This window comes from Bacillus sp. SJ-10, from assembly GCF_002843505.1.
Classification (GTDB): domain Bacteria; phylum Bacillota; class Bacilli; order Bacillales; family Bacillaceae; genus Bacillus; species Bacillus velezensis.
The window spans coordinates 1,217,466-1,275,136 of record NZ_CP025258.1 but is presented as its reverse complement, the minus strand read 5'-3'; the positions used below and the strand labels follow the sequence as shown (position 1 = coordinate 1,275,136).

General features: G+C 41.3%; 33 protein-coding genes (2 of these 33 cut by a window edge). 1 reads left to right on the top strand and 32 read right to left on the bottom strand.

The window, feature by feature from the left end; translation table 11 throughout:
- From CXL14_RS06400 to ctpB, 8 genes are all read right to left on the bottom strand, one after another.
- Nucleotides 1-1,234 carry the 5' portion of an ABC transporter ATP-binding protein gene (locus tag CXL14_RS06400; protein WP_014418994.1) on the bottom strand. It extends 509 nt beyond the left edge of the window, so the window shows 1,234 of its 1,743 coding nt (coding positions 1-1,234); the start codon lies at nucleotides 1,232-1,234; its stop codon lies off the left edge, out of view.
- A gap of 197 nt (nucleotides 1,235-1,431) precedes the next feature.
- The gene (locus tag CXL14_RS20515) at nucleotides 1,432-12,738 is read right to left on the bottom strand and encodes a non-ribosomal peptide synthetase (protein WP_014418995.1); all 11,307 of its coding nucleotides are present in this window, start codon (nucleotides 12,736-12,738) and stop codon (nucleotides 1,432-1,434) included.
- Nucleotides 12,739-12,749: 11 nt separating this feature from the next.
- Nucleotides 12,750-29,852, bottom strand: coding sequence for a non-ribosomal peptide synthetase (locus tag CXL14_RS06390; RefSeq protein WP_089072465.1), 17,103 nt, complete (start codon nucleotides 29,850-29,852; stop codon nucleotides 12,750-12,752).
- Nucleotides 29,853-30,358: 506 nt separating this feature from the next.
- A complete protein-coding gene (locus CXL14_RS06385) occupies nucleotides 30,359-31,054 on the bottom strand; it encodes an SDR family oxidoreductase (RefSeq protein ID WP_014418997.1) in 696 nt (231 codons plus the stop codon).
- A 289-nt stretch (nucleotides 31,055-31,343) separates the two neighbouring features.
- Nucleotides 31,344-31,706, bottom strand: coding sequence for a hypothetical protein (locus CXL14_RS06375; RefSeq protein WP_029972814.1), 363 nt, complete (start codon nucleotides 31,704-31,706; stop codon nucleotides 31,344-31,346).
- 812 nt (nucleotides 31,707-32,518) lie between these two features.
- Nucleotides 32,519-33,709: a cell division topological determinant MinJ gene (locus tag CXL14_RS06370; RefSeq protein WP_014418998.1), complete on the bottom strand. Its 1,191-nt coding sequence runs from the start codon at nucleotides 33,707-33,709 to the stop codon at nucleotides 32,519-32,521.
- Between the two features lie 74 nt (nucleotides 33,710-33,783).
- On the bottom strand, nucleotides 33,784-34,137 hold the full coding sequence (gene swrA / locus CXL14_RS06365; protein ID WP_014305920.1) for a swarming motility protein SwrAA: 354 nt from the start codon (nucleotides 34,135-34,137) through the stop codon (nucleotides 33,784-33,786).
- A 372-nt stretch (nucleotides 34,138-34,509) separates the two neighbouring features.
- On the bottom strand, nucleotides 34,510-35,868 hold the full coding sequence (gene ctpB, locus CXL14_RS06360; RefSeq protein WP_373925933.1) for a carboxy-terminal processing protease CtpB: 1,359 nt from the start codon (nucleotides 35,866-35,868) through the stop codon (nucleotides 34,510-34,512).
- A 209-nt stretch (nucleotides 35,869-36,077) separates the two neighbouring features.
- On the opposite strand from ctpB, the gene CXL14_RS06355 reads away from it, so the two are divergent.
- Nucleotides 36,078-37,484: a right-handed parallel beta-helix repeat-containing protein gene (locus CXL14_RS06355; RefSeq protein ID WP_089072466.1), complete on the top strand. Its 1,407-nt coding sequence runs from the start codon at nucleotides 36,078-36,080 to the stop codon at nucleotides 37,482-37,484.
- A gap of 45 nt (nucleotides 37,485-37,529) precedes the next feature.
- Here CXL14_RS06355 and ftsX read toward each other — a convergent pair whose 3' ends face one another.
- The 24 genes from ftsX to CXL14_RS06235 all read right to left on the bottom strand — a co-directional run.
- Complete coding sequence (ftsX, locus tag CXL14_RS06350; protein ID WP_007407464.1) at nucleotides 37,530-38,420, bottom strand: permease-like cell division protein FtsX; 891 nt, start codon at nucleotides 38,418-38,420, stop codon at nucleotides 37,530-37,532.
- Nucleotides 38,413-39,099: a cell division ATP-binding protein FtsE gene (gene ftsE / locus CXL14_RS06345; protein ID WP_007407465.1), complete on the bottom strand. Its 687-nt coding sequence runs from the start codon at nucleotides 39,097-39,099 to the stop codon at nucleotides 38,413-38,415. Before ftsE ends, ftsX begins: the two co-directional genes overlap by 8 nt.
- Before the next feature lie 218 nt (nucleotides 39,100-39,317).
- Nucleotides 39,318-39,659: a cytochrome c551 gene (gene cccB / locus CXL14_RS06340; RefSeq protein ID WP_003151417.1), complete on the bottom strand. Its 342-nt coding sequence runs from the start codon at nucleotides 39,657-39,659 to the stop codon at nucleotides 39,318-39,320.
- 35 nt (nucleotides 39,660-39,694) lie between these two features.
- Nucleotides 39,695-40,543 carry a YitT family protein gene (locus CXL14_RS06335; protein WP_089072467.1) on the bottom strand — a complete coding sequence of 283 codons (849 nt, stop codon included), beginning with the start codon at nucleotides 40,541-40,543 and terminating at the stop codon, nucleotides 39,695-39,697.
- Nucleotides 40,544-40,712: 169 nt separating this feature from the next.
- Nucleotides 40,713-41,814 (bottom strand): peptide chain release factor 2 gene (prfB, locus tag CXL14_RS06330; RefSeq protein ID WP_096034905.1). Its coding sequence is split into 2 segments (ribosomal slippage): nucleotides 40,713-41,741 and nucleotides 41,743-41,814, totalling 1,101 coding nucleotides; the frame shifts between segments, so codons are not numbered across the junction.
- Nucleotides 41,815-41,888: 74 nt separating this feature from the next.
- A complete protein-coding gene (secA, locus tag CXL14_RS06325) occupies nucleotides 41,889-44,414 on the bottom strand; it encodes a preprotein translocase subunit SecA (protein ID WP_007407469.1) in 2,526 nt (841 codons plus the stop codon).
- Nucleotides 44,415-44,580: 166 nt separating this feature from the next.
- Nucleotides 44,581-45,147, bottom strand: coding sequence for a ribosome hibernation-promoting factor, HPF/YfiA family (hpf, locus tag CXL14_RS06320; RefSeq protein WP_003151413.1), 567 nt, complete (start codon nucleotides 45,145-45,147; stop codon nucleotides 44,581-44,583).
- Nucleotides 45,148-45,341: 194 nt separating this feature from the next.
- A complete protein-coding gene (locus tag CXL14_RS06315; RefSeq protein ID WP_003151412.1) occupies nucleotides 45,342-45,719 on the bottom strand; it encodes a DUF8042 domain-containing protein in 378 nt (125 codons plus the stop codon).
- A 9-nt stretch (nucleotides 45,720-45,728) separates the two neighbouring features.
- On the bottom strand, nucleotides 45,729-46,073 hold the full coding sequence (gene fliT / locus CXL14_RS06310; RefSeq protein WP_014419003.1) for a flagella biosynthesis regulatory protein FliT: 345 nt from the start codon (nucleotides 46,071-46,073) through the stop codon (nucleotides 45,729-45,731).
- Complete coding sequence (gene fliS, locus CXL14_RS06305; RefSeq protein ID WP_003151407.1) at nucleotides 46,073-46,474, bottom strand: flagellar export chaperone FliS; 402 nt, start codon at nucleotides 46,472-46,474, stop codon at nucleotides 46,073-46,075. The genes fliT and fliS overlap by 1 nt, the downstream gene beginning before the upstream one ends.
- 19 nt (nucleotides 46,475-46,493) lie before the next feature.
- Nucleotides 46,494-48,014, bottom strand: a complete 1,521-nt coding sequence (locus CXL14_RS06300) for a flagellar hook-associated protein 2 (RefSeq protein ID WP_014419004.1) — start codon at nucleotides 48,012-48,014, stop codon at nucleotides 46,494-46,496.
- Nucleotides 48,015-48,264: 250 nt separating this feature from the next.
- A complete protein-coding gene (locus CXL14_RS06295) occupies nucleotides 48,265-49,266 on the bottom strand; it encodes a flagellin N-terminal helical domain-containing protein (protein ID WP_014419005.1) in 1,002 nt (333 codons plus the stop codon).
- Nucleotides 49,267-49,409: 143 nt separating this feature from the next.
- Complete coding sequence (gene csrA, locus CXL14_RS06290) at nucleotides 49,410-49,634, bottom strand: carbon storage regulator CsrA (protein ID WP_003151402.1); 225 nt, start codon at nucleotides 49,632-49,634, stop codon at nucleotides 49,410-49,412.
- The gene (gene fliW, locus CXL14_RS06285; RefSeq protein WP_003151399.1) at nucleotides 49,628-50,059 is read right to left on the bottom strand and encodes a flagellar assembly protein FliW; all 432 of its coding nucleotides are present in this window, start codon (nucleotides 50,057-50,059) and stop codon (nucleotides 49,628-49,630) included. Before fliW ends, csrA begins: the two co-directional genes overlap by 7 nt.
- 29 nt (nucleotides 50,060-50,088) lie before the next feature.
- Nucleotides 50,089-50,658, bottom strand: a complete 570-nt coding sequence (locus CXL14_RS06280) for a DUF6470 family protein (RefSeq protein ID WP_003151397.1) — start codon at nucleotides 50,656-50,658, stop codon at nucleotides 50,089-50,091.
- Nucleotides 50,659-50,748: 90 nt separating this feature from the next.
- A complete protein-coding gene (gene flgL / locus CXL14_RS06275) occupies nucleotides 50,749-51,666 on the bottom strand; it encodes a flagellar hook-associated protein FlgL (protein WP_014419007.1) in 918 nt (305 codons plus the stop codon).
- An 11-nt stretch (nucleotides 51,667-51,677) separates the two neighbouring features.
- A complete protein-coding gene (gene flgK / locus CXL14_RS06270; protein WP_014419008.1) occupies nucleotides 51,678-53,195 on the bottom strand; it encodes a flagellar hook-associated protein FlgK in 1,518 nt (505 codons plus the stop codon).
- A 15-nt stretch (nucleotides 53,196-53,210) separates the two neighbouring features.
- Complete coding sequence (locus CXL14_RS06265; protein ID WP_003151394.1) at nucleotides 53,211-53,693, bottom strand: flagellar protein FlgN; 483 nt, start codon at nucleotides 53,691-53,693, stop codon at nucleotides 53,211-53,213.
- A gap of 14 nt (nucleotides 53,694-53,707) precedes the next feature.
- A complete protein-coding gene (gene flgM, locus CXL14_RS06260) occupies nucleotides 53,708-53,974 on the bottom strand; it encodes a flagellar biosynthesis anti-sigma factor FlgM (RefSeq protein ID WP_003151393.1) in 267 nt (88 codons plus the stop codon).
- Nucleotides 53,975-54,043: 69 nt separating this feature from the next.
- Entirely contained in the window at nucleotides 54,044-54,463 is a 420-nt protein-coding gene (locus tag CXL14_RS06255; RefSeq protein ID WP_014419009.1) for a TIGR03826 family flagellar region protein, read from the bottom strand.
- Between the two features lie 73 nt (nucleotides 54,464-54,536).
- Nucleotides 54,537-55,226: a ComF family protein gene (locus CXL14_RS06250; RefSeq protein WP_197535984.1), complete on the bottom strand. Its 690-nt coding sequence runs from the start codon at nucleotides 55,224-55,226 to the stop codon at nucleotides 54,537-54,539.
- 5 nt (nucleotides 55,227-55,231) lie between these two features.
- A complete protein-coding gene (locus CXL14_RS06245) occupies nucleotides 55,232-55,516 on the bottom strand; it encodes a late competence protein ComFB (protein ID WP_014419011.1) in 285 nt (94 codons plus the stop codon).
- Nucleotides 55,517-55,573: 57 nt separating this feature from the next.
- Nucleotides 55,574-56,959 (bottom strand): ATP-dependent helicase ComFA, encoded by a 1,386-nt coding sequence (locus CXL14_RS06240; protein ID WP_014419012.1) that lies wholly within the window; start codon nucleotides 56,957-56,959, stop codon nucleotides 55,574-55,576.
- Between the two features lie 107 nt (nucleotides 56,960-57,066).
- Nucleotides 57,067-57,671: the 3' portion of a DegV family protein gene (locus CXL14_RS06235; protein ID WP_003151387.1), read on the bottom strand. 244 nt of this gene lie beyond the right edge of the window; 605 of the gene's 849 nt are visible here — the last part of the coding sequence; the start codon falls outside the window, past its right edge — the gene reads right to left on this strand; its stop codon occupies nucleotides 57,067-57,069.

Here is a 57,671-nt window from a genome sequence, read left to right as displayed (position 1 = left end):
AGTCCTGATGAATAAAACTAACATTTTGGAAAATGGACTGATCACTTATTTTCTCAAGATCAACCCCGTCATACCTGATATTTCCTTCATACCCATCATAAAACCCAGTCAACATCTTTAATAAGGTTGTCTTTCCACTCCCACTTGTTCCTACAATGGCATAAGACTTTCCATATTCAAATTCAAAATTAATATCATCTAAAATTTTTTTCCCATCTACGCTTAACGAAAGCCCATTTAGAGAAATTTTATTACTGAATTTAGGGATATCAATTCTTTGAGTTTGATCCGTTTTTGCCTCTCCAATTTTATTGAAATTCATTAATAAAGCCCGACTGGCCTGCCTTTTGGTAAAACCGGTTATGAGTCTATTAATGGGAACTGTTACGCAATTTAACAATTGAATAAAAGCCATAATCTCTCCTACTGTAATTTCTCCTTTCATTAGCTGCTGAGTACCCACAATAAATATGACTACAGCAACAAGAAAAGTTGAAATATCAGTAAGTGACATAATGAGTGACAACAGATTTTCGTATACCATTTTTGCTTTTTCCTGCTTGTTCGCCTTTGCCTTTGCCCTTTCAAAAATCTCCTTTTCGATGTTAAAGCTCTTAACAACCTGATTTCCAGACAATATATCTTTAATGAAAGATACATAATTTTTATTTTGCTCAGCCACTTCACCTTGTGCTTTTTGCATACGATTATTAAATATACTCGAAACTGCAAGTGGAATGATACAAGTGAGTAATATACTCAATGCAAGGAATGAATTAATGATAAACATCGCAAGCACTCCGCCTACAAGCATAGCTAGCTGAACAAATATTTCCACGGTCCCTTTTATATAATCGTTTTGAATTATCGTTATATCATTTGACAATCGTGATATGTAGGTTCCATTACTCTCCTTGTTGAAACTTCTCATATCTAACCGCAAAATATTTTCAACAAGGGTATTTTTCAGGTTTAACGTTGCCCTTTTTGTATATAAATTTTTAACAGCATACCCCACATACATTCCCACTGCACCTAAAGGCAATAAAATAACGGAAACAGTAGTCACCTTAAAGATATTGTCAATATCTTTATTAATAGAATAATCAATAAACTTTTGTAGTATAATTGCCAATGCAATAAACAGAATAGATGTCATGATACCAAGTAAGCAGGACAAAATAAATAAGCCTATATTCTTTTTGTATATGCTTTTTGAAATTTTTTCATTCATACTATAAGCCCCCCTTCTTGTTTCTAATTTCATTTAGAGCATGTCTAATTTACACTCCAATTGTTTATTGCTAGATCATGTGCATATTTCAGATATGTTGGGTGGGACCGCGAGCATATGCACATGATCTGGCATCATATGTCTTTTTATGACCCCTCCACCCGCATAGCGGGTGGTTTTACGGGTAAGATCCAACATTAAATATTCTTCATGACATCATTAAGGAGCTCTTCTTCAATTGTAATGCCTGTAATGCGAGCAATTAGAGTACTATTTTGAATGTAAAAGTGCATGCTAACTCCAAAATCTTCAGACTCTATAATCTGTGTTTGTAAAAACATCTTCTCAAGTGATATGTCATCTCTACTTGCAAACTTATCAAGGACTCCCTGATAATTAATGATTGGAATGCGATGGGACATTTCATTAAAACCGTACTTTTGTGCTATAAGAAACAACTTTTCTGTAATTGCAGATTGATTAATACTCGATTTTTCTGATGTTGATAAAAGCTGTTTTTGCGTTTTACTTTTCCTATCATAAATTGAATAATCTAAATTTAAAGTTAGCCCCAACATTTCCTTATTGAATTCATCTCTGTTATGTGTCAAAACAGAAACAGGGATGTTATTTAATTCTTCAGGTAAGTCACTATACATAAGCCTTGATATAAATTCTACTGCTGTATTAATGGGTTGTTCGCTAAATTTCTGATATTGTAACTCATTTAGTTTTACATGAATTTCTGTAGACCTCTTAGTGTCTCGTCGAGAGACCAAATCAGCTGATTGTTTAGCAGCTTCAATATACTCTTCCATGTTAGACTCTTGAGCATCAGGAATTTCCAGTTCGTCAACTTTCTTTTTAATCATTTTGCAATATTCTATGAAAGAATAGTTATAGGGAGTGGTAAGTCTGTTGTTCAAAGTTTCATGAAGCATAACCTTAAACAAATCTTGTGAGACTCCATCCCATATTAAATGATGAATTGCACTAAGTACTAAGCAATGGTCTGCATCTATTTCTACGATTAAAAATCTAGATAACAGCTTATCATCAGTTAGAAAACTCATTTCATTCACAATTTCTTTAAATTGTTCTGCAGATAATTCTAAGGTTCCTTTCACTACTGGAATTTCCCACTCATCTGAATAATCGTATTCTTCTAAATAGGTCATTTTTTGATTTAATTTCGTTCTTAATGCCCCATGCCTGGAAATTATTCCTCTGAGTGATAAAGAAGCGTTCTCTGCCGTTCCTTCTATTGTTATGATTTCAGTAATAATTTCTGTATCCGGTCGCAAGAAGTCCTCATGTCCTGTCAATACAGGACATTCTAAAGTAGAACGTGTTTTAATATGGTTATCTCCATAATAATTCAACTGTTTTTGTATCATGCACTTTAGATCGCCATCACGGTTATCACCAATTAATGTTTCATCTAATGGCATTTTTACTGTTCCTTTTCTGGTTAAACACGTTTCGACAACATCCTTAATTGCTCTTTCATATGCCAATACCAATGTTTGAGCATCCTCGTCAGTATACAATCCAGTATCATATATGATGTCAAATTCAAGTTGCCCATTTAAAACAGCCCCATTTAGAGACAATCCCATTCCTGATGAATTTTTTTCTGACATACTTCTTCCTAATGGCATTCCCGACATGGATATTCCTTCAATTCTGTCTATCTCGTTATCCAATTCTCCAAGATAATTGAATGTTATTGCTGCGCTCATCTCAAGTCCGCTATGCTCACCAAGATATCTCAAAACTCCATATCCAATTCCATGATTAGGGACCTGTTTCAATGTTTGTTTTGTCTCCAAAATGCTTTCTTCAACAGTATCTTTTGTCTCCAAAATAATAGGATATACACTTGTAAACCAACCAACTGTACGATCGATGGCGATCTCTCTATCTATTGTCTCTCTCCCGTGACCTTCCATTTCTATGGTTAGGTACTTAGAGTTTCTCCATTCTTTTACTGCAATGGTCAGCGATGCCAGTAACAAGTCGTTTATTTCTGTTTTATATGTCTTTCCAGCTTCGAGCAACAGCTTTTTCGTCGTTTCAGAGTCCACTTTCACTACTTTATTTTTATATTGACCACTTGCTGTTTGTGTACTCTTGAATGTCTCAGTACTATTTGATTTATCCGATATATTTTTCCAGTATGCTATTTCATCTGAAAGCACTTCACTCTTAGCATATTGTGTTAAAGCATTCGCCCATTCCTTGTACGAAGCCGTTTTCATTGGCAGCGTGATTTTACCTGTCTCTTGTATTTGTCGATATCCACTAAATAAATCCTCCAGCAGAATTCTCCATGATACACCGTCTATGACCAGATGATGTACACAAATTAGTAAATGATCTCCACTGTCTGAATGGAACAGCCCTACTTTTACTAAAGGCCCGGTGGCTAGGTCTATGCTTGCCTGTAATTTATCGCTGGCATACTCTATCTCTTTCGATACATCTTGCACTTTTGTATAATCTTTTTCATACCAATCATATAGCTTGCTTTCCTCTGTAGACAGCGTGATTTGACGTTGTCCGTCATATACATTTCTTAAAGCGTCATGATGTTTAATGATTTCAGTAATTGCTGTCTTTAAACTAGGTATGTCAAATGGCTCATCACTTCTTAACATTAAGGCCTGATTATAATGATTAGGTACGACGTGATTCTTATTGAAAAATTCTAGTTGTATAGGGGTTAATGGACTTTCCCCATTGATTTCTCCCTGTTCGTATACTTGATTTACTTCTCCCATTTGAATATTTTCCCCAATCTTTCTTGGGGTCTGCTGATACATTAATGCGGCGAAAGAAAGCTTATAACCTTTTTCCCGTAACTTCGAAACGGCCTTAATTGCTTTAATAGAATCTCCGCCAAGTTCAAAGAAACTGTCTTCTATGCCGACTGGAGATATTCCTAAGATTTCTTCAAATATGTCCGTAATGACTTTCTCTGTTTTAGTTCTTGGTGGCATATATTCCTGTCCTGCTAATGCATTTGGTTCTGGCAGTGCTTTTGCATCCAGCTTCCCATTTGAAGTCAGTGGCAAGGCATCAATCTGCATCATAAAGCCAGGTAACATATACTCAGGCAGTTTGTCTCTCAAATCATTTTTGATTTCAGACATATCCAGTTGCTGCTCTTGATTTGTCGGGATCAGGTAGGCACATATACTCTTGTCACCGCCTACTTCCAATGCAACAACGGCTACATCAGATATACCCGGCTGATTCCTTAGAACGCTCTCGATCTCGGACAACTCGATCCGATATCCTCGGATTTTAACCTGTTCATCTATTCTTCCCAGGTATTCGATCTCCCCGTTAGGCAGCCATCTCGCCAAATCTCCAGAGCGGTATAACTTCCCTTCGCCATATGGATTGTCGATAAACTTCTGCGCTGTTAATTCAGGCTGGTTTAGATATCCCTTGGCTACTCCGTCTCCGGCGATGCATAGCTCACCAGGAATGCCAATACCACATAACTCCATCTCATTCAGTATATAGAGCTGCATATTGGCAATGGGACGCCCGATTCCTACACTTAAACCCTTATCTTTTTCGCTGGAATAGATATAGTCACAGCATCCTACGGTAGTCTCCGTAGGGCCATATTCGTTATGAATCTTGACGCTGTCTCCTAATAGCTTCTGCGTTTTCCGTGCCGTATCTGTGGTGAACTCTTCTCCACCGACAATCAGCGTTTCTAAATTCGGTACATCTACGCCGTCTGCATAGGTTTCTAGCATTTTTAAATGTGACGGAGTAAGCTTAAGGAAGGTTACCCTGTTATCTTTGAATGCTGCACGTAACCTTTCCTCCGCGTCTCCTCCCTTTAATAGAAGAGATCCACCACTAATCAGCGGTAAGAACAAGGACGTTACGGAGAGGTCGAAACTTAAGCTTGTAATCAGTACCGTCGTACAAGCTTCCTTCTGGTATTCTTGATCTGCATACGACAAGTAATGATCCAGATTGCCTCGTGTCACCGCCACACCTTTGGGCTTTCCTGTCGTTCCTGATGTGTAAATCACATAGGCGATGTCGTCTTTTTCAACGGCACACGCTGGGTTTTCCGCATTCTCGCCCAGATCTTCAAGATTCATCGAGATGAGTGGGACTTCCGTTTCCATAGTCTTCTCTCTTGTTAAAATGACCTTGGGTGCTGCATCGTTCAGAATATGCTCTATTCGTTCCTTCGGAGTTGCTGGATCAATCGGGACATAGGCGGCTCCACTCTTTAGCACGCCTAAAATGCCAATGATCGTTTCCGCTTCAAGGGAAGCCATGATGGCCACTCGATCATTGGGCTTAACACCTAACGAAATCAGTTCCCATGCCAATGCATTGGCCTTTCGGTTGACTTCTCCATAACGAAGTACGCCCGTTTCGTATTCGATTACCGTCTTCTCAGGTGTCTGTTCCGTATGTTTCTCGAAACGTTCCACTGCCATATGATGCTGTGCATACTCCGTATGGGTATTATTGAAAACCGTTAGTATTCTTTGTTGCTCTACCTCACTGACCATGTGGAGTTCAGACAATTTCATTTCAGGGTTAGCAATCACCCTGTCCAGCAACACCTTAAAATGCTCCAGGATGACCTGTGCCGAAGTCTCGGTAAATAAATCACTGCAATATACCAGATCTAAAGCGTACCCCTCTTCATACGCTGTAGCTTGTAAATCCAAATCAAATTTGGCATCAATGAAAGGAATGCCCAGCATCTCTACCTGTGCTTCGCCCATCGCAAGATGGATTTCCTCGTTATTCTGCATGGTAAACATCACGTCAAACAGCGGATTGCGTGACAGATCACGGCGTACTTCTACTTCCTCTACCAATTCTTCAAACGGGTATTCTTGATTCTCATATGCATTCAATGCCAGCTCTTTGATCTCGCTTAAAAATTCTAAGAACGTTTTTTCAGCCCTTGGATACCCTCTCATTGCCAGCGTATTGACAAACATGCCGGCTATTGTCTCGGTGTCCTGATGCACTCGGCCTGAGATGGGTGTTCCTACCACGATATCTTGTTGCCTGCTGTATTTATGCAGTTCTATCATAAATACAGCCAGTAAGGTCATGTAATCTGTCGTTCCATGTTGTTTATTTATATTTTGAATGCCAGCTTTCTGCTCTTGGCTAAGCTGAACAGACACTTGGGCTCCTTTGTAGCTTTGGATTTTGGGACGTGGATAGTCCGTCACCAAATCCAAAACCGGTGCCTCTTCTTTGAATACTTCTTTCCAATAGTTTCTCTGACTCTCCAGGTTTCTGCCACGCATCCATTCACTATAATCCTTGTATTGGATTTCAAGTGGTTGTAATTCTTCACCGTTATACAATCGTGAGAAATCTTCGATTAATATATTTAGCGTCTGATGATCGGAAATAATATGGTGCATATCAAATAGTAAAATATAGTTGTTCTGATTTCTTTCTTTGACTGCTTTAAAACGCATGAGCGGTGCTGTTCCGATGTCAAACGGGCGTACAAATTGTTCCATGTCAGCGTCACTGTAGCTGTCGGTCTCTTCATATTCCACTTGGTAGAATACCTCGTCTGCAATGACTTGAAAGGTTTCTCCTTCTGTCATGACAAAACTTGTTCGCAACGACTCATGACGCTTAATCAGACGATCTATGGCTTGTTGTATTTTTTCTAAATCAAGGTTACCTGTTACTTCTAGCGCTGACGCCATGTTATATGCTGTACTGTTGCCTTCCATCTGATCCAGAATAAACAATCGTTTCTGTGTAGAGGATGCTGGATAAGCTTCTCTCTGTTCTGCTTGTGGTATTGGACTATATTCGCCTTCTCCCGCGGCCTCAATCTTTCTCGACAACATGACAGGAGTTGGTGAACTAAATATATCTTTGACTGGCAAACGAATCCCTGTCTTCTTCTCGATGGCATTAATGGCTGCCGTCGCTTTTAACGAATGTCCTCCCAGTTCAAAGAAACTATCCTCTATGCCGACTGGAGATATTCCTAAGATTTCTTCAAATATGTCCGTAATGACTTTCTCTGTTTTAGTTCTTGGTGGCATATATTCCTGTCCTGCTAATGCATTTAGTTCTGGCAGTGCTTTTGCATCCAGCTTCCCATTTGGAGTCAGTGGCAAGGCATCAATCTGCATCATAAAGCCAGGTAACATATACTCAGGCAGTTTGTCTCTCAAATCATTTTTGATTTCAGACATATCCAGTTGCTGCTCTTGATTTGTCGGGATCAGGTAGGCACATATACTCTTGTCACCGCCTACTTCCAATGCAACAACGGCTACATCAGATATACCCGGCTGATTCCTTAGAACGCTCTCGATCTCGGACAACTCGATCCGATATCCTCGGATTTTAACCTGTTCATCTATTCTTCCCAGGTATTCCATCTCTCCGTTAGGCAGCCATCTCGCCAAATCTCCAGAGCGGTATAACTTCCCTTCGCCATATGGATTGTCGATAAACTTCTCCGCTGTTAATTCAGGCTGGTTTAGATAGCCTTTGGCTACTCCGTCTCCTGCGATGCATAGCTCACCAGGAACGCCTACACTACATAACTCCATCTCATTCAGTATATAGAGCTGCATATTGGCAATGGGATGTCCGATTCCTACACTTAAACCCTTATCTTTTTCGCTGGAATAGACATAGTCACAGCATCCTACGGTAGTCTCTGTAGGGCCATATTCGTTATGAATCTTGACCCTGTCTCCTAATAGCTTCTGCGTTTTCCATGCCGTATCTGTGGTTAACTCTTCTCCACCGACAATCAGCGTTTCTAAATTCGGTACATCTACGCCGTCTGCATAAGTTTCCAGCATTTTTAAATGGGACGGAGTAAGTTTAAGGAAAGTTACCCTGTTATCTTTGAATGCTGCACGTAACCTTTCCTCCGTGTCTCCTCCCTTTAATAGAAGAGATCCACCACTAATCAGCGGTAAGAACAAGGACGTTACGGAGAGGTCGAAACTTAAGCTTGTAATCAGTACCGTCGTACAAGCTTCTTTCTGGTACTCCTGATCTGCATACGACAAGTAATGATCCAAATTGCCTCGTGTAACCGCCACGCCTTTGGGCTTTCCTGTCGTTCCTGATGTGTAAATCACATAGGCGATGTCGCCCTTTTCAACAGCACACGCTGGATTTGTCTCCTTCTCGCCCAGATCTTCAAGATTCATAGAGATGAATGGGACTTCCGTTTCCAAAGTCTTCTCTCTTGTTAAGATGACCTTGGGTGCTGCATCGTTCAGAATATGCTCTATTCGTTCCTTCGGTGTTGCTGGATCAATCGGGACATAGGCGGCTCCACTCTTTAGCACGCCTAAAATGCCAATGATCGTTTCCGCTTCAAGGGAAGCCATGATGGCCACTCGATCATTGGGCTGAACACCTAACGAAATCAGTTCCCATGCCAAGGCATTGGCCTTTCGGTTGACTTCTCCATAACGAAGTACGCCCGTTTCGTATTCAATTACCGTCTTCTCAGGTGTCTGTTCCGCATGTTTCTCGAATCGTTCCACTGCCGTATGATGCTGTGCATACTCCGTATGGGTATTATTGAAAACCGTTAGTATTCTTTGTTGCTCTACCTCACTGACCATGTGGAGTTCAGACAATTTCATTTCAGGGTTAGCAATCACCCTGTCCAGCAACACCTTAAAATGCTCCAGGATGACCTGTGCCGAAGTCTCGGTAAATAAATCACTGCAATATACCAGATCTAAAGCGTACCCCTCTTCATACGCTGTAGCTTGTAAATCCAAATCAAATTTGGCATCAATGAAAGGAATGCCCAGCATCTCTACCTGTGCTTCGCCCATCGCAAGATGGATTTCCTCGTTATTCTGCATGGTAAACATCACGTCAAACAGCGGATTGCGTGACAGATCACGGCGTACTTCTACTTCCTCTACCAATTCTTCAAATGGGTATTCTTGATTCTCATACGCATTCAATGCCAGCTCTTTGATCTCGCTTAAAAATTCTAAGAATGTTTTTTCAGCCCTTGGATACCCTCTCATTGCCAGCGTATTGACAAACATGCCTGCGATCGTCTCGGTATCCGGATGCACCCTGCCTGAGATGGGTGTTCCTACCACGATATCTTGTTGCCTGCTGTATTTATGCAGTTCTATCATAAATACAGCCAGTAAGGTCATGTAATCTGTCGTTCCATGTTGTTTATTTATATTTTGAATGCCAGCTTTCTGCTCTTGGCTAAGCTGAACAGACACTTGGGCTCCTTTGTAGCTTTGGATTTTGGGACGTGGATAGTCCGTCACCAAATCCAAAACCGGTGCCTCTTCTTTAAATACTTCTTTCCAATAGTTTCTCTGACTCTCCAGGTTTCTGCCACGCATCCATTCACTATAATCTTTGTATTGTAGTTCAAGTGGTTGTAATTCTTCACCGTTATACAATCGTGAGAAATCTTCGATTAATAGATTTAGCGTCTGATGATCGGAAATAATATGGTGCATATCAAATAGTAAAATATAGTTGTTCCGATTTCTTTCTTTGACTACTTTAAAACGCATGAGCGGTGCTGTTCCGATGTCAAACGGGCGTACAAATTGTTCCATGTCAGCGTCACTGTAGCTGTCGGTCTCTTCATATTCCACTTGGTAGAATACCTCGTCTGCAATGACTTGATATGCTCCTTCTTCGGTCATTACAAAACTTGTTCGCAGCGACTCATGACGCTTAATCAGACGATCTATGGCTTGTTGTATTTTTTCTAAATCAAGGTTACCCGTTACTTCTAGCGCTGACGCCATGTTATATGCAGTACTGTTGCCTTCCATCTGATCCAGAATAAACAATCGTTTCTGTGTAGAGGATGCTGGATAAGCTTCTCTCTGTTCTGCTTGTGGTATTGGACTATATTCGCCTTCTCCCGCGGCCTCAATCTTTCTCGACAACATGACAGGAGTTGGTAAACTAAATATATCTTTGACTGGCAAACGAATCCCTGTCTTCTTCTCGATGGCATTAATGGCTGCCGTCGCTTTTAACGAATGTCCTCCCAGTTCAAAGAAACTATCCTCTATGCCGACTGGAGATATTCCTAGAATTTCCTCAAATACATCTACGATTGCTTGCTCCGTCTTATTACTTGGTGGTACGTATTTCGAGCTTTCTAACATATCTGGCTCTGGCAACCTAGTTTTATCCAGCTTTCCATTTATGGTTAGTGGAAATTCATCGATCTGTATCATAAAGGCAGGAATCATATACTCTGTTACTTCTTCTCTTATCGCTTCCTTAATTTCGGGTATAATTAATTCTTGACCCTTCTCTCCAATGAGATATGCACAGAGAATTTCATCGTTTCCAACTTCTTTTACAACAACGACAGCATCCGTGATGTTACTCTGTTTTCTTAATACACTTTCAATTTCCCCTAACTCTATCCTGTAACCACGGACTTTCACTTGTTCATCTATACGGCCTAAATACTCTATATTTCCATCTGGCTGCCAACGTGCTAAATCTCCTGTACGGTACAGTTTTCCCTCACCGAAGGGATTTTGAATAAACTTCTTATCTGTCAATTCTGGCTGATTCAAATAACCTCTTGCTAAACCATCTCCTGCAATGCACAACTCGCCAGGTATTCCAATACCGCATAGCTCCATTTCATTTAGAAGATATACCTTTGTATTTGCAATCGGACGTCCAATGGTAATGGAAGTAGAGTCTGTATTCACTCTAAAACTAGTTGCATTTACAGTAGATTCTGTAGGACCATATGTGTTTAGCACTTCTACCTTTTTCGCCCATTCTTTTAAAGTTTCTAGACGACCTGCCTCTCCACCTGACTCCAGCAAACGAAGCGTCGGTAATGCGTCAACACACAACCCGTCTATTAACTTAGGTGTCAATGAAGCTGTTGTAACATTATTTCGATCGATATATTTTTGTAGTTGCTCCATATCATAGGTTAAATGTTTTGGTACAATGCATAATGCCGCACCATTGCATAGTGCAGGGAAGATATCTCCCACCGCTTGGTCAAAAGATACATTTGCAAATTGCAGCACCGTATCCTTGTCGTTCAGTGCAAATGTTTCCTTATATGTGACCCACATATTGACCACATTTCGATGTTCAATTAAAACTCCTTTAGGGTTTCCAGTTGTACCAGAAGTGTAGATACAATACACTAAATCATTAGACCTGTTAACATGCAAAAGATTGTCCGTTTCATTAGCATAATTATTCTCATCTTCTAAATCTAATACCGGAATCCCTACCTTCCCTGGCAGCTTATTCTTATACGTCAATACAATCTTTGGACTACTGTCCTCCAGCATATAGTGAATTCTATTATCTGGATATTCCGGATTGATGGGTACATAAGCTCCCCCTGCCTTGATGATTGCTAATATTCCTACAATCATTTCCATGCTACGCTCTGTAACTAGAGCCACCAAATCGTTTGGAACTACTCCTAAATCCCGAAGAGTACGCGCCAACTGATTTGCTCTCTCATTCAGCTCGGCATATGTCATCTGTTTATCATCAAATTTAAGTGCAATATGTTCTGCTGTTTTCTCTACCTGATTCTCAAATAAGCTGACAACTGTTTGTTCTCGAGAGTATTCTACATTCGTTGCATTGAAATCAACCAATATCTTCTCTTGTTCCCTGATATCAAGCATATGCAAATCTTTAAGTTTTTTTTCTGGATGTGTTACTGCTTCCTCAAGCAGCGTTACATAATGCCTTGCCATATATTCAATCGTTTCTTGTTTGAATAAATCTATGCAATACTCAAAATCAATTTCATACCCTTCTGACACACATTCAACCAGAACGGATAAGTCAAACTTTGAAACATTTCTTTTAATAAATGCACTTTTTCCGCCCAATAGGCCTTGCATTTCCGTCGGTTTTTTCTTTTCTTTTAATCCGAACATAAAATCAAATATCGGATTTCTTGAGAGATCTCTTTTCTTCTCTACGGCTTCAACTAAATCTTCAAATTGGTATTCTTGGTTATCATAAGCCTGCAGACACTTCTCCTTCACAGCTAATATCAAATGCTCAAAGGTCTCATCCGGACTAACTTCTCCCTTGATCACCAGAGTATTGACAAACATCCCCAACATACCCTTAGTATCTGCATGAACTCGGCCTGACACGGTAGTTCCTACAATAATATCCTTTTGGCGACTATATTTGGCTAATAATAAAATGAACACAGATAGGGTAACCATAAATTCAGTAGCACCATGCTTTAGGGCTAGATTTTTAACCCCTGAGCTTAATGGCTCTTTTACCTTTGCTACAACATTGGCTCCCCTGAAAGACTGGATTTGAGGACGGAGGAAATCCGTCTTCAAATCCACCCTGGCAATTTCACCAGCGAATTCCCTCCTCCAATATTCTTCCTGTTTTGAGATATCATAAAAATTCTGCCATACGCTGAAATCTTTATACTGGATTCGGTTAGAATTTTTATTCATAAGTTCTCCTCTTATTCATGATCAGTTTCATCATTTTCATAAAATTCGTTCACCTGATGCAGTATAACTGGCAGGCTTTCTCCATCACATATAATGTGATGAATATCAACAAATAGATAGGAGGCCGTTGTTGTCTTCATTAATTTCACACGCATCAACGGTGCTTCGGATAAATTAAACGGTTGTATAAATTTATCGTATTCTGTTTGTACATCTATTTCGTCCACTTCGCTGTAGTCTATTAAAACCCTTGCGTCTGGAGAAATCGTTTGAATAGGCTCACCGTCCATAACATGGAAACTAGTTCGCAAGATTTCTTCTTGCTTTAACAGCTTATCCAAAGCCTTCTGTAATCTTTCTTTATCCAGCGGTTCTTCATAAGCATAAACGTCCGATACGTTGTAGTTAATATTAGGTCCGGTCATCTCGTCCAGAAGATAGAGTCGTTTCTGAGCTGAACTTGTAGGGTAGTATTCAGCTGCTGAAGCTTGTTCTATTGCCACAAACATCTCGCTCTCAATCGACTCGATATTTCCCGCTATCTGCTCGGGCGTACCAAAAGTAAAAACATCTCTAATTGACAATCTTACTCCTATGGCCTTCTCCAATTCATTGCACAAGAGCACTGCTTTCAGTGACGATCCCCCTAGATCAAAGAAGCTATCAGTTACACTGACTTTTTCAATATCTAGAATGTTCTCAAATGCCTGCACGATCAGAGTTTCATATTCATTTCGTGGTGCAATATATTCCTTTGACTTATACTGCGGCTGTGGTAATGAGGCTTTGTCAAGTTTCCCGTTACTTGTCAGCGGAATCGCATCAACCGAAATAATATGTGCAGGCACCATGTAATCTGGTAATACTTTACTTAACTTGATCTTAACGTCCTTTTCTTCTATTTCTGTCTCAGTTATTACATAGGCACACAGGAATTTCTCATTCCTTTTGTCTTCTCGTACTATGACTACAGCTTCATTTATGCCTTCAAGCTCCAATAAACGGCTTTCTACTTCTCGTGGTTCAATACGATATCCTCTGATTTTTGCTTGGTCATCCATCCGTCCAATATATTCAAGGTTTCCGTTAGGTAACCAACGTGCCAAATCACCTGTCCGATACATCTTTCCGGATCCAAATGGGTTGTGTACAAACTTCTCGTCTGTCAGGTCTTGTCGATTTAAATATCCTTGAGATACACCCTCACCTGTTATACATAACTCACCCGGAACTCCAATTCCACAAAGTTCATTTCCATTTAACATATAAATCTTCAATGTTGGAAGTGGCTTTCCTATGTCGCTAATTCCTCTCTCGATGGCTTCAGCATCAATATCGCGATAAGTAGCGTATACCGTGGTCTCTGTAGGCCCGTACATATTAACCAGACGACAATGCCTATTGTTCTCATGCCATTTCTTCAAATGTGTTGGATAAAGTGCCTCTCCTGCAAAAATAACATATCGTAAACTATTTATTGTTTGTCCTGTCGTTGCATCGATCAACGCATAAAATGGCGAAGGTACCTGGCATAAGATTGTTACCGCTTCTTTTTGCAAAAGCTCTCCAAAAGCATATCCATCTTTTACCGTATCTTCAGAAGGAATTACAAGCTTTGCTCCATTTAATAGGCATCCGAATATTTCCCAAACCGAAACATCAAAACAATAAGAATGGAATTGAACCCAAATATCATTTTCATAGAAATCAAGCTTAAACTTGTCATTCTTAAGTAATCGCACTACATTTACATGCTGAACCATAACACCCTTAGGCCTGCCAGTCGTACCAGAGGTATAAATTACATACATCAAATCACTTGATTGATTTACATGGACAAGGTTACTGCATTCCATTTTATAATTTGCCTCATCATGAAGATTCATGATAGGAATGTCAGCTTCAGGTTCTTTTGTACCGCATAATACGACCTTTGGTTTACAGTCATTAATGATATAATTAATTCTTTCCTCTGGATAAGATGGATCAACCGGTACGTAAGCTGCTCCAGCCTTTAAAATAGCGTATATACCCACCACCATCTCCAAACACTTCTCTGTTGAGATCACCACAAAGTCATTGGGTTGAATGTTATAGTCCATTCGAAGTTTTCTTGCCAGAGCATTCGCCCGTTCATTTAATTGTGCATAGGTCAGCTGTTGTCCATTAAATGTAATTGCTATACTATTAGGTATTCTGGCAGCCTGCTCTTCAAGTAACTGCACAATCGTCTTATTATCAGGGTATTCTGCATCCGTCATATTGAACTCATCCAATATTTTTGCTTCTTCGTTCATATCTACCATGGCAATATCCTGCAGCTTCTTTTCCGGAGACATTAAAACTCCTTCAATTAGTGTTAAGAAGTGTTTTGCCATGTACTCGATCGTTTCTGGTTTGAATAAGTCTGTAGAATATTCAAAATCAATCTTATAGCCTTCTGAATCACTTATCATGGTTAAGGTAAGATCAAATTTAGAAATACTTCCTTCAACGGATTCCCTCGTTCCAAATTGAATTCGATCCGAATAACTCTCTCTCTCATCGTCCTGCAATACAAACATCACATCGAATACTGGGTTTCTTGAGTAATCTCTCTTTACTCCCACTGCTTCAACTAAATCCTCGAACTGATAATCCTTGTTATCGTACGCCTGTAAACATTTCTCTTTTATACCTAATAATACATCCTCAAATGAATCATCGGAGCAGACATTCCCTTTGATTGCCAGAGTGTTTACAAACATGCCCAACATATTTCGGGTATCCGTATGGTTTCGTCCCGATATTGGAGTTCCTACTATAATTTCTTCCTGTCGACTGTATTTTCCTAACATAGAGAAAAAGATGGATAACAAAACCATAAACTCAGTTGCACCATACTTCTTCGCTAACTCTTTTACTTGAATACTCGTGTTTTCTTCTACCTGTGTTCGGAAATTAGCACCTCTAAAACTTTGTTTATGAGGGCGTGGATAATCCATGATTAAATCCAGGACTGGTATATCACCAGAAAATTCTTTCTTCCAGTACGCTGCCTGTTCTGTTATATCTCTAGCATTTTGCCAAACACAAAAGTCTTTATACTGTACTCGTGGTGTTAACAATTCTCTTCCTTCATATAACTCTTGTATTTTGTAGAGCATAATCGGCATGCTTTCTGCGTCACATAAAATATGGTGAATATCCAAAAATAAGTATGAATCATTTGGAGTATCCAGTATTTTTGCACGCATTAGTGGTGATTTTGACAGGTCAAATGGTTGGACGAAAGTATTATATTCATCCTGGATATACTGTGAATCTGCTGTATTAACTTCACTGTGCTCCAGCACAATTCTTGCATCTGAAGAAATTTTTTGAATTGGCTCACCATTCACTATATGGAAGCTTGTCCTCAAAATTTCCTCTTGCTCTACTAATTGATCCAATGCTCTCTGAAGTCGCTCATTGTCTGGTTTAACTTTAAGCTTGATTACTAAAGGAATATTATAAGTTGTACCAGGACCTGTTAGTTGGTCTAAAAGATAAAGTCTCTTTTGAGCTGAACTTATAGAATAGCTTTCTGCTTCTGCTATTTCTGGTATTTCTTCAAACGTATTTACAACCTTTGAGTTTTTAATTTGTTCTGCAATATTTTTTGGTGTAACTAAATCAAAAATTTCTCTAAGTGGTAACCTTACCCCTGCACTCTTCTCTAATTCATTACACAGCCGGATTACATTAAGCGAGTATCCACCCAAATCAAAGAAATTGTCGTTTACACTTACTCTTTCCATACCAAGTACATGTTCAAATGCCTCTACTACCAATTTTTCCGTCTGGGTCTTTGGTGCCTCATAACCCCTTATCATCTTACTTTCTTCAATATACTTTTCTGGGTCCGGCAATAATTTACGATCTACCTTACCATTTGCAGATAGTGGAATCTCATCTACCTGTATGAATTGTGCCGGGATCATATAATCAGGCAGATATTTGGCTAACTCTCTTTTTATTTCTGCCAATTCTACTGCCTCATCTGCAACAATATACCCACACAGCTGCTTCTCTCCATGTGAATCACTATAATCAGCGACTACGGACTGGTGAATATTTGGCAAATGATTGATACAGTGTTCTATTTCTCCCAGTTCGACACGATGTCCACGTATCTTTACTTGACTATCTTTTCTTCCAAGGAAGTCTACATATCCTTCCTGACGCATCACACCATAATCACCTGTTTTGTACAGATACCCTAATCTATGGTTGATAAAGGCGGCCTTCGTCTTCTCTTCTTCATTGAGATAACCTACGGCGACTCCTTTTCCACCAATATGCAGTTCTCCTGGAACGCCTACCGGGCATTCTTCTCCACAATCATCCAGTACGTAAATTTGTTGATTTTTCAACGGATATCCATAAGGGATACTTTTCCACTCTGGCTTCACTTCTGTGATTGGGAAATAGATGGACCATATAGAGCCTTCCGTTGCTCCACCTAACCCGATCACTTGTGCTTTTGGCATTCTTGTTTTGATTTTCTCCGGCAAACCAAGAGAAATCCAGTCTCCACTTAGCATCACCATACGTAAGCGCTCTGCTGCAGATCTCCGCACTGTGTCTTGTTTTGTGCTTTCCAGATACATATCCATAATGGCCGGAACCGAATTCCATATCGTGATTTCTTCTTCGATCATGATCTGGTGAATGCTGGCCACATCTAAGAGATCGGGAATTAATACTAACTGGGCTCCACTAATGAGTGCTCCAAAAATATCATAGACAGATAAATCAAAGCTCATCGATGATAGGGCAATGATTTTATCTTCGCTGCCTACTTTGAATCTCTCATTAATATCTAATAGTGTATTCACTACTGCCTCATGGGTGATCACAACACCCTTAGGCTGTCCAGTACTTCCTGACGTATAGATAGCATAGGCTCTATCCTGCTGGCAGCCTTCTAGCGATTCCAAGGCACCATCGTTATAGGTGGAAAGGTTCTCTTTTTCATATAAATCCGGATGAATCATGAGCTTGATATCACTATGTTCCACGATATATTCTATTCTTTCCTCAGGATGTTCCGGGTTCACAGGAATATAAGCATGGCCGGCTTTTAAAATACCCACCGTATTTACAATGGTCTCGATTCGTCTCTCTGCCCAAACTCCAATATAAGAATTGTGCGCATAGTTTTGTTCTGCTAAATAGCGAGCGACCTGGTTGGATTTTCTCGCCAACTCGCCATAAGTCAATGTATCTTGTCCTAATTTGACTGCAATCGCATCTGGCGTCTTCTGGCATTGCCGGTCTATTAATCTTTGCAGTAAATCCCCTTCATAATCTCCTTGTGTATCATTGTAATCAAGCAGTAGTTGATACTGTGTTACAGGCAGCGGCATAGATGAAAGATTATTGTCTATAACTTGCTGCAATCGAAGTTGATACGTTTCAAACATGGCACGGATCATATCTTCATCAAGCAAATCCTCCACATAATCCCAAGTCATCATTAATTGTCCGTCGCTTTCCGCAACTTGGAAGTCCAAAAATACTTCAGGGGCCTGATTTATTCCGTATTTCAATTCTCCCCTACTACCTATATTGGCATTGAAAGAATCCACTTCGCCACGAAGCATGCTTGTAAATATAATTGGCATTATAGCTTGAGCTTCTTGACCACGATGTTCAGCCAGATCACGCAGGAAATCAACCCCACTGTAAAATCTGTGGTTTAACGCTTCAAATAACCGATTCTGAATCTCAGTAGTTCTTTCCCAAAATGGTCTATGAGATGATAAATCGATATCCAACAACAATTTTGATACAAAATCCCCCATCAGCGACATTCCATCTTGATGAAAAGGCTGATTACTAAACAGATTTAAGCTAAGTGCCATATTGGATTGATTGCTCCATTTAAATAGAACTTCCGCATATATTGTGCACAATAACGCAGATGGTGCAATTCTGTTATCCAAAGCTTTGTTTCTCACAATCGCCCAGTCTTTTGCAGAAATTTTCGTTTCTAAACGTTTTACTGTTGCGTTGTTTACAGCACTCCCATTAGAAAGAAGCGGTAACTGTGGTGCATCCGGGAAATCACCTGCTTTCTTCTTCCAGTAGGCTTGATCTCTTTGATGCAATGCTTTCATCAAATCTGAAACTTGCCGTGCCAAAAGATCGGCATGATTATCAAGCTCTGCTTGGGTCGAATCTTTCTCCTCTTTCTTAACATCCTCTTTCTTAAGTAGCTTTTGCAAACGATCTTCTGGATTCTTGACAACTTCTGAAAGCAATGAAACATAATCATCCAACATTTGCTTTATCGTTTCCTGTTTAAATAAATCTGTAGAATACTCTAAATTGACCACATAACCCTCTGATGTGTGTATTACCATTAAATTCAGATCAAACTTAGCTACTTTTCCTTCCATTGGTACCCATGTTCCACTCATAATGCTCTTTGAACCAGACATAATTTCACTCTCTGGCATCATAAACATTACATCAAATAATGGATTTCTTGATAAATCTCTCTTTACATCTACTGCCTCAACCAAGTCTTCATATTGAAAGTCCTGATTATCGTACGCAAGAAGACATTTTTCTTTTACTCCTAGCAATACTTGTTCAAAACTCTCCTCTTGTTTCACATTTCCTTTGATAGCCAAGGAGTTTACAAACATCCCCAGCATGTCTTGTGTATCAACGTGGGTTCTACCTGATACAGGAGTTCCGACTATAATTTCTTCCTGTTGACTGTACTTGCTCAATAGAAGCATAAAGGTTGATAACATAATCATGAATTCCGTAGCACCATGCTTCTTCGCTAATTCTTTTATTTCCATAAAAACTGGTTCTTCAATCTTAGTTTTTACGTCGGCTCCATTGAAGCTCTTTTTCTTAGGACGTTGGAAATCTGTATTCAAATTTAGTATTGGAATTTCGCCTGAGAACTCGTTCTTCCAATATGCCGCCTGCTTCGTAATATCCTGAGTCATTTGCCAAGCTGAGAAATCTTTATAATGAACCCTTGGCATTGATAAAGTATTTCCTTCATATAACTCGCTTATCCAGTTCATCATAATAGGCAGACTTTCTCCATCAGAAACAATATGATGAATATCCAGCATCAAGTATGAAGCTTGTGGCGTCTGTAGTAACTTAACCCGCATCAAAGGTGCTTTGGATAAATCAAATGGGCAAACAAAACGATCATATTCATCTTGAATATCTAGTGTATCTGCTTCTTTGTATTCTAATACTACTCTCGCATCTGGTTGAATCACTTGAACTGGCTCTCCATTAATAAGATGGAAGCTGGTTCTCAATACTTCTTCTCTCTCTAAGAGTTTATCTAACGCTCCCTGTAGCTGCTCTTTATCCAGAGTGTTTTCATATTTTATGACATTCGAAATGTTATAGGAAATACTAGGACCTACTATCTCATTGAGAAGATAAAGTCGCTTTTGAACAGAACTCATAGGATAGAACTCTGCTTTAGCTATTTTCGGTATTTCCGAAAAACTATCATATTGTAAACTTCCAATTCTTTCTGCAATACGTTTGGGTGTAGATAAAGCAAATATTTCACTAAGCTTCAGTTTTATACCGATTGTCTTTTCTAATTCATTACACAATAATGTAACTTTCAGTGAATGACCACCCAAGTCAAAAAAGCTATCATGGACACTAATTTCTGTTACTCCTAGGATTTTCTCAAATGCTTCAACTACTAACTTCTCTTCTCTATTTGTTGGTGCTGCATATTCCTTAGACTTGTATTCCGGTTCTGGTAGTGCCGCTTTGTCCAGCTTTCCATTATGACTTAATGGAATTTGGTCAATTCGAATAATATATAAAGGAACCATATAGTCTGGTAACTTCTTGCGTAATTCACTCTTGATTGTATCTTCGTCTAATTTTTCTACTTCTGTATGAACGACTACATAAGCACACAGATATTTTTCTCCTTGCTTGTCTTGTCGTACTACAACGGCTGCTCCACTAACTCCTTCGAGTTCCATCAAAGTACTTTCAATTTCTCCTGGTTCGATTCTGAAACCTCTTATCTTAACCTGATCATCTATACGGCCAAGGTACTCAATATTTCCATCCGGTATCCACCGTGCCAGATCACCTGTTTTATACATCATCCCTGAACCAAAAGGATTTTTAATAAATTTCTGTGCTGTCAATTCTTCACGATTTAAGTATCCACGCGACACACTTTCTCCTGCAATACATAATTCCCCTGGTACACCTATTCCGGCTATTTTTTCATTTGATAATATATAAATTTGTGTATTACTAATAGGCTTACCAATCCATACTTTATCTACATTTAAGTCTGTTGGACAATGATATCCACTGGAATTAACTGTAGTTTCTGCTGGACCATAGAGATTCAGTAGTTCTGCTCTTACTTGTCCTTTTTCCCTTAATTGATTATAATGTCTCACACTTTCTGCATTCAGTTTCTCACCAATATTAATGATATAACGTAGCGTATTTATTCTCTCTTTGCTCATATCTAATTCTTCTAAGAACATATTGAACATTGAAGGAACGAACTGGATTGCATTGACTTTATAATCCTGAATTACCTTGATGATCTTATCACTTTGACTTTCTTCTCCTTGTTGCAAAATAACAAGTTTACCACCCGCTAACATCCACCAAAATACTTCCCAGGCAAAAACATCAAAGGCACAAGTGGTCTTCATTAAAAGAGATTCTCCCTCGTGTAATGGATATTCTCTTTGTGTCCACATCTGCTGATTGACTATATTCCGATGCTCTACCATAACTCCTTTTGGTTTTCCTGTTGTACCCGATGTATAAACCAGATAAATAAGATCATGAGGAGTATTTACATGTTCAGGATTCTCTGCACCTTCTTCATAATTGCTTGCACTATATAAGTCGACAACCTTTTCAGGGGAAATATTATACTTTCCATGACCAATTAAAACCGCTTTCGGCTGGCTATCTTCCAATATATACTCGATGCGTTCTTCTGGATAAAACGGGTCAATTGGTACATATGCTGCACCCGACTTCAGGATGGCATATAATCCGACCACCATCTCAATACTTCTTTCTGCTATAATCGCAACAAAATCATCAGGCTGGACATGGTATTCCCGTCGTAACCTTAATGCAAGTTTATTGGCACGAGCATTTAATTCAGCGTAACTCAATTGCTCATTCCCGCATACCACTGCTGTATTATGGGGTGTTCTTGCTACTTGTTCCTCAAATAATTGGACAATGGTCTTGTCTCTTGGATAGTCACGATCCGTTGCGTTAAACTGTACTAATTCTTTCATTTCTTCCGCTTCATTTGTCATGCCTAATTCGGTTAATTTCGTGTGTGGTGCTGCAATTGCTTGTTCCATAAGTCTTTGCAAATGGGAACCGATAATGTTTATTTCTTCCTTGTTATATAGCTTTGTACTGAATAGAATTCTAAAATGAAGACGATCACTCTTAAATGCTGTCATTCCCAAGTCATACCCGATTTGTTCGCGGTAATATTCAGATTCCACATTTAATTTGCCATCAATATTGATACTTGTTCCTTGATAGCCTTCAAAGAAGAATAAGGTTCCAATTAGATTCCTTCCTAATAAAGTACGATTCTGTATTTCTGCTAAAGAAAGAAAATCGTGATCATTTGCAGCAATTGCTTGGTCCTGTAATGATTTCAACAAATCGGCAAATGTGTCTTCGTTTGTTGTCGATATACGTACAGGTATTGTATTGATAAATAAACCAACGATTTCTTCAATACCTTCAATCTCTGCATTTCTACCAGATACAACCTTTCCAAAAACGACATCATTGGTTGAGTTGTATTTTTCCAATAAAACGCCCCAACAAGCTTCTACTAGCGTGTTCAATGTTACATCGTACTTGGCACATACCGCTTCTGCTTGTTCGGTTACCCCCAAGCTTAACTTAAACTCTTGACTCTGACTCTCTTCTTCTGTTTCTTCTGGACGACCCATATGTAGAATATCAGCCCTTGTCTCATATCCTTGAAGAAGGTCTTCCCAATATTTAAGGCTCGGCTCTTTATCTTTTTCATTTAAATAATCTACAAATTTTTCATAGCTGCCCATTTTATTAGAAGCAGTCTTATTAGGTATTTTTAAACACTCTTCGTCTGTTGCCATATACGCATTAAACAAATCTCTACGCAAAATTGGCAAACACCAACCATCTAAAATAATATGATGGTTCGTCATGATCAACCGATATCCACTATTGTTTATTTTTATCAGATTCATACGAACTAGTGTATCTTCTTCTAAATCAAATCCACGTTTTACATCTTGTTCCTTTAAATCAAGATAATCGGATTCATTATCTACTTCCATATAATTAAATTCCAGATTTCTTTCTTTCAATACAACTTGTCTTGGCACACTTACTCCCCGATAACAGATCTTTGTACGTAAAATATCATGCTGTGTTGCTAGAGATTCAAAAGCTTTGTGCATCTTCTCTACATCTACTTCCGTCAATCGCAACGTCTGCTGAACAACATACTTCGTAGAGGATTCATCCAAAAGCTTCTCATAGAGCATTCCCTCTTGCACAGGAGCCAAAGGATAGATACGTTGAACTTCTTCGCCGCGGTTTTTGGCAGCTTCCTGTACATAACAAAATTCGCTATCTTTCCATACCCTCTCACCAAAATCACTTGCCGTTGACTCACTCTTCTGTGCATGGGAGCAATGTTCTGCGACCGCTATCAGTTCTTCTTCATATGCTTTTCCTATTTGCTCAATTCTCTCAGCTAAATAACGACTGCTGTTGCAGGTTACTGTCATAGATAAACTACCATTTTGCACATGACCTATGACGTTAATGGATGGTCCAAATTGATTGCGAGGATCCGTATCCTGTCCATAACCCAGTTGTGAAAACTCAAAATATGGATCGCCAGATTCTTTCTTTGTTCCTAGTTCTCCAAGATAATTAAATGATATATCTGGTGCCACTTCCACATCCATTTCTTCTGAATTAACCATGTCTGCATACTTTATGAGGCCATAATCAATTCCATGTGCTGGCACACGTCGTAGGTTCTCTTTCGTATTTCGAATATCCTGAGCAATATTAGTGCCTAACTCTTCTAAAACTACGGGATATATACTAGTGAACCATCCTATTGTCCTACCTAAATCAAAAGACCCTACTGTTTCTTCACGACCATGTCCTTCCATCTGTATAGCAAGCGTTCTCTGACCTGTTACTTTGTTTACCGCACGTCCCAGTGCTGTTACAAGTAAGTCATTAATCTCTGTATTATAAGCATGTGCACTTTCTTTTAATAACTTTTCTGTGATCGTGGAATTAAGACATACCACGGCTGTCTTTGGTTCGAATTTATCATCAGTGCTATCTTCTTTTAACTTGCCATCAACCAATTTATTTTCTAACTCTGACCAGTAAGCTATCCTTCTCTTTAACTTTTCACTCTGGCTGTAACGAGCTAATCCTTCGCTCCATACTTTAAAGGAAACGGTTTTAGCTGGTAATGTTATCTCTTTCTGATTCAAAGCTTGAGAGTAGCCCTTCTCCAAATCCTCACTTAAAATTCGCCAGGAAATCACATCCATTATCATATGATGAGCTAGCAACATCATATAATCTTGCTCCGGCGTACTAAATAAAACAGCCTGCAATAATGGTCCTTCCGCCAAATCCATCTTTACTTTCGTTGTCTTAATTTTTTCCTGAATCTCTTCAGATTCACATGCTATTGTTGTAAAGCCGTACCATTTCTTATCTTCTACTTTCCCTATAACCTGTTTCTTATCTTTGTACGTAGCTCTCAACATATCATGATGCTGTACTAACGCAGACAAAGCTTTTTGTAGTGCCAGGACATTTAGTTTTTCACGAACCTTAAACACTTGGCATACATTAAAATGTTCAGGATTCATCATATTTTGTGCGAAGAAGTAGTTTTGAATTGGTGTCAGTGAAATCTCACCACTTATTTCTCCTTGCTCCGCAGGTATAATTTCTTTTTTCGTGGATAAATTCATGGCTATTAGCTTCGGTGTTCTCTCCATCAAAAGATTTCGCATGGAGCTATCGTATCCAGCTTCTCTTATCTTGTTTAGAATATGGATAGCCTTAATCGAATCTCCACCCAAATCAAAGAAATTGTCATTTACACTTACTCTTTCCATACCAAGTACATGTTCAAATGCCTCTACTACCAATTTTTCCGTCTGGGTCTTTGGTGCCTCATAACCCCTTATCATCTTACTTTCTTCAATATACTTTTCTGGGTCCGGCAATAATTTACGATCTACCTTACCATTTGCAGATAGTGGAATCTCATCTACCTGTATGAATTGTGCCGGGATCATATAATCAGGCAGATATTTGGCTAACTCTCTTTTTATTTCTGCCAATTCTACTGCCTCATCTGCAACAATATACCCACACAGCTGCTTCTCTCCATGTGAATCACTATAATCAGCGACTACGGACTGGTGAATATTTGGCAAATGATTGATACAGTGTTCTATTTCTCCCAGTTCGACACGATGTCCACGTATCTTTACTTGACTATCTTTTCTTCCAAGGAAGTCTACATATCCTTCCTGACGCATCACACCATAATCACCTGTTTTGTACAGATACCCTAATCTATGGTTGATAAAGGCGGCCTTCGTCTTCTCTTCTTCATTGAGATAACCTACGGCGACTCCTTTTCCACCAATATGCAGTTCTCCTGGAACGCCTACCGGGCATTCTTCTCCACAATCATCCAGTACGTAAATTTGTTGATTTTTCAACGGATATCCATAAGGGATACTTTTCCACTCTGGCTTCACTTCTGTGATTGGGAAATAGATGGACCATATAGAGCCTTCCGTTGCTCCACCTAACCCGATCACTTGTGCTTTTGGCATTCTTGTTTTGATTTTCTCCGGCAAACCAAGAGAAATCCAGTCTCCACTTAGCATCACCATACGTAAGCGCTCTGCTGCAGATCTCCGCACTGTGTCTTGTTTTGTGCTTTCCAGATACATATCCATAATGGCCGGAACCGAATTCCATATCGTGATTTCTTCTTCGATCATGATCTGGTGAATGCTGGCCACATCTAAGAGATCGGGAATTAATACTAACTGGGCTCCACTAATGAGTGCTCCAAAAATATCATAGACAGATAAATCAAAGCTCATCGATGATAGGGCAATGATTTTATCTTCGCTGCCTACTTTGAATCTCTCATTAATATCTAATAGTGTATTCACTACTGCCTCATGGGTGATCACAACACCCTTAGGCTGTCCAGTACTTCCTGACGTATAGATAGCATAGGCTCTATCCTGCTGGCAGCCTTCTAGCGATTCCAAGGCACCATCGTTATAGGTGGAAAGGTTCTCTTTTTCATATAAATCCGGATGAATCATGAGCTTGATATCACTATGTTCCACGATATATTCTATTCTTTCCTCAGGATGTTCCGGGTTCACAGGAATATAAGCATGGCCGGCTTTTAAAATACCCACCGTATTTACAATGGTCTCGATTCGTCTCTCTGCCCAAACTCCAATATAAGAATTGTGCGCATAGTTTTGTTCTGCTAAATAGCGAGCGACCTGGTTGGATTTTCTCGCCAACTCGCCATAAGTCAATGTATCTTGTCCTAATTTGACTGCAATCGCATCTGGCGTCTTCTGGCATTGCCGGTCTATTAATCTTTGCAGTAAATCCCCTTCATAATCTCCTTGTGTATCATTGTAATCAAGCAGTAGTTGATACTGTGTTACAGGCAGCGGCATAGATGAAAGATTATTGTCTATAACTTGCTGCAATCGAAGTTGATACGTTTCAAACATGGCACGGATCATATCTTCATCAAACAGATCCTTCGCATAATCCCAAGTCATCATTAATTGTCCGTCTCTTTCCGTGACTTGGAAATCTAAAAATACTTGAGGGGTCTGGCTTATTCCGTATTTTATTTTTCCTAATTTTGGCAGAACATCTGTAAATTCCGATTTATCGAATAACATACTAGTAAATACAATTGGCATAATCGCTTTACTAGTCATTTCTCTCTTACTTGCAATATTTCGTATAACATCAACACCACTATAAAAACGATGGTCTACTGCTTCAAATAATATATCTTGAACCATAGATGCTCTCTCCCAAAAAGCACTATGAACAGACAAATCAATATCTAACAGTAAAACTGATGTGAAATCTCCAATTAACTTCATTACGTCTGGATGAAAGGACTGCCGATTAAATAAAGTTAAATTAAGTGCCATTCTGGATTGATTGCTCCATTTGCCCAAAACTTCCGCATAAATTGTACATAAGAATACAGATGGTGTTACACCATACTGAGCTGCTAAGCCTTTCACAACATTCCATTCATGAGTTGTCAGACTCTTCTCCATGCGCTGAAATATTGGTCTCTCTATGAATTCTGGCTCACAAACTAATGGTAGCTGAGGTGCATAGGGAAAATCCTCTATTTTGGCTTGCCAATAGTCTTGAGCTTTTTGATAGGCGGAAGATTCACGAAAGCTCTCCAATGCCCTTACATAATCTGAAAATTGAAAGGTTAAAGGTTCAATCTCCATATTCGGTTTCTCATAATAATCCATTATCTCTTGTATTAAAATTAATAAACTGCCTCCATCAGCAATTAATAAGTCAATATCCAGGAAGAGATAATTTTTCTTCTCGCCAAGAATAAATGCAGACAACTCAAATAATGGCCAATGATCTTGTTGAAAAACAAAATGTGACCTGTGATTTCTTTTTTCCAATATACGTTTTTGTTGATCCTCTAAAGACAAGTCTTGTAAATCTTCAATACAAATATCATAAGAAGAATTAGAACGCCGAACTTTTTGCATTCCTGTATCATCAAAAATAGTACGCAGCATAAGCTGACGCTCTAAAACTCGATTCAATGCATCGTTTAAGCGTTTAATATCTAATTCTGTTTCAAACTCATAATAGGCATGTGTGGAGATGTTGCCCATTTCCATAATATTTTGTCTTCCAACTAAATAGGCTCCTTGTATTTCTGTTACCGGAAATGGCTCATACCACATGTCTTTATTCCCTGTTAATTCAGATGTTTGGACATCCTCTACCTGTAGTTGTTCCCCTACAATCGTAATTATTTGTTCTAGAGTAGACATTTTGAAAAGGCTTACAATGGGGATTTCAACTTGAAATCGTTGATTGATTTCATCCTGGAAACGAATCAACGTTAACGAACTAACTCCCATCCGAGAAATCGTATCGTCTACTTTCAAAGAAGGGATAGAGAATACTTCTTTTGCAATTTCAACGATTTGATTTTCAATCTCCGCTTTGTTCCATGCTGGCTTCTTTGCAGATTCCTTGCTACTCTCATAATAATATGGAGCTATTGCGATAACATCATCAAACTCATGATTCTCAAATCGCTCTATTAAAAGAAAACGTTGCACCTTTCCACTTGTTGTTTTCGGTATCGTTTTTATTGGAATTACATAATCTGCAGCTATTCCAACCCGTTCTAATACCATATCCTGCACTTGATGGGCAAGTGGCAAAAATGCCTTGGCATCTTTTCGATTATGTACAAATACTATAATTTCATCCCTGATCGATGACGGATTGCGAACACCACACACAACGACTTGAGACAACTCTGGGATCGCCAATGTTAACATATTTTCTATATCGCTAGCATAATAATTCTGACCATTTACAAACAGAATATCCTTCTTTCTGCCCATTACAATGAGTTCTCCATTGCGTAAAAGTCCTAAATCTCCTGTACAGAAGAAGCCCTGTTCATTAAAAGGGGAACTATCATGATTCATATATCCCTCAAATACATTTTTCCCCTTGATCACTATATTGCCTATGTAATTTTCCCCTAAGATGTGGTCTTCATCATCTACAATCAATATTTCTAATTCATATAATGGTTCTCCTACTATGGCAAACTCTGCTGCATTTGGCTCCTTCGTTTCTATATACTCCACTTCTTGACCAATACGAGCTTTATGACGGTTAATACATACACTTCTATTATGTCCTTCTTCAGGAATAGTAACAGCCAGACTAGCTTCTGCCATACCATAGACTTGATGGATCGTATTTTCACGCAAGCCAGAAGACGAGAATTTTTCATAAAATCGTCTAATGGTATCCATTGATATTGGTTCTGCACCACACATTATGTTTCGCACACTAGATAAATCAATATTTTCTAAATGTGAATCCTTTACAGTCTTTATCATCCAGTCTAATCCAAAATTCGGACTTACAAGCACCGTTGCTTTTAATTGCGCACATTTTTGAAGATATAGCCAAGATTTCTTTAAAAATGTACCCGAATTTAGAAGGGAATGAGATATACCCGCAAATATCGGAGTTAAATGATAACCGATCAAGCCCATATCATGTGTCAATGGTAACCAACTAGCCATGACATCATTTGTGTCTAGTTTCAAACGATCTACTATCTGTGCCAAATTATAAACTAGATTTTCATGTGTTAATTTTACTCCTTTAGGGTTACCTGTGCTGCCAGACGAATATTGTATATACGCTAAGTCCTGACAATCTACTGTAACGCATTGCCCCTCTTCCATATTACATGCTAAGGTTTCATACTCTAAGTATTTCAAATTATTGGCTTCATAACTTTCTCTAAACGTATTTAAATTTCTTTCATCAGTAATTATCCACGCATTCGGCAACTGCTCACTTACTTTCACTAACTTCTTGAAAGCTTCAGTGTCAGGCGATGCAATTAGCGGTACAGACAGAGGAACGGGGATCATGCCTCCTAAAATACAACCCCAAAACAACCTTATAAAGAATAAATTATTGTTTGTCTGAAAGATAATATAAGAGCCCTTCTGAAATCCCTGCTTTTGTAGTGCCCCTAAGATGGATTTGGCATTAAAATAAAGACTTTCATAAGACTCAAACAATTCAGAGCCATCGGATTGAGTAAAGTAAACTCCCCTTGATTTCTCGTTAGCATAAATTCCAAGTAATTGATCAAGTGTTATATTAACTCCATCCTCTAATACTGATTTTGTATAGGGTTTCATATTGCACCTCTTAAAAAGTTATTGTTTTTATGCTGCGATATTATCTTTGTTACAATTGATGCAACGTCTTGATCTTGCCTCATTAATATTAAAATTTATGTTGAGAATTATTTATGTATATTGGCTTCTATAATTCTATTATATTATATTTAAGGATTATATCAACAAAATTCTTAAAATTTTTCCAGCTCAAAGGTCGTGGTTTAAACCCACCGCCCTTAGCCTTCGGGTTGGATAGTAATAATCAGAATCACTTAAAAAAACACTCAATAATGCCCCCGTTGTCAAGACACGATTTTTTGAGGAAAAAGTTATGTCCTTCTTATCATGTCATGTAGCATTTCAGGATGCGATCTGTTCTCAATATATCATTTTTTTACATTTTCCAATTTAATAGCGTGCAGAAAGGCAAACAGCCTCTGCACGCTTGTGTATAAATCTTAAATTTCAACTTATATCTTATATCATACAGCAGTCATTTTCTTGATCATCCAGACGGTGCTACATCAAATGCTCATCGGTTTCCCTTGATAGTCAACGAAAACAAATTCACTATCGATACGAACTTGTCGATTAATGAGATTATAAATATCTTCTGCTGTTTCTTTTGGATGTGTCGGGGCTATCATTCCTCCCATATCCGTCCTTACCCACCCTGGATGGACGGAAAGGACTTGAATGCCTTCATTCTTTAATGCTACATGGAGCTTCTCGGACAACATATTTAAGGCAGCTTTCGACAATCCATAAGGATAATCACCACTATATGCATTTGTTAGACTACCACCTTCTGACGAGATGTTGATAATGGATTGATTCTCACCCTTTTTCAGCAAAGGTAGAAAATGTTTAATCACACGGGCTGGTCCTAACGTGTTGACATCAAATGCTAGTTTGATAGCCTCTATATCAAGATCCTCAATAGACGTACCCCTTCCATTAAGAATGGCAGCATTATTGATAATCACATCAAGACTTTCACCTACATTACGAGCTGCTTCACGAACAGATTCCTCGTCTGTGACATCTAAATGAAGAATTTCTAACTGGTTGCTATTTTTCTCTTTTAATTTGGTTAATTGAGTCCTTTTTTGTTCATTCGGATCTCTGACTCCAGCAAAAACTCGGTACCCTTTTTCTAATCCAACTTCGACAAATCCAAGCCCTAAGCCCCTATTTGCCCCAGTAATTAATACATCCACCATAATCCTCCCAGATTTTTTTTAATAGTTACTTCATTTTGCATTGAAAAATCAACAATTGGCCTCTTCTCTTTATTATACCCTCCTATCCTTAACCAAATTGTAATCATTAAATTAAGTAATTCTACAAATTTAAGGTTCCATATCGCATCTATTTGAGTATCAAAGGTTTTAATTTCATAATATAAATTATAAAAAAAATGAACAAAACTAATACAACCCTCTTCTACCTTTACATGATCTAACAATTTCAGTTCAAATCCACAGTTACATTTTTTTAATGTTTTTCTTATCGGAGATATCTTACTGTTACATCTTGGGCATTCATTAACCAAATACAAATTATGTATGGGACAAATAACATTAACTGTATAGTTCCAAATTTTAATTGTGGATTTTCTTTCATTCCTCTTTCCCATAATTCTCTAGGCGTAGCCCCTCTTCTAGAATCGTAAGAATTTGCAATTAAATCTAAAAGTTCTATATGTAGCATATATATAAACCCTTGCATAGTAATACACGCCTTTCCTTCTGAATCATATTGTCCCCGTTCAAGAGGATTTGAAAAAGTCGTTCCTTTTAAGCTATATCCCTTTCTTATATCATCCTCAGTCATAATTGAATATATCCAATCTTGTTGTTCACAGTACATCTTTCCTACCTCAAACTTAACGCCAAAATTATAGGGTTAAGACAATCAGTAATTTCAAGTTGGATAAAAAGAGGATTTTTAATAGGAAATGGTGATTCAGGAGGGAAAAGGTTTGCATTAGAAGATATACAGATGTTTCAAAAAAATATATTACTCTAAAAGAAATTGCGGAAAAGCATAATACCATCTCTGTGTATATGATGAAAAAATTAAAGTGGGATGGGAATTGAGCCGATTTCAGGTATTGAGATTGATGGGAGCGAAGGATATCTTTATAAAAGTGAAGATGTAATGGTGATATTATAACCTACCAGTTACGTATTTTGGTAAACATGTAATAGGTAGGTGTTTTACGTTTGTAATTGAATTTTAAAAGTGGTATTTGTGGACTTGAATGTCTTTTAATACATTAATGGGGAAAAGTATTTTATTTCCATCATTGAACTTTGGACCAGAAATAGAATGGATTTTTCCAGTATAATTTTTCTCATAGAATGCTTTTTAAATCATTAGAATTTTTCGCAACATGGATTCCTCAAATATTGCCATAGTATATATCAAACTAGAATTTTCATAACCATTATAATCAGTTATTCTTAATATATATCCTGCTAAAGATTCATCTTCTAAAGGTTTTGGAGTTAGCAATAACCTTTCCAATAAGCCATACCTCTCCTTCATTTATTTTTTTATTATTTCAAAATAAAACAGCTAAGAAAATATAATTTTCTTAGCTGTTTTACTTTCTAGCTGATTTTGAAATCTAGTTTAGGAGTTCTTGAAACTATTCCGAATAATTATGAAAAATCACATTATAATGCTGTCATTTCTTCGTGCTCGTGTTCATCCTGCACGAATAAAATACCTAATTCATGATGTTCGCCTTCATAGGACGCGCGCTGATCAAACCGGATCTCACCGTTCAGGCCGATGATCTCCATTTTTACAAATGCGCGGTTTTTTTGAAGTGCTTCATAAAAATCCGATACATGCTTCACGGGGATGCCGTTTACCTTCGTAATAATCTCACCGATCTTCAGCTCAAGATCGTCCGCGGGTGTGTTCGGAATGATGCCGAGCACCATTAAGCCCTGATCCCGCTTAGAGAAATAAAACGGAGCCGCGTTATCGTTCAGCCGCTGTCTCAATGATAAAAACAGGCGTCCGAGCACCGCAATACAAGCGGCAGCTCCGGCAAGCGGAGTCCACCAAAGGGCCGCTGCCCCGAATACGGCCACGATAATCCCGAGAATCATGACACGTTTCGCTGTTATCCTTATGCTGACTTCCGGAAGTGACCCCTGCACACGCTGTCCGAAGCCGGCGATATAAGGAATCCAGATCAAATGGAAAGAGCCGCCCGGCACGGTAAAGACAGGCCACCAGGAAAGGTGTGACTCAAGCCCGCTGCCCGGCACCAATAAGAAAAGCGGAAACAGCCATGCGCGATTCGCCAATTGTCGGCCGATGGGCAGGCCTCTGCTGCTGACGACAAGCGCCGGAGATGTTTTCAGATGCGCTGAACGGCAGGCAGCCGCTCCCTCCGTGATAATCAAAAGGCCCATAAACACGGCCGCCGATGCCCAATTCACGCCGAATGCCTGCGGAAACCGATCCGCAAACGGCACTGTGTCGGTATACTGAAGGATAAACGCAATGAACATGCCGGCGCTGACAATATAAGCTGATGACAGCCAATTCATACGGAACGTCAGCGAAGCCAAAGCCGTCACAGCCGCGATTATGCCGAGAAGACCGAATGGAATCGAAATTCCCAGTCCAAAAAATAATATGGAGAGAAGAATACCCGGTATAAGTCCTTTTATGTATGTAAAGATAAGCTCGTCATACATATCCGCGATTTTTGTATGAAACGTATGGCGTTCACGTTTGATCCGCAAATATCCGCATGCGAGACTTATGATGATAAAAAACCAGAACATCGGGTGCAAAAAAAACAGACCGATACTTTTCAGAAGTTCAATTCCCCATTGAACAGACACTGCTTTCACCGCCTCAAGCCAAACATTTTAATTCTATTCTACCAAATAATCATTGGCTTGAATATCTCAAACGTCTATCTCTCTTCCGTCATCCACAGCGTTACATTTGAGAGAGAGAAATCTTTCAGATAGTGGTCAACCTCCACCTCGATCACGCCGCTGATCAGAAGCATGGACCGCTTAATATCCGTCAGATTGATTCCTAAACGTTTATGGTTTTTCATTAAGTAAGTGAAATAATGCTTCGCACACTCTTCATTGATTTCGTGAACGCATTCAACATTTGTGTAATTGACCAGGTATCTGCTGAACAGCATAAGAAGACTTAGTGCTTTTGTTGATGAAAATGTGACGTCTTTTGTTCTGTCTTTTAGTTGTTCCACTAATTCATAATATTTTTTTTCACGCACAATACTTGCCCTCTTCAATTGTGAACCCCCATTTTTTTATCCAGATAAGCACGGGTGATTACAGCTGCCGTGCTGAAGCGCCGCAAACACTTCTGCTTTCGATACTGAAATGCAGCTGCCAAACTAAAACTGTTCTCTATTAGAACCTTCTTTTATTGTAAGAACTAAAACTGACTGAGGCAACTTTCAAAAGTTTCATTTTGAATACATATTAACTCGGCATAAAGTCTCTCTTCTCTATAAATATCGGGTAATGTTTGTCCTTTATAAATGTTTAAATGTGAAAATTTTTTTAATATCTTGTCAAAACCGACATAATTATATGTCTTTTAGTTCATTTTTAGAGAGTGACAAAAGAAACAGGAGACGTAAAAAACGCCTCCTTTTCATTTATTTTACAAATAATGATTTTAACGCCATTTGCAGCTGTAAATCATTTTTTTCGTCAGATTTCTGTTCATTCATCAGCTGATTCATTTTTTCCGCTGTCTTTTTATCAATGACCGCTGTTTTATCAAGCTTGTACCGGTCTTGAAACGCCAGAACGGCTTTTTTCATTGTTTTGCTGAAATAGCCGTCTGCTCTGCCCGGGTCGAAGCCTAGGCCTTTCAGCAGGATTTGGGCGTGCTTGACATCCGCGCTGTTCATATCAGGCTGAAGCGGCTGTTTCAGCTGAAGCGGTCCCGCCGCAAAATAATCCGGCTGGCTCACAGCGATTGTCGGAGCAATGCCTTTTTTGTGAATCCAATTGCCTTTCGGTGTCAGCCATTTGTAAAGCGTCAATTTAATGTTGCTCCCGTCTCCCATAGGCACGGCCTGCTGAACCGTTCCTTTACCGAAAGAAGTGTCACCGACAACGTCATAATGTCCCGCTTCTTTTAACGCACCCGCAAGAATTTCTGAAGCGGAGGCGCTTCCTTTATCCGTAATGACATTGACGGGATACGGCTTCTTATGTTTTAAGGTTGAGAAATATTGTTTTTTATCGCCGTTACGCTCCGCAATTTGGATATACGGCATGTCTTTTGTGATGAAATGCTTTAAAATTTGTTCGACGCTTTGAAGGTAGCCGCCGGGATTCCCTCTTACATCAAGGACGAGACCGTCAATCCCTTGTTTTTCAAGCTTTTTCAGCGCCGCGGCGAAGTCCTGGGCGGTATGCTCGGAAAATGTCGATATGCCGATGTAGCCGACATGATGGCCGCCTGATTCTTTGCGGGAAGCAAATACGGTTTCAAGCGGGATTTCCGCTCTTTTAATCCGGAATGACAGCTGTTTATCAGTACCCGGACGCTGTATTTTAATAGAAACCTTCGATCCTTTTTTTCCTCTGATTTTCAGCACGGCTTCGTTTAAACCTTTCCCGTTCATTGACTCGCCGTTTATGCTGATGATTTCATCATTCGGCTTGAGGCCCGCTTTTTCCGCCGGAGATTGCTTAAACGGTGATACGATAATGATTTTATTGTCTTTCATACCGACTTCAGCGCCGATCCCTTCGAAAGAAGAATCAAGAGAATCGGAAAACTGCTTGGCGGTCTGCTTGTCCATATAAACGGAATAAGGGTCGTTTAATGTAGACAGCATCCCCTGAATCGCTCCTTCAAGAAGCTTTTCTTTATCTACATTTTCCACGTATTCGTTCGAGATCAGCTCATATGCTTTTTCGATTTTATCCATTGCCCGGCTTCTTTCTGCGTCTGATGAATTCGGCTGTGCCGCCCCGGCAATATGGGCTCCGCCGCACATGATGCTGACGGCCGCTATCACTGCGATCATTTTCTGCTTCATCGTTTACCTCCTCTTAGTCCTTTTACGAAAACCTGGAGATAGTATGTGTAAATTGCAAAGAATTCATGTAACGGCAACAAAAAAATGAAAAAGCGAGATTGTTACATATATATGGGTAACGTATAATATTTTGTATGCAATTCATTAAATATACAGGAGAATGCGATATGAAAATAAAATTATCGATTTTATCCGCGGCGGTTCTGGCCGCAGGCATTACCGCCTTTGTCTGGCCAAAAACAGAGGCCAATGAAAAAATGCAGACGAACGCCTTGTATGTTTCTCCGGCAGGCAGCGACCAAAATGAAGGAACGCAAGAAAAGCCGTTCCGCACATTAAAACATGCGGCTGAAAAGGCAGAGGCCGGGACAACCGTATTGATTCGGGAAGGGACGTACGATGAAACGTTTGAAGTAAAGCACAGCGGCACGGCCGAAAAGCCGATTACATTTCGGAACTATCAGAATGAGCATGTCTCAATCAGCGGCAAATCTGCGCCAAAAAGCGATTCTGAAACTCCGTTAATTCAAATCCGCAATAAACAGTACATTACCATTCACGGCGTTACGCTTGAGAATCTCTCCGTATCATCAGAAGATGCAACGGCCATGGGAATCTTCGTCACCGGATCAAGCAGTCATATCAACATTGACGGCAACCATATCCGAAACATTAAAACCACGGCTGATGAGGGAAATGCACACGGCATTGCGTTTTACGGCACAGGCGCCATGAAGGATGTCAGCATCACAAATAATACGGTTGAAAAACTGACGCTCGGCGCAAGCGAAGCGGTCGTGCTGAACGGGAATGTTGACGGATTTAAGATTGCCGGCAATACCATCCGGGACAATAACAATATCGGGATTGACGTGATCGGATACGAAGGAACGTCCAAGCAAAACGACTATGCACGAAACGGCGTCATTGAAAACAATACGGTGAGCCATAACTCTTCTTACGGAAATCCCGCTTACGGAGATGAATATTCAGCGGGCGGTATTTACGTTGACGGCGCAGAACATGTGGACATTAAGAATAACACCGTTTACAACAATGACCTCGGCATTGAAGCCACTTCCGAACATAAAGGGAAATACGCACGAGATATCCGGATTACGGATAACAAGGTGTACGGCAATGCTTACACCGGTATTTCAATCGGAGGCTATGACACGAAACGCGGCGGCACCATCAATTCGGTGATCGCTCATAACATTATGTATCGAAATGACACGAAGGACCTTGACGGCGGCCAGCTGCTGCTGCAGTACGGCACAAAAGGGAACACGATCGAAAAAAACATCATGACGGCAAGCGGTTCACGGATTTTTATCGCAAATGATTATACGAAAAACGAAGGCAATACCGTTAATCATAACGTCTATCACAAAGAAGCGGGAAAAGACGGCATTTGGAATTGGAAGAACAGAGAATATGATTCATTCACAGCGTACCAAAAAGGAACGGCAAACGATTCGGATTCCATTTATGCGGACCCGATGTACCGTGACGAATCGTCTTATGACTTTACATTAAAGCCCGGATCACCGGCCCTGCCCGTCATTCAGTAACGAAACCATTAAAAAAAGCCAGTCTATATAGACTGGCTTTTGTATTTATACACGAAGGAATTTCCGGATGGAAGTCAGACTTCCCCATACTCCGATAACCGCGCCGATCAGAATGAGCACAAGTGATACTTGGAACACAAACGGGCTGTACGGCAGAAGTGAAACAAATGAGCCCTGAACTTTCGGGGCCACCCAAGCGACCATCGACTGGTACGTACTCAGCACGAGAGCGATCGGTATGATAGAACCGAATACCCCCAGCAGCAGCCCTTCCAGGAAGAACGGCCAGCGGATAAACCAGTTTGTCGCGCCGACAAGCTTCATGATTTCAATCTCTTTTCTTCTGGCGAAAATCGTGATTTTAATCGTATTTGAAATTAAGAACATCGCCGTGAACAGAAGGCCGATGATTAACGCAATCCCGATGTTGCGTGACACCCCGACGATCTTAAACAGACGGCTGACTTCTTCTTTCCCGTATGTCACTTTATACACATGATCAAGCTTCTCAATTTTTTTCGCGACTTTCGGCGTATCATGCGGATCTGTCGTTTTGACGATAAACGCGTTGTTCAGCGGGTTTTCCTGATCTTGCATTTTCATGGCCTTTCCGCTGTCGCCGAAGCTTTTGACCAATTGATCAAGCTCTTTATCTTTAGATGAAAACTCTACGCTTTGGATTCCCGAGATGTCTTTAATCTCATTCTGCAGCGTATCCTGCGTTTTCTTATTAGACGTCAGATCGATTAATACTTTAATTTCCACTTCTTTTTCAGCATTTTTAGCCATGTTGTTTAAATTCAGCATAATGACTAAAAACACGCCGACCAAAATCAATGTAACGGTAACGGCGCTGATGGATGCAAATGTCATCCATGTGTTTCTTCCGAGAGATTTAAAACTCTCACGCAAATGGCGCCCGAGAATTTTAATCATAAGAACCATACTCCCCTCTTGACTCATCACGCACAATAATTCCGTCTTCGATCGCGATGACCCGTTTCTTCATGGTGTTTACTATTTCTTTATTGTGTGTCGCCATCACGACGGTCGTTCCGCGGTTATTAATCTCTTCCAGCGTCTTCATGACTTCCCATGATGTTACCGGATCAAGGTTGCCCGTCGGTTCGTCAGCAATAACGACGTCAGGATTGTTGACGATGGATCTTGCGATGGAAACACGCTGCTGTTCTCCTCCGGAAAGCTGGTCGGGAAACTGCCGCGCTTTATGCTTCAGCTGCACAAGATCGAGCACTTCGAGCACGCGTTTTTTAATGACTGACTGCTGCTCTCCGATAACCTCAAGCGCGAACGCGACGTTTTCAAATACCGTCAGTTTCGGAAGAAGTTTGAAATCTTGGAAAACAACACCTATTTTACGCCGCACGAAAGGAATCTCTTTTTCTTTCACAGACGCGAGATCTTTATGATTAATCAATATTTGCCCTTTTGTCGGTTTTTCTTCTCTGTAAATCATTTTAATAAAAGTAGATTTACCGGCTCCGCTCGGTCCTACGACATATACAAATTCTCCGGGATGAATCATGACTGACAGCCCGTTAATCGCTTTTACACCGTTCGGATAGGATTTATATACTTCTTTCATCTCTATCATGAAATCACCTAATCTTTTAATTATGTCTTGCAGCCATAGAGTTCGCAAACGTACAGCGGTTTATGGCCGATTTACCAGGAAACAGATGAAAAATCTGAAAGTTCCTTTTCCTCAGTACACTTCATTATACGTCAAATTTAGACATATTACTATTACAGTTTCTTTTCATTCCCAGGCCGTGAAAAAACCTTGCCCCTATAACAGGCAAGGTTTTTCTGTTATTTTTTCTGTGACAGCCATTTTGCGATCTTCGCGGCTTCCTCATCATTTACAAGATGGCTCGGCATATTGCCTCGTCCGTTTTTAATGATGCTTTCAATTTTAGCTTCATCATACTTCCCGCCGACTTCCTGTAAATTCGGACCTCCGCCGCCTTCTAAGTCTTTTCCGTGACAGCCGATACAGCTTTGCTGATAAAGCTCTTCTCCTGCTGAGGCAGATGCTTTTGATCCGCCTGAGCTGTCAGAGCTTTCTTTTTTCGATTCATTGGAACCGCCGCATGCCGCCAGCAGGACGGACATGGTCAGAACCAGCGCCAGCAGCGCCCATTTTGATTTCATATGTAAGATGCACCCCTTCGCTATTATAACCCCGTTTACGCGCGTTTGAAACCCTCGCCGAGCACCTCGCTTGCGTCTGCGACAATGACAAAGGCTGATTCATCAATTTGTTTGACGATTTGTTTCAGTTTTGTGAATTCAGTCTGGCCGACGACACACATTAAGATCGGCCGGTCATGTTCCGTATACCCGCCGACTGCGGAAATCTTCGTCACACCCCTGTCGATTTCTTTAAACACAGCCGACCTGACGGCTTCTTCATGCTGCGTAATGATTAAAGCCATTTTGGAGCGGTTGAACCCGACCTGCACGACATCAATCGTTTTGCTTGAAATAAATACCCCGAGCATCGCATACAGTCCCTGCTCCACTCCGAAAACGAGCATCGCGCTCAGCACAATTAATCCGTCCATGATGGCAAGGCACGTTCCCAGCGACATTCCCGTGTATTTGTGAATGATCTGCCCCGCCAGAGCCGTTCCCCCCGTGGAGCCTTTGCCGAGATACACGATGCCGATTCCCGTTCCGATCCCGACGCCTCCGAAAATCGCCGCCAGCAGTTCATGGGTCGTCGCGGCAGGCAGATCTCTTGTTAAATAGACAGCGAGCGGCAGAACGATGGAACCGACCAGTGTCTTCATTCCGAACTTCCCGCCGAGAATAATCACTCCGGCGATAAACAAAGGGATGTTAATAATCCACTGCACGTAAGCCGGTTCAAAACCAAACGTTTCTAAAATGGTGCTGATCCCGCTTACTCCCCCCGCTGCTATACGGTTCGGCAGCAAAAATACGTTAAACACGACCCCCGTAATCGCCGCCCCGATCATGATGTATATATAATCTTTGATCAGACGGAGCGGCTTATTGTGATTCACATCCATGCAAAATCCTCCGTTCTCCGATTTTCTCTCGATAGCATTTTAAGTCTTCCCGGCTTAGAAGTAAATAACAGCCAAATACCGTATTAATTTGCTAAAGCGCTGTTGTGAAAAATGGAAAAAGAGAACGGATAAAAAAACACACCTTGCCACAGGCAGGTGTGTTCCCGGATTACGACAGTTTAGAACGTAAATAGGCGTCAATGAAGATATCAATATCTCCGTCCATAACCGCCTGCACGTTCCCCATTTCCGTATTGGTCCGGTGATCTTTCACCATGGAGTACGGATGGAAGACGTACGAGCGGATTTGGCTGCCCCAGCCGATTTCTTTCTGTTCACCGCGGATTTCGTCAAGCTCCGCCTGCTGTTCTTCAATTCTGCGCTGATACAGCTTCGCTTTGAGCATTTTCATCGCCCGGTCGCGGTTTTTGATTTGTGAACGTTCCGTCTGGCACGTGACGACTACATTTGTCGGCAGGTGGGTGATCCGAACGGCTGAATCAGTCGTATTGACGTGCTGTCCGCCGGCACCGCTCGCCCGGTACGTATCAACTTTAATATCTTCGGTACGAATATCAATGTCGATTTCTTCATTGAATTCAGGCATGACTTCACATGACACGAATGACGTGTGGCGGCGGCCTGATGAATCAAATGGAGAAATCCGCACGAGGCGGTGTACGCCTTTTTCCGCTTTTAAATAGCCGTATGCATTGTGGCCTTTAATAAGCAGTGTGACTGACTTAATTCCCGCTTCATCTCCCGGGAGATAATCTAGCGTTTCAACTTTGAAACCGCGTCTTTCCGCCCAGCGGGTATACATTCTGAGCAGCATGGAACCCCAGTCCTGGGATTCCGTACCGCCGGCGCCCGGGTGAAGTTCTAAAATCGCGTTATTTTTATCATATGGTTCACTGAGCAGCAGCTGAAGCTCAAATTCATTCAATTCCTTCGTTAATGACTTCAGCTCTTTTTCAAGCTCTTGCTGAAGGTCCTGGTCAGGTTCTTCTTTTAAAAGATCATGTGTCATTTGCAGCTCTTCGTGAGACTCGCTCAGCTGATGATAGGAGTTCACGTATTCCTTCAGACCGTTCGCTTCGTTAATGACGGTTTGGGCCTTCTGCTGGTCATTCCAGAATTCCGGTTCCGCCATCTTTTCATCTAATTCTGCAATGCGGGCTTCCTTTGATTCGAGGTCAAAGAGACCCCCTGAAGTCCGCTAAACGAGAAGCCATATTTTCGAGCTCTGCCCTGATTTCTGATAATTCCATTCCATTCACCTCATTAAAAGATCCGGGGCGCCATAAGACGCAGACCCGGTCATGTTCGCTTCATACAGTCGAGACTATTCTGTCCGGCCGCAGCAATTTTTATATTTTTTTCCGCTGCCGCAATGGCAAGGCGCGTTGCGTCCGATATCCACAACTTTGCGCACCGGCGCTTTTTTCGCTTGTTTGGCCTCATCACCGTCCTGCGGCTGATGAGCCGTCGTTTGGCCCTGAACAACTTCTTCGCGTTCCAGATTGCTTTCAATCTCGGCCTTCATGACGAATTTCGCAACTTCGTCCTCAATGGACTCAATCATGTGCTCAAACATTGCGAAGCCTTCCATTTGATATTCACGCAGCGGATTTGTCTGCGCATAAGCGCGGAGGTGAATCCCTTGACGCAGCTGATCCATCGCATCAATATGATCCATCCATTTTGAATCAACGGCACGCAATACGATGACTTTTTCAAATTCACGCATCTGCTCTGTGCCGAAATTCTCTTCTTTTTCATTATATTTTGTCATGATGCGGTCCATGATCATCTCATGCATTTCATCCGGTTCTTTTCCGAAGATATCGCTCTTTTCAAGTGCGCCTTCATCAAGATACGTTGAATTCACCAGCTCCACGAGTCCGTCAAGATTCCATTCTTCCGGAAGTTCCTCTTTCGGCGTATAAGCGGCAATCGCACGCTCCAGTGAAGACTTGATCATGCCTTCCACAATGTCACGCAGGTTTTCAGAGTCAATGACTTCAAAACGCTGCTTGTAAATGACTTCGCGCTGCTGACGGAGCACGTCGTCATATTGAAGAAGCTGTTTACGTGAATCAAAGTTGTTTCCTTCGACACGTTTTTGAGATGATTCCACGGCGCGTGACACCATTTTGCTCTGAATCGGCGTGGAGTCATCCATACCGAACCGGTCAAGCATCGCCATCGTCCGTTCAGCTCCGAAACGGCGCATCAATTCATCTTCCATTGAAAGATAAAATTGTGTGATGCCCGGGTCTCCCTGACGTCCTGAACGTCCGCGGAGCTGATTGTCAATCCGGCGGGACTCGTGGCGTTCCGTACCGACGACTGCGAGGCCGCCAAGCTCTTTTACGCCTTCGCCGAGTTTAATGTCGGTTCCGCGTCCCGCCATGTTGGTCGCAATCGTGACAGCGCCTTTTTGTCCCGCTTCTTCAATAATCTGAGCTTCACGCTCATGGTTTTTGGCATTCAGCACCTGATGCGGAATCCCTTTGTTTTTCAGAAGTTTAGAAATCAATTCAGACGTTTCAACGGCAACCGTACCGACAAGAACCGGCTGTCCGGTCATGTAGCGCTGGGCGACATCCTCCGCCACCGCCTTGAATTTCCCTTCCATTGAGCGGTAGATCAAGTCCGGACGGTCGTCACGGATGACCGGCTGGTTGGTCGGGATAGATACAACCTGCATGTTATAAATATTACGGAATTCTTCCTCTTCCGTTTTTGCGGTACCGGTCATACCGGCCAGCTTTTCGTACATACGGAAATAGTTTTGGAACGTAATTGTCGCCAATGTCATGCTTTCATTTTGAATCTCCAGGCCTTCTTTCGCCTCAATCGCCTGGTGAAGACCTTCGCTGTAGCGGCGTCCTTTCATCAGACGGCCGGTGAAGGAATCAACGATGACGACCTGGCCGTCCTCAACAACATAATCCACGTCTTTCTGCATCGCCGCATGGGCTTTTAAAGCCTGGTTGATATGGTGGTTCAAGGCCACATTTTTGACATCAAACAGGTTGTCGATGCCGAACGTTTTTTCGGCCTTCGTCATTCCTTCTTCCGTCAGCTGAACGCCCTTCGTTTTGACGTCATACGTATAATCCTGATCTTTCTTGAGTGTGCGGACAAACGCATTTGCCTGCACGTATAGTTTTGTGGACTTCTGAGCTTGTCCGGAAATAATCAATGGCGTTCTCGCTTCATCGACTAAAATTGAATCGACTTCATCAATAACGGCAAAATGAAGCGGGCGCTGCACCATTTGTTCTTTATAGAGCACCATGTTGTCACGCAAATAATCAAAGCCGAGTTCATTGTTCGTTGAATACGTGATATCGGCTGCGTAAGCTTCGCGTTTTTCGTCTTTTGACATCGAATTCAGGTTCAGGCCGACTGTAAGCCCGAGAAACGCAAAGATTTCTCCCATTTGCTGGGCATCACGGCTCGCCAGATATTCGTTGACCGTTACGACGTGAACGCCTTTTCCCGTCAAGGCATTTAAATACACGGGAAGCGTGGACGTCAGCGTTTTCCCTTCCCCTGTTTTCATTTCGGAAATGTTCCCCTCATGAAGGGCGATGCCCCCCATCAGCTGCACTTTAAACGGGAACATGCCGGTTACGCGGCGGGAAGCTTCACGAACGACGGCGAACGCTTCGACAAGAAGATCATCCGTTGTTTCTCCTTTTTCAAGCCGCTCTTTAAATTCTGCCGTTTTATGTTTAAGCGCCTCGTCAGAGAGATTTTCATAATCTCCTCTTACGGCATCAATGTCATTTGCTATTTTTTCGTATTTGTTCAGCGCACGTTTGGTCGGATCAAACATTTTATTTAAAATCCCAAGCATCTATAACGCTCCTCTATGTTCACATGCAGATTTTGCATGGAATAAATGATAATTTTCTGTCCATGTATACCTCTCATTATCATAACATACCTTTTGCTATTTCCAAAGAATTTGCAGATAAAGATAGAGAAAAACCTTCCGCGCGTTCACGGAAGGCTGGATGGGTTTATTCAGTCGGTTCAATTAATCCGTATTTGCCGTCATTTCTGCGGTAAACGACATTTGTGAGATTCGTCTCCGCGTTGGTGAATACGAAGAAATTATGTCCGAGCATATTCATTTGGAGAATCGCTTCTTCATTATCCATCGGTTTTAAATTAAAACGCTTTTGACGGACAATTTCCGGGCTGTCATCTTCAATTTCGTCCTGAACCGCTACGCCCGTATCAGCGGCGCTGCCGTTCTCGAAATAATGTTTCGGAAGACCCTGCTCGCGGAATTTTCGGTTGACTTTTGTTTTGTGCTTTCGGATTTGACGTTCCAGCTTGTTTGTTGCGAGATCAATTGCATTGTACATATCCTCGTTATGCACTTCAGAACGAAGCGCCAGATCAGTCATCGGAATGGTGACTTCAACTTTGGATTCCTTATCATTATAGAATTTCAAGTTGACGTTCACATCGGCATTGACGCTCTGCTCGAAATATCGTTCCAGCTTGCCGATTTTTCTCTCCACATGATCCTTTAACGCAGGTGTAACCTCAATGTTTTCTCCTCTGATATTGTAGTTCATCAAAGAACGCCTCCCTTTATCTAAGGATATGTAACTATTTCTCTTTTACCCCTTCTGATCCCTGCTGAAACGTTAAAATAATGTGTAAATTCGGTGAACGATGACGAATGGTGTCGGTTATATCCGGCAGCTTCCGGCAGGATTATAAGTATATGCGGAAGACGCAGGCAAAAGACCTGCCGCTTGCAGCAGGTCTAGTGAAGAACATACGGTTTGATGCAGTCGTGCGTCTGCTCCATCCACAGCTTATAATGCGGCAGAAAGATGGTTTTTAAAAACTCCTGAAAAGGGGCGGACGGGAAATCATAATCATTTAACATGCTGAAATCCTGAAAGATCTCGTCAAATGAGCGGATCGCCGTCTCCACGCATCGGCACTCAATGATAGACAGCAGAAGCGCATGAGAGGAATCGAGATGAAAAAAAGCCTGAATCAAATCGTTGTAAATCCGCTCGCCCTCCGTCTTAAAAAAATCATCCTGCGTGTCCAACAGGTAGCAAAGCCCCTCATCAATCGTAAAAAGAAGCTGGTAATAGGCTGACACCAAATGGTAATCGTTCAAACTTCTCAAAACACTCACCTATTTGCGTTTGTCGTAATAACGGCCGTCACTTGTCGTTTGATGATACGGATTGAAATACGTATTATGGTAGATTCGTTTTTTCTTAAGCGTTTTTATTTCATTTCGGATACCATCCTGAATCCGCTTCACTTCGCCGGTAATCAGGCGGTCCATCGCGGCCACCTGCTGAAGCAGCGTTTTTTCTTCTTCGGAAAAAGGCGGCTTTATGCCCGCAAGCATCTCCTCCCTTTTCTCCGTAAATGCCGTAACGCTGCTGATAAGACTGTCGCTTTCCGGGGCGTCCTTCAGCGCGGCGTACATGTTCTTCGTTTCGTTATACAAAGCAAAGACATTGCTGTTCATCAGGCAAGGCCGCCCGCGCCATGGCTGTTTTTCCGTTCACTCTGCATGGCCTGCTTCCACGTGTCGCGAAATTCAGTAACGAGTTTTTCCGCTTCATCTAAAAACTCTCCGTTATTCTGCACGTTCGCGTCGATCAGCCGGCGGCGGATGTAATCATAAATGGATGACATCTGTTCAGAAATCTCAATCTCCCGGTTTAACGTGATGCTGAGCTCTTGAATGATGTTTTGCGCCTTTACGATATTTTCATTTTTGGCTTCAAGGTTGTTTTGCTTCATCGCCTGCCTTGCCAGCTTAATGAATCGCAGGCAGCCGTTATAAAGCATAAGGGTCAGCTCTTCCGGAGCGGCTGTAAAGACGGATGTCTGCTGATAAGCAGCAAAAGGATTATTTATTGCCATTTTTATAAAACCTCCAAGGTTATGATGTTGAAGATCCTAACATTGACGTGAGATATGAAGATTGGCTGTTCAATTTCTCCAATGCCGTATCCAGTGCGCTGAACTTTTTATAATATCTCGTTTCGATATCATCCAGCTTCGTTTTCATATTGGAAATATTTGTTTCTATTTCATTCAGGCTTTTTCCGATGGCAAAGCTGGTTGATACCGAGCTTTCCGTACCCGCCTGTTTTGAAATTTGAGTCTGCATTTTGTTTAATGTGTCTTTTAATCTCCGGGCAATTCCCTGTTCCTCCGGGTTTTTGGTTTTCGCTGTATCAGGGCTGTCTGCATTAAACAGTTTAGCCACGAGAGCAGGACTCTCGGTAATTTTCTGTTTCAGTTTCGCTTCGTCTTTAATAACAAGTTTTCCTTGATCCGTATAACTATCAGACGTCTCAATTCCGAAATCGGCAAGCTGATATTTTTTCCCGTCAATCGTAACCGTTGAGTACAAATCAAGCCGCATCTCCGCCAAACCGTTCTGCAGCGTGCTGTCGCTCCGTAATAAACCGCTTTTGGCTTTTGCCTCCCACTGCTCAATCTGCTTATCGGTCATCGCTTCTCTTTGTTCATCGGTTAGCGGCTTATAATCGCGGTATTTTGATTCTGTCACCTTCGCGTTTGCGCTTTTAATTAACGTATTGTATTTATCAACGAAATCTTTAATGTTGTCAAAAATCCCGTCCGTATCAGTCGTGCTGTTAATCGTAACCGTTTTATTGCTGTCCGTCACGCTGTTCAGCGTGTATTTGATGCCGTTGATCGTAAAGTTATTGGACGTTTTTGTCATTTCAAGCCCGTTGAACGTAAACTTCGCATTTTTCCCTTCCGCATTGGCCGTCAGTTCATTTGTCGCATCATCAACGGCAAAACCGAGCTGATCTTTCAGAAAGCTTTTGGTTGCGTCATCACCTGCTGAAAGGGTAAATCCTTCCCCCGTTTTATTGGAAGTGAACGCAATCGTATCCACATAATCCGTGCCATTAGAGATTTTCTCTTTTAAAGCCGTCACCCCAAGGCCTGAGCTGTTCAGTTTAGAAATGACATCGTCAATCGTATCGGTTGCGGCGATCGTGACGTTTACCTCAGTCGGCTTCGTTTCACCCGGATTTGTGACATTGAATTTCAATGTTTGGCTCTGACCTGAAGTGAAATTGATGGCGCCCGATGATTTATATGTCGTCGACGTGGCCAGCTGCTGTACAGACATACTCGTTGAAATATTTTGCTCAGCACTGACGGCCGCCGCGCTGACACTGGAATCCGAACTTGTTACTGTTTTTTTATTCCAGTTTGTGGACATCAGCATATTATTAAATGTAGTAGAATACATGTCGGCAATCTGGGTATTCATTTCCCGATAAGCATCGCGCTTCCATTCAAGCGTCTGTTTTTGCTGATTTAATTTATTAAGCGGCTGCTTTTCGGCATCCATTAGTTTTTTCACCAGAGAATCTACATCAAGACCGGAATTAAGGCCTGTGATTCTTGTGACCATATGTACCCTCTCCTTTTCGGCGTTTAGTCGTAGACGGCTCTATGACAACAGTGAGTTTCCGACTGTTTATCATATCACAGCTCCATAAATGTATGATCTTATTCTTATATCGGTCATATTAAAAGGTTTTCAATAATTTAACTGCAAAATATAATGTTTCATTTTGTCAATAGGGTTCTTTGGCTTGCTGAAGGGGGAGATAGCTGAAGAAATAAAAAAAAGACCCTGGAGAACCAGGATCTTTCCGTCATTAACCTTTCAGCAATTGAAGAACTTGCTGAGGCTGTTGGTTAGCTTGCGCAAGCATAGCTTGAGAAGCCTGAGTAAGGATGTTGTTTTTCGTGTACTCCATCATCTCAGAAGCCATGTCTACGTCACGGATACGTGATTCAGCAGAAGTCAGGTTCTCAGAAGAAGTACCAAGGTTGTTGATTGTGTGCTCTAAACGGTTTTGAACCGCACCAAGTTTAGCGCGCTCGCTAGATACTGTGTCGATAGCTGTTTTGATTGTTGTAAGAGCTGAAGACGCAGCTTTAGCTGAAGAAGAGATGTCGATACCTTTTGTTACTTTAGAATCTGCAGCTAATTTTTCAGATGCAATAACTTTACCGCCCGCATCGTAATATCCAGCAGCTTTTGTTACTTCACCAGTAGTGCCGTCTTTTTCTTCATCCGCCCAAGTAGCAGTGCTTCCGTCAGCTGCTGTAAGTGTATTTTGATCATCGGATACTGTATAAGTCGTACCAACTTTCAGGCTTTCAGAGTCCATTTTATTGATAGACAGGCTCATTGTTTGCCCTTCGTTAGCTCCGATTTGGAACGTAAGGTTTTGCGCAGTTCCGTCAAGAAGTTTTTTCGTATTGAACTCAGTGTCAGTAGAGATTCTTGTTACTTCAGACGCTAATTGGTCCATCTCTTTTTGAAGCTCAGAACGGTCAGAATCTGTGTTTGTATCGTTTGCCGCCTGTGTAGCAAGCTCGCTCATACGCTGAAGAATGCTGTGAGTTTCGTTCAATGCACCCTCAGATGTTTGGATAAGAGAGATTCCGTCTTGAGCGTTTTTAGACGCCATGTCTAAACCGCGGATTTGAGAACGCATTTTTTCAGAGATCGCAAGACCCGCAGCGTCATCACCAGCGCGGTTGATGCGAAGACCTGAAGATAATTTTTCCATGTTTTTTGCAGCAGAGTTTGAACCTGCATTCAGCTGACGGCTAGTGTTAAGAGCCGCGATATTGTGGTTGATTCTCATTTTGTATTTCCTCCCTGAATTGTTTTTCGCACGTCCTTGTGCATTGGCGCAGCGTCATTCTGAAGAAAATTTTTCCTCTCATTGGCTACACTATATATATCGGATGGCGGCTTCTATTGTTTATATTGAAAATAAAAAAATCCTCACTTTTTTTGTGAGGATAGGTTAAGTAATAAATCAGTATTAAAAGATACGGCTCTGTTGTTCTCTTCCAGGATCGACAAGTAGATTTCTTTCCGGTGAATATCTACATGCTGAGGCGCTTCAATTCCCAGCTTCACTTGTTCTCCTTCGATGGCGATCACCTTTATTTCAATATCCGGCCCGATCTGAATGGACTCATTCACTTTTCTTGAGAGAACTAGCATGATCCTCCTCCTATCAGATGTTTTGTTTCATAGGAAGCATCATGTAAAATGATTTGTTTCGCCTTCATTTCCTTTTTATTGACGATAATCGGCGCTTTTAAATTGGCGGTCGTGTTTTCAAAAGGCTCTTCCAACGTTAAAATCGCCATCACTTCGACGTCCTCTATATCTTCAATATGCAAAAGCTCAAGCGTCGCTTGGTCAATGTCAAATTCGTACCCTTTAAAGAAAATAAACGGACTGGCGACTATAAAGGCGATATGCTCCTGTTTCACAGACTGCAGCGCCAAAAACGGTGAATCTTCCGACAAAGGAAGAACAACAAATTGAGTCTCGTCATTAAATCCCGGCAGGCCGTTTTCAAATGAGATAATCTGCCCTTCGTCTATTCTGATTTCTCCGTGATATTTTGTTTTAATTATCATGCTTCACAATCCTTTACCACTTTCATCTTTTATTCTGCGTTGCCATCGTCAACCGAAATCGTCACCTTAGGGTCTTGCATCATATCAATCTGAACTTTCCCCGGCGTATAATTCCATACAGGTTTATTGACGGCTGCTTCAATTGAAGGTTTGCGGGCTTCAATATCAATCGTAAGCTTTGAAGGAATGCAGTCAATGTCGACGAGAAACTGCGCAGGCAGAAAGTCGCTGAATTCGCCGAATGGATCGGGCGGACTGACATCTGCTGCCTGCCGGGCCATCACATTGCCCGTTTTCTTTTCGATAGCCGCCATTTCCTTCCCTTCCCTGACTGTTTTGGCAATAAACTCGCTGCAGGCTTCCGCACCTTTCTGGGCGGCTTCAGCGTTCAGCTTTTCAAATGATTTGAGATTCAAGTTCTCCCACGCCCTCGTCTGGTCAATCGTCAGTTTGGCCGGCGTGCTTTCAATGTTCAGCTCTGCCGGCGGCTGCTCAATTTCCAGGTCAGCGGGCGGCTGTTCCATCTCGATTTCTTCCTTTTGAAAGGTTATACCGATTTTAGCAGGCACACTGTCAATAATCAATCTCGGCATCTGCACAGAGACCCCTCCTGTTTATAGTATTTTAGTAAAAAAAGCGATCTCCCTAGTGTGAGTCGCTTTTTTATATATTGAAGACGGTCAGTTCTATTATTTCAGAAAGTCAATCAGTGACGGCTGAATGATATTCGCATTCACTGACAGCGCTGCTCTATGAACCGTCTGTTGAGATAAATAATCAACAATTACATCTTCCATTTCTACATCTTCATTATCGGACAATACTTTTTCAGCGGTTGCCGCTTGTGATTCCAATCTTGTCTGAATGAGTTCCAATCGGTTTGTGCGTGCGCCGATATTGGATTTTTCAGCATTCATTTTATCGGTAAAACCGTCAATATCTGACAGAATTTGATCTGAATCTGCTTCGGACAGCGTGCCTTTGCTTAAAGAAGCTTCTAAGGAGTTGAGAAATTCAAATACATTATCTCCATTTTGTGCGACGCCTCCGAAAGCTGAGTTTGGATCAGAATTCACTTTAAGCACTGCTCCGTTTGAGATGTTGATGTTAACATCCGAAGCACCGGTATAATTCTCATAGTTGTACGTATATGTGCCGTCGGCATTTTCAGTGATCGGCGGGACGTCTGAATTTGTTCCGTTAAACAGATAACGTCCGTTTACCTGAGTATTCGCGACAGAAACGAGCTGCTTTTTCAGCTGGCCGATTTCTGTACCGATTGCTTTCAATTCTGTTTCACCGTTCGAATCACTTTTCGCCTGAACCATCAAGTCCCGGATTTTCCCCATAATATCCGTTTCCGAGTTTACGCTTGATTCCGAGTTTTCCAGCCATGTAAAGCCTTGCGAAACATTCCGCTGATACTGGTTTACCTGCGCAAGCTGAGTACGGTACTGCATTCCCTTCATTGCAACGACCGGATCATCAGAAGCTTTCGTGATTTTTTTCCCCGTAGACACTTGCTGCTGAAGCCGATCGAGCTTGTCAAAACTTGAGCCGATAAATCGAAGAGAATTTTTTGCGATCATCCCTTGAGTTACTCTCATTTACTTATCTCCTATCTTCCTCCGGTGCCCATACCGTTAATAATTTTATCGAATATTTCATCCTGCATCGTTATAATCCGCGCAGCCGCATTATAAGCGTGCTGAAACTGAATCATATTTGTCATTTCTTCATCTAAAGACACTGCACTGACTGATTGTCTCCGTTCATCGGCTGAAAGGGTGTTGCTTTCAGAGTTGTTCATAAGATTGGCAGCTTTTTGTGAATTAACGCCCAGCTTTCCGATAAGGGATTCATAAAAGTCATTAATTGTAGTGGTTTCACCGTTAATAGTCAGCTTGCTGTTCTGTACGGCTGCAAGATTTGTCGCGTTGGTGCCGTCACTTTTTTCTCCGTTTAACGACGCTGCGATATTATCAGTAGACGCAAGGATTTTGTCACTGACTTTTATTTTCGCTGCCGCACCTTTTGCCGGCACCGCTTCATCACCGCTGAAATCAAAAAATGCTGCACCCTGTTCGCCTGTATAGGTCTTCCCTTTTTCATGAACTGCATTAAACGCGTCAGCAAAGGATAGCGCCATATTGTCAAGAGCCGTCAGCATTTCAGGATAAAGACCTTTTTCTTCTCCATTTGACATATAGCCGTATGATTCAATAAGACCTAAAAGTGAGCCTTTACCGGTAAATGCATCCGCATTGACCGTACTGCTGCCGACTGACACACTCGACACGAGGCCGCTGTCCTTGTCGTAGTTGATTTTCATTTCTGAAACTGTTTTTGTGTTACCGTCGAGCAGCGTACCGAGAGAATTGTTGTTTCCGTTCAGCAATTCGACGTTAACCGTGCCCTCAGCAGTCGCCAAGGCATGTCCGCCCGACTTATTATATGAAACTTTTATATTTGCCATAGAAGATAATTGATCAATTAATCTGTCTCTTTGGTCATACAAATCATTAGGGAGCATACCGCTCGGCTCAACTGCCGCTATTTGATTGTTAAGGTCATTCAGCTGATTGAGAATGGAATTGACCTGATCCGCTGTGTTATCCAGATTCTTTTTAATATCACCCTGAATGTTAGTCAAAGAGGTAGATATATAGTTAAAACTTTCGGCAAGAGATTTCCCCTGCTCCTGCAAAACTGAGCGCGCTCCCGTATTTTCCGGATTCGTCGCCAGATCCTGAAGGGCATTCCAAAACGAACTGAGCGATCCGTTTAATCCGTTATCGTCAAGCTCTTTCATGACGCCTTCCATTTGCGACAATGAATTGGAACGGGCTGTATAGTACCCTAATTTTGTATTTTCAGTTCTGTACTGATAGTCTAAAAAACTGTCTCTGACGCGCTCAACTGAACCGGCTTTTACTCCTGTTCCGATTTGGCCGGCCGTCAGATCACTATTTTTTGATACTGCGGGATAAGGGCTCGTCGATTGTAATGTGACGCGCTGCCTCGTATATCCTTCTGTATTTGCATTTGCAACGTTATTTGAAACTGTGCTTAATGCAGTCTGCTGCGCACTCAATGCACGCCTTGCTGTTTCGAGCCCCATAAAAGTCGATGGCATTGAAAATCCTCCGTTCTAAGCTTTTGAATCGAATAATGTCAAACGGCTGACAGGCTTGCGCGCCGCTTGCGGCTCTTTATAATTCATATTCTCTTTTTCACCCGGCATGATCATATCGAATGCCCCGGAGATGAATTGTAAAGCCTGAATCGTGAGCTGTTTGTTCATCTCATTCACTTCTTTCAGACGGTCGAGAAGCGCAGACAAAGAGTGAAATAACCCTTCAAGCTCCTGTTTTTCACTGCCTGAAGTTCTGGAGATGCATGCAGCAATTGTATTGTCCTCACCGCGGCTGAGAAACTGAGAAGTTAACCTGATTCGTTCTTCCTCAGTCTGTCCGATTGCCTGAATATACTTTTGCTCTTTGGTCAATATGTTGGAGAGCTCTTTTGTTTTACCTGCTTTCAGCGCTTCCGTTTTCTCCTCAGACAGCGTGAGCAGATGTTCATGCAGTGCGCAAAGTCGCTTCAGTTGATCAATAATTGGCTTTGCTGACATTGGCTTTCTCCTTTTTATTGCTTTTTATAGAAATTCACTATGTTTTCAGCGATGCTGTTTGAATCTATTTTATATGTTCCGCTCTCTATATCCGCTTTAAGCTGAGCGATTTTTTCCTGACGTGTTTTAGTGACCGCATCTGACGCATTTTGAAGCTCTTTTGCATGAGAAGAAATTTCCACTTTGTCCTTCGGCTTTGCAGCCTCTTTTTGTACGGCTTGCTTTTCGTAATTTTTTTGGTATGGATTAACGGATTGTGTTCCGTACTGATTGATTTTCATAGGATTCCTCTCGCTTTCTGTTCGCAGTCTAATTCTTTTATCGACTGCGTTATCAGTTAGTTTAGGGAATCAGGTGTTTTTGGTATTATAGGCATAGTATGTGTCTTTTGTACTGTTTTTTTCATCGAATTCAGCGGCTGTTTTTTGGTTCATATGGTCTAATTGCGACTCAATATCTGTCTGACAGGACTTGCAAAATTTCCCCGTCCTGATTGGATTTCCGCACCTTTCGCAAGGATATGCCAAATTCGGAAGCTGGCTGATCTGAATCCTTTTTTGTTTGATAAACTTGAGGATCAGCTCTTCATCCACACCTGTTTCCTCAGTGATCTGCTGCATCGTCGACTGTCTGTTGATCTGCTTTCTCAAAAATTTATAGACGGTTTCAAATGCTTTTTCTTCTTCTTTAATACATGCCTGGCACACGGTCTGCAGGTTCGTTTTAAAAAATAAAGCATTGCATTTTGGACAATTCGCCAATTCACCCATCGTATTAACTCCTATTCCTTCTTTAATCTGCCTTATATTTCTATCAATTATATCGGCAGAAAAAAAGAATGATTTAGCTTCTGATTAAAGTAAAAGAGGAGACCGATGACGCTTTACCCGCTGTCAGCAGGACTTCGGCGGCTTGGTGAAGTGTGGCGCCCGTCGTATAAATATCATCTATTAAGATGACGTTCATACCTTCGGCGGAGTTTTCGGCTGCTGAAAACTTTTTTTCTGCGGACAGCCTTTCTGTTTTGCTCTTTTTGGATTGTTTTTCATTGTTCAGTCGGATGAGGGGGAAAATGACGGGCATTCCGAGCAGAGAGGCCAGCAGCTCGGATTGATTGAATCCGCGTTCCGCCAGCCGTTCGCCGCTCAGCGGAATAGGGATGAGAGTATGTGTATTTGATGGATATGCCGCTTTAAAGCCGGCAGCAAAGTCACGTTCAAATGCTTGAATGATTTTCGCATCACCCCTGAATTTAAACCGGGCCAATGAGTCCTTCATCGCATCATTATACAAATATACCGAACGGTTTTGCCGCAGCAAAAAGCACTTTTCCGTTTTTGATTCCCGGGCCGCACAATCAGCGCATTTTTCATTTGACTCCTGAGGCCTCCCGCATATACTGCATACGGGGCCTTCAATTTTTTCGAATTGGCTGCTGCATATGCTGCATATCTCTTGCTCGGGCGCCAGAGAAAACAGAGATCTCCAAGTCAATGAACTTGAAATTGGTGAGTCACACAATAAACAATTCAGAGATATTACGCTCCTTCCCGAGTTTCACAGAACTCGCTTGGATTAACCGAAACAATCGCCGCTGATTCAGCCAGAATGACAAGCAGCGCCGTATTTTTCTGTTTATCAACTATCTCTGCTTTTGCATAAGCAACTTTCTTTTTATCTGTAACATATGCCGGCTCAGCCCGATTTAATGAAAGTGCCAGTACGTCATTTTTGCATACCCGGCATGTGCAGTTCATATGAAGCTGAGACATATGGCGGTCGAGAAGTTCCCTTAATACGATTTCTTTTGAATTGACAAGCATGCTGACAGCTCCTCATAGGAAAGTATGAGTATACTGTATCACGTTTTCTGAAATTAACTAGTCCAACAATTTACTTTTTTGTGCCAATTTGTTCATATGTTCTATATGTTTTTTTGCTTTTTTCATTCCGTTTGTAATTCCGAAATGAAACATGACGACATCACCGCTGAAATGTTTATAATGCCTTCCCGTTCTGCCCGCGATCTGTACGAGCGCGCTCTCAGTAAAGATAGGTGCTTCTGCGCCGAGGACACATGTCTGAACTTTGGGCACGGTAACCCCTCTTTCTAAAATCGTAGTCGTTACCAGCAGGTCAAGCCGGCCGTCTCTGAATCGTTTCACTTTATCCTTTCTGAATGTGTCTTCCGCATGTACGCCTTCTGCCCGTATGTTTAATTTCCGAAAATAATCCGTTGTCTTTTTCAATACGTGTACAGACGGGACGAATAAGAAAACCGGCAGCTGTAATTGAAGTTTTTGGCGGACCCAATCCGTTACAGAGCGCGGCAGTTTTCCTTTCTGAAGCTTCTTCTTCCAATTGCCGCACCACAAAAAACGCGGCTCCGGGAGGGGTTTCCGATGATATCTGGCCGGTATGCGGACGCTTTTCAGCAAACCGGCTTCAGCCTTCTTTTTTAATGTGTCTGAAGGAGTCGCCGTTACATAAACAAGGGCGCTGTTTTTCTTCCTCGCTTTATCAACAGCGAATCTTAATGTCTCATCGGCTGAAAAAGGAAACGCATCTACTTCATCTATTATCATGACATCAAAAATGTCTCGGTAGCGCATCAGCTGGTGAGCGGTTGAAATCATCAGCGGAGTCAAGCGGCCTTTGTCCTCGCTGCCGCCGTACAAAGCAGAAACTTCGACTTTCTCAAATGCTTTATTCAGTCTCGGCAGCAGTTCAAGTACGACATCTGTACGCGGAGTTGCGACACAAACGCGCAAACCGTGATTCAGCGCAAACTCGATACCCGGAAACAGCATCTCTGTTTTCCCCGATCCGCAAACCGCCCATACTAACAGCTCTTGTCTCTCTTTTATCGCATCTGTAAGCGCGGCGGCCGCCCGCTTCTGTCCGTCTGTCAGTGTTCCTTCCCAAGAAAGCTTTACAGGCTCCCAGCTGTTTTCAGGGGCTTGATTCCAAGAATATAATGATGTCAGTTCATCAGCCCTTCCCATCATGACACAGGCGCGGCAATAGGTAATCTGCCTTTTGGCAGAGGGCGCCCAAAATGCCGCAAAGCTGGCTTGATCAGACTGACCGCATCGTTGGCAGACGTAACGGTTTTTCCGGCGGATGATTGACGGCTCGGCCGTTATATATTCTTTTTCTGTTAAACGCTTGATGCGCTGGTCTGAAAACGGTATCTCAGATCTTAATAAATGCCGGCCGTAAAAGAAATCCCGCACCTCTGAAAATTCTGAAGCACCTTCGGACATCTCCCTGCCTCCTTTCTGCTCAAAGTATGCCTGCCGGGAATTTTTTTGTCGAATCACGAAAACTTAATAATAAAAAAATCTCCGCCCTTGAAAACGGAGATTTTCACTTAGTTTTTAAAGCACCAGCCGATTCCGATGGCGCCTTCGCCCAAATGGGTTCCGATCACGGCACCGAAATAGCTGTTATAGAATTCGACATGAGGATATTTACCGCTTAACTCCTGTATAATATCCGCCGCTTCTTCTTCCCTGTTTGCATGGATGACAGCGGCCCGCATCGGGATTCCTTTACTTGCATCCTCCCCAAACAGCTCAAAAATTCTCGAAATCGCTTTTTTGCGTGTCCGAATCTTCTCAAAAGGAACAATTACCTTATTGTCAAAATGAAGAATAGGCTTTACCTTTAACAGACCGCCGATAAAAGCCTGAGCACTGCTTAGACGCCCGCCCCGCTGGAGGTGTGATAAATCGTCCACCATAAAATACGCACGGACTGTTTTTTTCATTTCTTCCAGCTCTTTTATAATCTCTTCCGGTGAGTCAACACCGTCTTTAATGAGCTGTGCTGCCTTTAATGCATAAAAACCTTGTGCCAAACAGCTGATCTCTGAATCAAAGGGATAAACTTTAATATGATCAACCATAGTGTTTGCCGAGGCGGCGCTGTTATAAGTTCCGCTGATTCCGCTGGACAAATGTATGCTTATGACTG

What these genes read in the sequence shown, in the direction of transcription:
- CXL14_RS06245 (WP_014419011.1), bottom strand. Translation starts at nt 55,516, where the DNA reads ATGCTTGTCAATTCAAAAGAAATCGTATTAAGGGAACTTCTCGACCGC.
- fliW (WP_003151399.1), bottom strand. Translation starts at nt 50,059, where the DNA reads ATGATAATTAAAACAAAATATCACGGAGAAATCAGAATAGACGAAGGG.
- CXL14_RS06335 (WP_089072467.1), bottom strand. Translation starts at nt 40,543, where the DNA reads ATGGATGTGAATCACAATAAGCCGCTCCGTCTGATCAAAGATTATATA.
- CXL14_RS06295 (WP_014419005.1), bottom strand. Translation starts at nt 49,266, where the DNA reads ATGAGAATCAACCACAATATCGCGGCTCTTAACACTAGCCGTCAGCTG.
- CXL14_RS20515 (WP_014418995.1), bottom strand. Translation starts at nt 12,738, where the DNA reads ATGAATAAAAATTCTAACCGAATCCAGTATAAAGATTTCAGCGTATGG.
- ftsE (WP_007407465.1), bottom strand. Translation starts at nt 39,099, where the DNA reads ATGATAGAGATGAAAGAAGTATATAAATCCTATCCGAACGGTGTAAAA.
- ftsX (WP_007407464.1), bottom strand. Translation starts at nt 38,420, where the DNA reads ATGATTAAAATTCTCGGGCGCCATTTGCGTGAGAGTTTTAAATCTCTC.
- flgM (WP_003151393.1), bottom strand. Translation starts at nt 53,974, where the DNA reads ATGAAAATCAATCAGTACGGAACACAATCCGTTAATCCATACCAAAAA.
- flgL (WP_014419007.1), bottom strand. Translation starts at nt 51,666, where the DNA reads ATGAGAGTAACTCAAGGGATGATCGCAAAAAATTCTCTTCGATTTATC.
- CXL14_RS06390 (WP_089072465.1), bottom strand. Translation starts at nt 29,852, where the DNA reads ATGAAACCCTATACAAAATCAGTATTAGAGGATGGAGTTAATATAACA.
- cccB (WP_003151417.1), bottom strand. Translation starts at nt 39,659, where the DNA reads ATGAAATCAAAATGGGCGCTGCTGGCGCTGGTTCTGACCATGTCCGTC.
- secA (WP_007407469.1), bottom strand. Translation starts at nt 44,414, where the DNA reads ATGCTTGGGATTTTAAATAAAATGTTTGATCCGACCAAACGTGCGCTG.
- ctpB (WP_373925933.1), bottom strand. Translation starts at nt 35,868, where the DNA reads ATGTGCGGCGGAGCCCATATTGCCGGGGCGGCACAGCCGAATTCATCA.
- hpf (WP_003151413.1), bottom strand. Translation starts at nt 45,147, where the DNA reads ATGAACTACAATATCAGAGGAGAAAACATTGAGGTTACACCTGCGTTA.
- fliS (WP_003151407.1), bottom strand. Translation starts at nt 46,474, where the DNA reads ATGGCAATAAATAATCCTTTTGCTGCTTATCAGCAGACATCCGTCTTT.
- csrA (WP_003151402.1), bottom strand. Translation starts at nt 49,634, where the DNA reads ATGCTAGTTCTCTCAAGAAAAGTGAATGAGTCCATTCAGATCGGGCCG.
- CXL14_RS06255 (WP_014419009.1), bottom strand. Translation starts at nt 54,463, where the DNA reads ATGGGTGAATTGGCGAATTGTCCAAAATGCAATGCTTTATTTTTTAAA.
- CXL14_RS06240 (WP_014419012.1), bottom strand. Translation starts at nt 56,959, where the DNA reads ATGTCCGAAGGTGCTTCAGAATTTTCAGAGGTGCGGGATTTCTTTTAC.
- CXL14_RS06300 (WP_014419004.1), bottom strand. Translation starts at nt 48,014, where the DNA reads ATGGTCACAAGAATCACAGGCCTTAATTCCGGTCTTGATGTAGATTCT.
- flgK (WP_014419008.1), bottom strand. Translation starts at nt 53,195, where the DNA reads ATGCCATCGACTTTTATGGGGCTCGAAACAGCAAGGCGTGCATTGAGT.
- CXL14_RS06355 (WP_089072466.1), top strand. Translation starts at nt 36,078, where the DNA reads ATGAAAATAAAATTATCGATTTTATCCGCGGCGGTTCTGGCCGCAGGC.
- CXL14_RS06265 (WP_003151394.1), bottom strand. Translation starts at nt 53,693, where the DNA reads ATGTCAGCAAAGCCAATTATTGATCAACTGAAGCGACTTTGCGCACTG.
- fliT (WP_014419003.1), bottom strand. Translation starts at nt 46,073, where the DNA reads ATGAACAGCAATGTCTTTGCTTTGTATAACGAAACGAAGAACATGTAC.
- CXL14_RS06375 (WP_029972814.1), bottom strand. Translation starts at nt 31,706, where the DNA reads ATGTACTGTGAACAACAAGATTGGATATATTCAATTATGACTGAGGAT.